Below are 54670 nucleotides of genomic sequence, written 5' to 3'. Positions count from 1 at the left end.
GGCCGGTGATGTGCTTGTAAAAGGCGCTGTAAACCTATCGCTCAGATTGGGCATCCCAGCCCTGATCGTGTCTTTGACCATCGTGGCCTTTGGCACATCGGCGCCCGAATTGCTGATCTCGGTTCAATCGGTGCTGGGTGGCGTGCCCGGCTTGGCATTGGGCAATGTGGTCGGGTCGAACACGGCCAATATCCTATTGGTGCTTGGTATCCCTGCGCTGCTGATGGGGATGGGCGCCGGTAGCGATACGCGGCGCGACTACGTGATCATGATGATTGCCAGCATCATATTCGTAGTCCTGTGTTTCCTGGGTCCGCTTCAACTTTGGCATGCCTTGGTGCTGCTGGCAGTGTTTGCAACGATCATGACGATGATGGTCCGCACGGCCTTGTCCCACCGACGCGCCGGAGATCTGGAGGAGGATCTGGAAGAGGCTGATCCTGATATGCCCTGGTGGAAGATCGGGCTGTATCTTGCGCTGGGTCTGGTCGGTCTGCCGCTGGGTGCAAATCTGTTGATCGACAGCGCCACATCGATCGCCGCGGCCTATGGGGTCAGCGACGAGGTGATCGGGCTGACCCTGGTGGCGGTCGGGACCTCACTTCCTGAATTGGCCACAACTGTCATGGCAGCCTTGCGCCGTCAGGCCGATGTGGCCTTGGGTAATGTCATCGGCTCAAACCTGTTCAACATCATCTTCATCATGGGGATCGCGGGCCTGTTCGGCACGATCCCGGTGGAGCGTGAATTCCTGGTCCTGGATCTGTGGGTGATGCTGGCGGCGTCGCTGGTATTGGCGCCGTTCGTGTTTTTGCGGCTTCCGATGGGCCGCGCCGTTGGTCTGGTCTTTTCTGCTCTGTATGCGGGCTATATCGTCGTCCTCCTGGCATGAGGAGGGGCAGACATGACAGCATTGGTCACAGGGGCAGCGAAACGCCTTGGACGCGCGATGGCATTGGAATTGGCCGAGGCCGGCCACGATGTGGCGATCCATTATAACGGCAGTGCAGAGGCGGCTGAGGCCACCGCGGAAGAGATCCGCGCCAAAGGTGTGCGGGCCGTCACGCTGCAAGCGGATTTGCTGGATGAAGCCGCTGTACAGGGCTTGATGGGCCGCGCGGTAGACGCCCTGGGCCCGGTCGAGGTTCTGATCAACAACGCGTCGATCTTCGACTATGACAATATCGATAGCGCGACCCGGCAAAGCTGGGACCGCCATATGGAATCCAACCTGCGCGCGCCCTTTGTGCTGACCCAGGCCCTTGCCGCGCAATTGCCTGACCCGGATACCGATGACGGCGGCGAGCCTGTCGCGCGGGGCCTGGTGATCAACATGGTGGATCAGCGGGTGCGTAAACTGACCCCTGAATTCATGACCTACACGATTGCAAAGATGGGCCTTTGGGCGCTGACCCAGACGGCGGCGCAAGCGTTGGCGCCGAAATGTCGGGTCAATGCGATCGGTCCAGGTCCGACGATGCAAGGCGCTCGGCAATCCGCGGAGCATTTCAAAGCGCAGCGTGAGGCGACGATCCTGCGCCGTGGTGCGGGCCCTGAAGAGATTTGCGCGGCCTTGCGGTACTTCGTGGGTGCCCGGACCGTCACAGGGCAGTTAATCTGCGTGGATGGTGGGCAGCATCTGGCATGGGAAACGCCGGACGTCTTGGGCGTAGAATGACCCTGTGGCACGCGATTCTCCACTGAGCCGCCGATTGATTCACTTTTGTAAATATCTGGTGAAGAAAAGATTTATGGGCTCAAAATGCCGAAAAAAATGATACGAAAACAATGACTTAAATAAATGCCTAAAAAATAGGCAAAGCGTAGAACCCTGCCGAAAACAAAGAGAAATTCGCCATGCCCAATTGTTTTCCAAAAGGTTATCCACAGAAACAGTGGAAAGCTCACCTCTTGATCTGGACCTTGCATCGTTGCAGCTGGATTAAGAATCATGAATCTCGGTTTTTTGATGGAAAATGAGACCGCAAAACCGCCCAAAACGGGTCATGAGGTTATCCAAGGATACCTCCGCACGCTCGACAACTCGCCGGGCGTGTATCGAATGCTCGATGCACAATCTAGGGTCTTATATGTTGGCAAAGCGCGGGCGCTGAAACGGCGCGTCTCGAATTATGCCAAGCCTTCGGGTCACTCGCCACGCATCGCCCGGATGATCCGCGATACGGCCTCGATGATGTTCCTGACCACACGCACCGAGACCGAGGCGTTGCTGCTGGAACAGAACTTGATCAAGCAGCTGAAACCCAAATTCAATGTGCTGCTGCGCGACGACAAAAGCTTTCCGAACATTTTGGTCAGCCGCACCCACGCCTTCCCCCAGATCAAAAAGCATCGCGGGGCCAAGAAAGAGAAGGGCGAGTACTTTGGGCCCTTCGCCAGCGCAGGCGCCGTGAACCGCACGCTGAACCAGTTGCAAAAAGTGTTCCTGCTGCGCAATTGCACCGATGCTACGTTTGAGACCCGCACGCGGCCCTGTCTGCTGTACCAGATCAAGCGCTGCTCCGGGCCGTGTGTAGGATACATCTCGGCCGAGGAGTACGAGGCATCGGTGCGTGATGCGATCCGGTTCTTGAAGGGCGACAGCACCGAGTTGCAGGCGCAATTGGCTGATGCGATGGCTGAGGCCTCTGCCGCGATGGAGTTTGAACGTGCGGCCGCGCTGCGTGACCGCATCCGGGCGCTGACGAACGTGCAAAGTGCCCAGGGCATTAATCCACGCGGCGTCCGCGAGGCCGACGTGATCGCCTTGCATATGGAAGGCGGGCAGGCCTGCGTGCAGGTCTTCTTCATCCGCGCGAACCAGAATTGGGGGAACCGAGATTTCTATCCACGCGTTGGTGCCGATATCGACGAGCCCGAGGTATTGGAGGCATTTTTGGGCCAGTTCTACGATCAGAAAGAACCGCCGCGGCAGATCATTCTGTCTCATCCGATTGAGAACATGGACCTGATGTCCGATGCGTTGTCGGGCAAACGCGGCACCAAGGTCGAACTGCTGGTGCCCCAACGCGGCGAAAAAGCGGAATTGGTCGATGGAGCGCGGCGCAATGCCCGCGAAAGCCTGGCGCGACGGATGGCCGAAGGCCAAGCGCAGACAAAGCTGCTGGATGGCTTGGCCGAAGCGTTCGACCTGGACGGCGCGCCGAAGCGGATTGAGGTCTACGACAACTCGCATATCCAAGGCGCCCATGCTGTCGGCGCGATGATCGTGGCGGGGCCTGACGGTTTCGTGAAATCGCAATATCGCAAGTTCAATATCAAGGGCGACAGTCTGACCCCCGGCGACGATTTCGGGATGATGAAAGAGGTGCTGACGCGCCGGTTTCAGCGCCTGTTGAAGGAAGATCCCGACCGCGAGACCGAGGCCTGGCCGGATCTGCTGTTGATCGATGGCGGTGCGGGTCAGATCAGCGCGGTCAAAGAGATCATGGACGATCTGGGCGTGGAGGACGTGCCTTTCATTGGCGTCGCCAAGGGGATCGACCGCGATCAAGGCAAAGAAGAATTCTACCGTCCCGGCGCCACGGCCTTCGCGCTCAAGCGCAATGATCCCGTGCTGTACTTTGTGCAGCGGATGCGCGACGAGGCGCACCGCTTTGCCATCGGTGCCCATCGCGCGAAACGGTCCAAGGCGGTTTCGGCCACACCGCTCGATGACGTGCCCGGCGTCGGGGCAGGGCGCAAACGCGCGCTGCTGGCGCATTTCGGTAGCGCCAAGGCCGTGGCACGGGCGAACCTATCGGATCTTACCGCTGTGGACGGGATCAGCGAAGGGCTGGCGCAAAAGATCTACGATTTCTTCCATGATCACGCGTAGCACGACGGAACGCCGAGATGTGCACGTGAGACCCCGTGCAAGCCCCTTCCGCCCGAGTTAGGAACAGGATACCCCTGCCCCATGCAATGGACCGTGCCGAACATCCTGACCCTCATCCGCCTTGTGGCTGCACCCATGGTGGCGCTGGTGTTTCTGCTGTTGCCGCGTCCGTTTTCAGACTGGATCGCGTTGATCCTGTTCCTCTCCGCGTCGCTCACCGATTATCTGGACGGCGTATTGGCGCGTCGCTGGGGGCAAGAGACGAAGTTTGGCGCGATGATGGACCCGATTGCCGACAAGGCGATGGTGGTGATTGCGCTGGCCGTGGTGCTGGGGCTCTACGGGACGGTCGCGTTCGGCGGCACGATCCTCTTCAACGCCATGGTCTTGGTGCCGGTGGTGGTGATTTTGTTCCGCGAGGTCTTCGTGTCCGGCTTGCGCGAGTTCCTGGGCGAGGTGGCCGGCACCCTGAAAGTGACCCGTCTGGCGAAGTGGAAAACCTTCGTGCAGATGGTTGCAATTGGCCTGATGTTCAGCTTCGGCCTGTTCGATCATTATTTCGGGCGCTGGACCGAAGGTATGGATGGGACTTTGATCCAGGGCATTCTCGATGGCGCGGTGCCCGATGAATTTGGTCTTTCCTGGCTCTATATGGGGTTGATCGGGTCGTCTTTCGGGGCCTTGGCTCTGCTGTGGATCGCGGCGGTTCTGACCTTGGTGACGGGGGCGGATTATTTCCTGAAGGCGCGACCGCATCTGCGGGATGGAGGCTAGCCCATGGAACTTCGTTATTTCGCCTGGCTGCGTGAACGCGTCGGCACGGGCCATGAAGTGGTCGAAACTGAGGCCGCAACGGTATCGGCGCTGGTCGAGGAATTGCGGGCGAGGTCCGAGGCCCATGCTTTTGCCCTGAGCGATCTGACATCCGTGCGTGTGGCGGTGGACCAACAGCTGGTCGATTTCGATGCGTCAATCTCGGAGGCGCGTGAGGTCGCGTTCTTTCCGCCCATGACGGGGGGCTAGATGTCCATCCGCGTCCAAGACGCTGCGTTTGACATGGGCGCCGAGCTGAACGCTTTTTCGCAGGCTCTGGCGGATAACGGCGTGAAGGCCGGCGCGATTGTCAGCTTTTGCGGGGTCACACGCGATGTGGCCGAGGGCGATCTCGATGCCATGGTGATCGAGCACTATCCGGGTATGACCGAAGCGGCGCTTGGCGATATCCGTGCACAAGCGATGGCCCGCTTTTCGCTGGCTGGTGCGATGATCGTGCATCGATACGGGCGCTTGGCGGCGGGGGAGATCATCATGATGGTGGCAACCGCTGCACCGCACCGTGCAGATGCGTTTGCCGGGGCGGAGTTTTTGATGGATTACCTGAAATCCCGCGCGCCGTTTTGGAAGAAAGAGATCACGACTCGCGGCGAAAGTTGGGTCGACGCCAAAGACACCGATGAGGCCGCGCTCAAGCGCTGGTGAAGCGTGTCAAATTGTGCGCCTTCGGCGCGTTCGGTGACCTCGTCCCCGCCCTTGCGGGCGGTGCCTCAGGTGGGCGCGGGCTGAGAGAGCGCGCTTCGTGACTCGGCGCGACGTCTAGTTGGCTTGGTTGATCTGCTCGACGTAGTTGCGCAGCTCTTCGGCTTCGGATCTGGCGTCGCGCAGACCGTCCATGGCGGCGCGCAGTTCTGCCTCAGACTGGCTGAGCTGTCCTGTGAGCTCGGCTTCGCGTTGTTGCAGATAGGCGATGGCCTGGTCGCGGGTTTCTTCGGCGTCATGGAGCGCACGGGCCAGATTTTCCATCTCACCCAGATCGGCCGACGAGACCTGGTTGAAGCGCGCCACCAGCCAATGGGCCAGCCATCCCAAGACGAAGGCGACAAAGAGAATGATGGCGATGGCGATGATAAATTCCAGGCGGTTCATGGGCCAATGCGTCCTATCAATTGTCGTCTTCGGGCGGCTCGGGCCGCGGCAATGGGCTGGCTTCAAAGGGCCAATCGGCAATCGTCCCGCGGGCAAGAATACCATCGGTGGTGCGAGGCTGGTCGTCTTCTGCCGCCGCGGCTTGGTCCAACTCGGCCGCAGCCAGCAACCGGAAGGCGATGCGGCGGTTCTGCTCGCGGCCCACTTCGGTCTCGTTTGAGGCGATGGGTTGGCTTTCGCCATAGCCTTGAGCGGTCAGGTTCGACACCAGAATGCCGCGCGCCAACAGACCGTTCAGCACCGCATCGGCGCGGGCCTGGCTGAGGTTCAGGTTCATCGACTCGCGCCCTTGGGAATCGGTATGTCCGCCGATCTCCATCCGGACATGCAGACAATCGGGCAGCACTTCGGCGATTTGATCCAGGATTTCGCCCGCCGCATCGTTGATCTCGGTCGAGCCCGGATCGAAGGCAATCTTGGTTTCCTCCTGGATCGCGCGGATCCGTTCGACGCATTGGTCAGGCGTTGGCAACGACGCGACCGGGTCGAGCGCCTCATCATAGGTCACATCAAGCTGGAAATCCGCGCCTTGGCCCAGTTCCTCGGATAACAGGCGGGTCAGTTGCGAGACCATTTCCGTGTCGCCGGTTCGCCCCGACAGGCGCAGAATGCCCGGCTCCACCGTCAATTCGCCTTCGTGCAGGTCGGCCAACGCGGTGAGGCCGGCCATCACCCGAACGGACCAGCCCTGGGGCAAGTCTGCGACCTCGCGGGTGGCGATGTTGGTGGTATCGGCCCCAAAAAGCGATGTGGCGTAGGTATGCACCGATTGTCCAATTGTGCCCGGGGGCAGCCGTCCGCGTAAGCGCGCCCCGGTTTCCGGGTTCAGCGTGGCGACAAAGCTGGCGGGGCCTGTGGCCTGTTCGGCAGAAGCCTCCGGCAGCACGGCCTGTAGTGAGAAAACGTCTGGAAGATTGGCCGTCAGATTGCCAACCGCGTCGTCAAAGCGGTCCTGCGGCGTGCCCACAGCGGCGATAAGGGTAACATCTGCATCCGAGAAGGTCAGGCTGCCTTCACCCATCTCTGTCAGCGCCGCAAGGGCGGTTTCCACCGCAATCGGCCAGGAGGCGGACGGCACGCCCAATCCGATCGTGCAGGGCACGACACCTGTTGCGCCTGCCGCCAGACCGGCCGCGACAATCCGGTCGCGCGACGCGGCGCTGTCGGCCGTGCAGGTTTCAAACCGACCCCCCTCGGCATCGCGCACAAAGCGCAGAGCGAAGGGCGTGATCACCGGGCGCGGTGCTGAGATGTCCAACACCACTTCAACACCGGGCGGTTGGTCGCGCTGAAGCTGAGCGATAAATTCTGCGCGTTCCTCGCGTGTCTGACCGACAGCTTCAACTTCGACCCTATCGGCCAGGACGGTGATCTTTGACCGTGGCAGCGTGGCAAGCGCCAATAGGCCATAGTCCAACGCGGCGTCCCATGTGCTCGGCGCGGCAAATTCTGCCGTTTCGATCATGTTCACCACGTCTTCTGATCCGGCGATATCGGCGACGCTTTCTGCGACGGCAAAGGCTTCGTCGCCGTTTGTTCCGGGAATGAGGCCGATCAGCTGAATTCCGTCGCCATTCCGCAAGATGTCCAGTGAAAACCGGGGCGGTTCGGTCGTGTCGATCGCGGCGACATCCAACTGATTGACCACACGGTCACCGTCGATGATCGCCGATGCACGGGTTTCGGCGCGGAAGCGTGCGGCTTCATCCGGGGCCTCGCCCTGCAAGAACACCTGCAAGCCGTTGGCCGAGACCTCGACCCATCTGATGGCATCCGCTTGCAATGCGGCTGTTACATCCTCGATTGAGCGCCGCTCGACCAGTTTTGCCGACACAATCGCGGTGCCGACCGAAAGGCAGGCTGCCAAAACAAAACAGGCTGGCCCCAGAAGGGCTGATATGCGGTTGGTGTCACTCATGGGCGTTTTTACGCATTCCCCTGCTCGGGTTTATTAACGTCCGATAGCGCGTCGCGCACCTGCTTTCAATCAGACGAGTATCGCAACGGCGAAAAACAGCGCCGGGATCAGCCCCGCATCGCGGTTGGATCGGAACAATCGCAGGCACAGATCGGCATCGTCGATATCCAGCCGGACAAGCTGCCAGGACAGGTGCCACCCCATCGCCCAGACGCCTGCCAGCGCGGCCACAAGTGCCAGGAAATTGCCGCCGGGCACCAGAGCCACCAGCACCGCTGCGCCCATCAGCGCCAGGGTGGCGATCATGAAGCCGCGCAGCCAGGACTTGGTATTCTCGCCGAACAGACGCGCCGTTGACTTGATACCGATCAGCGCGTCGTCTTCGCGGTCTTGGTGGGCGTAGATTGTATCGTAGAACAGCGTCCAGGCGATCCCGGCGATATAGAGCAAGACCGGTGCCAGACTGAGGCTGCCGGTATGGGCCGTCCAGGCAAGCAGCGCACCCCAATTGAAGGCAAGGCCCAGGAAAACCTGGGGCCACCAAGTGACCCGCTTGGCAAACGGATAGATGCAGACGGGCACGAGCGAGACGATGCCTAGGACGATTGTTGGCAGATTGAGGGTCAGCAGAATGCCGAATGCCATAAGCGCTTGCAGCACCAGCCAGATCATCGCGCCTTTGACGCTGACCTGTCCGGAGGGGATCGGGCGGGACGCTGTGCGCGCGACCGCGCCGTCAAAGTCGCGGTCGGTGATGTCGTTCCAGGTGCAGCCCGCGCCGCGCATCAGAAAAGCGCCAATGGCGCAGCCCACCGCGATCCAAAAATCATACAGCGTGGGGGTGCGTCCGCTGGAGGCGATGGCCAGCGCAAGCCCCCACCAACATGGGAGCAGCAGCAGCCAGGTGCCGATGGGCCGGTCCGCGCGGCTGAGCCTCAGATAGGGGCGGGTCGCTTCTGGCGCCAATCGGTCCACCCAATTTCCGCGCACGGCGTCTGCAACTTGCCCCCCTGGCGTTTCCGGTGCCTCGGTCATAAATCTGTCCCATGTCACAGCGGCCCAAGATACGCCTCTATGTAGACCACCCGCTGGCCGAGGGCGAGCGTGTCGCCCTGTCGCGGGATCAGGCTAATTATCTGTTCAACGTGATGCGGTTGGGTATCGGCGCTGAAGTGGCCCTGTTCAACGGGCGCGACGGCGAATGGCGGGCCGAGGTGGCTCAAGCTGGCAAACGCGCGGGTGAGCTTGCCTGTGTCGCGCGAAGCGCGCCGCAGGGGACGCCGCCCGACTTGTGGCTGTTATTTGCCCCGATCAAAAAGGCGCGGACCGATTTTATCGTCGAAAAGGCGGCTGAGATGGGGGTCGCGCGCATTTGTCCGGTTCAGACGGCTTTCACCAATTCCGAGCGGATCCGCCAGGATCGTTTGCAGGCCCATGCGGTTGAGGCAGCTGAGCAATGCGGAGGCACCTATGTGCCGCCCGTCGATCCGTTGCGGCCTCTGGCGCAGGTTTTGGCGGACTGGCCGGAGGGTCGCGGATTGATCTTCGCCGATGAAGTCCTCGCGGGCGCCGATCCCGCGCCTCTGCCACCGGGACCCGCGGCAATTCTGATTGGGCCCGAGGGCGGGTTTTCAGACGCGGAGCGCACGCAGTTGCGCGGGTTGGACTGTGTCACGTCGATTGCGCTGGGGCCGCGCATCTTGCGGGCGGATACGGCGGCGGTGGCGGCGCTCACCTTGTGGCAGGCGGCAGCGGGGGATTGGATGTGAACAGCTTTTTCCGGCCAGAGGCGATGTCAGCTTTGACACGGTGGCGCGAGGTCATCGTGGCGCTGATCATCGCCGCGCTGGGCGTGTGGATCGCGCTTCGACCGGGCGGCATCATTGTCGCAGGGTTCGGATACGTTCTGATTGGGTTGGGCCTCGCCTTTCTTATCCCGGCCCTGCGCCGGGCGCGCTTTGCAACCGACGGGCAGGGCGCAGGGATCGTGCAGGTGGATGAACAGCGCATCACCTATATGGGCCCGGTTACAGGCGGTGCGATGGCGTTGGATGACCTTGCGATCCTGTCGGTGCGCCGGGATGGGCTGGGCCAAACCTCTTGGGTTCTGGCCGATGCCACTCAACTTCTGGTGATCCCGGTGGACGCGGCGGGTGCCGATGCGCTGTTCGATACCTTTTCTGCGCTGCCTGGGCTCAACATCGACAGGCTAATCGCTGCTGTGCAAAGCCGCACAGGAGGGTCGCAGCAGCTTTGGTCTCGGAAGCGGCCCGTGGCCTTGACACCTTGAGCGCCGCAGGCCACGCCTTGAGGTCAGATGGCACCCCAAGGAACCTGCGCCCATGTCTATCCCCCAATCCGGTGGCGGCCCAATCGAACGGCCCGCGCAACTCGCGGAATATCTGGCAGATGGCTGCAAGCCCAAGCAAGATTGGCGGATCGGCACCGAGCATGAGAAATTCGGGTTTTGCCGCGATACGCAGAATCCGATCCCCTATGATGGCGACCGCTCGGTCAAGGCTGTGCTGGAAGGGCTGCGGGATCGTTTTGCTTGGCAGCCTGTGGAAGAAGCAGGCCATATCATTGGCCTGCAAAAGGACGGTGCCAATGTCAGCCTGGAACCGGGCGGTCAGTTGGAACTGAGTGGCGCGCCGCTGGAGACAATCCACCAGACTTGCGACGAGGTGAACGAACATCTGCGTCAGGTGCGTGAGGTGGCCGATATCATCGGCGTCGATTTCATCGGCCTAGGCGCCGCGCCGATCTGGACACACGAGGACATGCCTGTCATGCCCAAGGGGCGCTACCGGCTTATGACTGACTACATGGATCGCGTCGGATCGCTGGGCAAAACCATGATGTATCGGACCTGCACCGTACAGGTGAACCTCGATTTCGGGTCCGAGGCCGATATGGTGCAAAAGATGCGTGTGGCGGTGGCGTTGCAGCCCGTGGCGACAGCTTTGTTTGCCAATTCTCCCTTCATTGATGGCGCGCCTAACGGCCATAAAAGCTGGCGCAGCCGTGTGTGGCGCGATCTGGATGCGGACCGGACGGGGATGATCCCATTCATCTTCGATGACGGATTCGGATTCGAGCAATGGGTCGATTACGCTTTGGATGTGCCGATGTACTTCGTCTATCGCGACGGGGTTTACCACGACGCGCTGGGCCAGAGCTTCCGCGATTTTCTGAAGGGGGAATTGCCTGCGCTGCCCGGCGAAATCCCGACGCTGAGTGATTGGGCCGATCACCTGACCACGATTTTTCCCGAGGCGCGCGTGAAGAAGTTCATCGAGATGCGCGGCGCCGATGGTGGCCCGTGGCGGAGGCTCTGTGCGCTGCCTGCGTTCTGGGTCGGGTTGATGTATGATCAAGGCGCGCTCGATGCGGCCTGGGATCTGTGCAGAGGCTTTGACACTGAGACCCGGGAAGAGATGCGCGTGCAGGCCTCGGTCCGGGGGCTCGATGCGGTGGTTGGCGGCTACAAGATGATCGATCTGGCGCGCGAGGTTCTGGCGATTTCCGAGGCTGGCCTGACGGCCCGTGCCATGCCAGGGGCGGGTGGCCTTGTGCCCAACGAAACGCATTTCTTGAACGCACTCAAAGACAGCATTGAAACCGGCATGGTTCCTGCTGATGAATTGCTGGACAAGTTCAAAGGCGAATGGGCGGGCGATCTATCGCGGATCTACGCCGAATATTCGTACTGACCCACGCGCCTAGTAATCGGGGCGTGGATCCGCCTTCTGGATCGAGGGCAGGACGCGACGCTGATAGTAGTCGCGCGCAGCGGCTTTTCGGGCCGCCATCGCGCGGGCGCCGCCAACCTCTCCGCCGACGGCAACCATGGAATCCTCGGCTTTGGTTTCGAAGAAATTGCTTCTGGGTCTGTTTGCGACATCTCCGTCGCCGAAGACTTGCTCGGCAAACGCCGGATGCATCATTTCCAATCCCCCAAGCGGGTCATCGCCGAACCGGTTGGGGCCGGAGGTGCCAGCTCGACACAGCCAAACAAGGAACAGGATCTGTGCGCCCAACGATACGATGCTTGGCATCACTGCCATCAAGAATGCGGGCAAGCCAGAGACCGTGTTCCCGCTGAACACCGTGGCCATCGCGGGAAGCAATGCCACAAAATAGGCCAGCGTCGGCATGAAGATGTTCCAGCCGCGCTTATTGATATCATGGAGGCGCCGCACGGTGACCGTCAGGTACGGGATTGCGAAAATCAACAGGTAGAGCACGACGGCCAAGCCCGCGTAGAGGACAAACTGCTGGCTATCCAAAAACTCGGTGAGCGCGGCGATCATTGCCCGACCCGCCTGCTCGTCATCCATCTCGGATATGCGCCGTAAGCGAAACGCCAATGCCGGATTGGACGCGAGTACGAAGACGAAACCGACCATGATCGGAATGGAGATCAAGATCTGGAAGAGGAAAAACCACCAATATTCGGATCGCGGCGCGCGACCGCGGAAATTAAACATGCGTGCGTAGCAGCGCCCAACAGCCTTTGCGAAACCCATTTGCCCGTGCCCCGTGTAGTTCCTTGCGCGATGGTCAGCACAACGGATGGATCGGAAATGTGCCGATCCTAGGGCGAGACCGCGACAAACTCTGGGGCGGACAGGGGCAATCCAACGCAAAACGGCCCGCCGGATGGGCGGGCCGTGAGATCATTTGTTTGTGCGTGGTTCAGGAGAAGACGGCTTCTACATCCCCGGCGGGATCATACGGGTCGGGTCCCCATGCATTCGGGCCGACCGTTCCGCGCTGGCAGAACCAGACCAACAGCATGATTGAGACGCCGAGATAGGCAAGACCTATGATTCCCAACAAGATGCTCGGCTCTTGGCCAGAAGCGATGATCGGCCATGTGATCAAAGCGCCGACAATGGCGATTCCCAATGGTGCCAGCAGCCACCATCCGGTCCGCCCGGTATCGTGCAGGCGGCGGACTGTAACGGCGATACCTGGGATCAAAAGCCCCAGCGTGATCAGCAGACCGATGATCGGGATCCAGCCCAAAACCAGCGAAACCAAAAAGTTAAACAGGAAAAACCACCAATACTCAGAACGCCGTGCGCGTCCTTGAAAATCGAAGTAGCGTAGCTTCAAGCAGGTTTTGATTGCCGTCGTGAAATCCATTGTAAAATCCTTTCGGGGTCCGGTCTTACACACGTGCAGTCGGGCGGCGGAGGCCCGGGTGTCATCTTTCTTATAAGGCGCATGTTTTGCGCGTGAAGCCGGAGTTAGGCAACGAAATTAAGGCCGAAGTAAGGATTTCCGGAAGATGAGCGGAAAGCAGCCGGTCCAAACAATTCGTCTATACATATCATGCGCTTGGCTCGATCATTTTGGATGAGAGCCTAGTTATAGCCGCCCGGCGCGGTGGCTCAGGCCTTTTTGCCGATCCGCGGCTCTTCGCCTTTCAGGATCCGGGCGATGTTGGCATGATGCCGGATAAAGATCAAAATCGCCAAGGCCGCGCAAAGGAGGCTGGCCTGAGGATAACCCAGCAAAACGGCCGCCACGGGGCTTAGGGCGGCGGCGACCAAGGCGGCGAGGGATGAGATCCTGAAAAGCGCCGCGGTCACAGCCCAAGTCGCGCAGGCGGCAAGGCCGATGGGAAGCGCCAAAGCCAACAACGTGCCGAGGAATGTTGCGACGCCTTTGCCACCTTTGAAGCCCAGAAATAATGGAAAGCAATGACCCAAAAAGGCCGCGAAGGCGGCGATCTGTGCGGCATCCTCACCCAGGCTCAGCCGAGCGATCAACACGGCAATCGCGCCTTTTCCCGCATCCAGGATCAGCGTCAGAAACGCCGCCAGTTTGTTGCCCGTACGCAGGACATTTGTTGCGCCGATGTTTCCGGAGCCGACCTGGCGCAAATCCCCCAGACCAAAAAGCCGCGCCATGACCAACCCGAAAGGAATGGAGCCCAGCAGATAGGCCAGTGCGGCTGTCAGCAACAAAAGCAGCGGCGCGGTTTCAATCGCGGGGATCATGCCCCACCTCCGAAAATCCGCGTGCCGCCGACCCAGGTGCCAAACACCTTGCCCTCCATCCGGGTGAGGTCGAAGGGCGTGTTCTTGGATTTCGACTGCAAATTGGCGCGGTCCAGCACGAAGGGGGCGTTTGGATCGAACAGGATCAGATCCGCGGGCGCGCCCTCGGTCAGGCGGCCCCCATCCAATCCAAAGCGCTGGGCCGGGTTGAAGGACAAAGCCCGCCAAAGCGCGGGCAGATCCAGATATCCGCCATGGACCAGTCGCATCGCCGCGGGCAGCAGGGTTTCCAGCCCCACCGCGCCGCTGGCGGCGACTTCAAACGGCAGGCGCTTGCTTTCCTCGTCCTGGGGCGTGTGCATAGAGCAGATGATATCGATGGTGCCGTCCCGCACCGCCTCGATCATAGCGAGCCTATCTTCTTCGGACCGGAGTGGCGGTTTCAGCTTGAAGAACGTCCGGTAGTCGCCAACATCGAACTCGTTGAGTGTCAGATGATGGATAGACACGCCCGCCGAGACGTTGAGCCCCGCCGCCTTGGCGCGGGTCAGTGCAGGAAGGGCGGCGGCGGTTGAGATCTGATCGGCGTGATAGGCAACGCCGGTCATTTCGGCCAAAGTCAGATCCCGTTCCAGCCCCAACCGTTCCGCCATTGGCGAGGCTGCGGGCAGACCTTTGAGTGACGCGAATTTGCCGGAGGTCACTGCTGCCCCGCCGCTGAGCCCCGGATCTTGCGGATGGCTGACAATCAAGGCGCCCAGGGATCGCGCATAGGTCATGCAGCGGCTGAGCACTTTGGTATCCGCAACGACGGCATCGCCATCGCTGAAGGCCACGGCGCCCGCATCGCGCAGGAAGCCGATCTCGACCATTTCGCGGCCCATGCGCGCTTTGGTCAGGGCGGCCATTGGGGCCACGCGTACCTGCGCCTCGTCATGCGCGCGGCGGGTGACGAAATCCAACACTTCGGGCGTATCGATTGGTGTCATCGTATCGGGCCGGGTCACCATGGTGGTGACACCGCCCGCCGCCGCGGCACGACCAGCAGTGCGAAAGCTTTCTTTGTGGCGTTCACCCGGCTCGCCCACCTTGACGCCCACATCCACGATGCCAGGGGCCAGACAGGCGCCACCGCAATCCAATCCGCCCGCCCGCGGGCCGGTGCCAATCTCGGCAATCCGGTCGCCTTCGATCCGCAACCAGCCGAGTGTGTCTGTCTCGGCTTCGGGGTCAATCAGGCGTGCATTGTGAAGAAGGGCATTTGTCATGTGCCGTCCCTCGCTCGCCCGTCAGCAAAATTCAAGGCCCCGCGCGCATCCCGGATCATCCCGTAGACCCCACGCGCCTCTGAGATTGCCCGAAATCCGACCCGGCGCGGCGAATGGCTCGCGTTGCGGCGGTCATCAGCGAAGAGGACCGAGCCCGGCGCGCCATCTTCCAGGTCGAGAAACGGCATGTCGCGGATCGGGTAGCTGCGGAGCGTCTTTCGCCCAAATACATTCGCGGCGATAAAGGCGGTGCGGTCGGTCAGCGTGTACCAGGTTTTGGAGCGGGCATAGGCGTCATAGAAAACGTGGCCGATCATCATATGCAGGCCACCCAGCAGAAACGGCAGACCGAAAAGCGGGAATAGGGTGAATGGAAAGCCCGGCCCGGTGCCCATGATGGTTGAGGCCATGATCATCCAAAATAGGGCAAAGCCTGCGAAGACCGCGCCGAACGCCGCCAAGGGGGTCATCGCATCATGCCAGCGGATATGTGCCTCGGGCTGGCCTTGCCAGATGATGGTTTCATCCGGCTCCAGAATTCCGTCCCAAGCCGCATGATGCGTCATGGCCGGGCATCCTCGATCGCGGCGATCACAGTGCCCGGGTCGGGCTGATTTTTGATCAGATGCTTGTCGCCCGCAATTGTCACGACCTGCACCATCGATGATACCGCATTCAGTTGCGCAATGCTTTCCAGAGAGATCTCACGTGTTCCGGGCCCCAGAAGGCGCTGGTTGGTCAGATCCCACCGCATGTGTAGGTCATCGGACGCCAGATACAGCGCCCGCACCGCGATGGCGGCGAGCCCTCCGACCGCGCCGGTCCAGACATGTGGATTGCCCAGCACCCAAAGGATCCCCATCCCTGCGGCCATTGCAAAGGCTGCGACCCAAGCATTGGTCCGCCAATAGGTCGCCTTATCGGCGCGAAACTGTGCGATGACATGCTCGCCCGCGTCCAACGGCGAGGTTGGCGTCAGGCTCGCATTCGGATCCATCAATTCCACCCGAACAGGATGACCAGTGCCGCAAAGGCTGCGATGCCGAGCAGGGCATAGAGCGCGATCGGAGGCACGCTTTCGCGTGCAGGCTCGGTGTGAGGTGTCTTTGGGGCAGACGGCGTGAGCGTGGCCTTTGGCAAGTTGGCGTTGTTGTCGGGCTCTGCAAGCGCAATGGTGGCCACTAGAGTCAGCTTCGCGTTTGGGCGTGTGGTCCCTTGCATCGCTGTCTCGGGCACAAGCAAAACGGCGCCCTCCAACGCGTCAAGCCTCGCGCGCTCCTCTGCCGGAATGCCGGTTTCGGGTGTGAAGGCAAGCTGGATGTAATCAGAAAGCGCCATGCCGCCGAGGTCCGACAGCAGAAAGATTTCGATCGCGTCGGTATCCAGCGCATCAATCCCCAGCCATTCGGTCAATGGGGGGAGGGCAGGTGTCTCTCCCTTCTGGCGGGTCAGGTTGGTGTGGGAGACCGAAACAGGTTCGTTCACGGCGAAGACGTGGAGATGGGTCATGGCGCAGCCATAGAGATTTGTTGGGTCAGTAGGTTTTTTACATGCTCTGAATCGTCAATCATCCGAAATTCGAGCCCTCGCTCATCATAGCCGTTGATTGCGCAATGGCGGCGGTTTCCGGGGCGCATTAAGGATATTGACTTGTTAGGCGCAGCAAAGAAGCGCCAATCCATCGGGACCGGCACCACCTCAGTTTCGCTAGGATCAAGTCGAACCGTTTGATGGCGGTCTTCTTCAACTGTCATTCCCGGTCGAAAACGCTTCTGGCTAAGGATCAGGTTTTTTGCCTTGTCCACTCTCATGGCTCTATGATTTGTGATTGCGTAGCGAAGTCGATTGCGCCGAAGCGTATCGAACCATGGCCGCGCGAACGAATACGCTAGTGATGACAAAGCCACCATAAGTGCAGCTTTTAGGAACGACGCCGAGGTAACGCTTCTGGGAGCTAACATCATAAAGTAACTGCCCAACAAGATTGGGATTGGTATCGCGAGCATAACGTAATCCAGACGCATCAAAAGAATACGAAAGCGACCATCCGGACGCCCTTGCCAAAGGATCTCCTCCTTTTCCTGCAGGTATCGCGTCCAGTCGTAGTCGTCGCTCACGCCGCCGCTCTCCGCTCCCGCAGGTTTTCGGCGAGCAGTTCCATCGCGGCCATGCGGATGGCGACGCCCATTTCGACCTGTTCTTGGATAACGCTTCGGTTGATGTCGTCGGCCAGAACACCATCGATCTCGACGCCGCGATTCATGGGGCCCGGATGCATCACGATTGCGTCGTCTTTGGCGAATGACAGCTTGTCTGCATCGAGCCCGAAGCGGTGGTAATATTCACGCTCGGACGGGATGAAACCGCCATCCATCCGCTCTTTCTGAAGGCGCAGCATCATCACCACATCACACCCCGATAGCCCTTCGGCCATGTCGTCATAGACCTCGACCCCCCACTCGGCGACACCCGCGGGCATCAGGGTTGGTGGGCCAATTAGGCGGATGCGGTTTTCCATCTTGCCCAGCAGCAGGATGTTCGAGCGCGCGACGCGGGAGTGCGCAATGTCGCCGCAGATCGCGATGTTGAGGCGGTGGAGCCGTCCCTTGGCGCGGCGGATCGTGAGCGCGTCGAGCAGGGCCTGGGTCGGGTGTTCATGGCGCCCATCGCCTGCATTTAATACGGCGCAATTCACCTTGTCGGCCAGCAGCTTCACGGCGCCGGAATGGGGGTGGCGCACGACCAGGATATCGGGATGCATCGCGTTTAGGGTCAGGGCGGTATCGATCAGCGTTTCGCCCTTTTTCACGCTGGAGGTCTGCATCGCCATGTTCATCACATCGGCACCCAGGCGCTTGCCTGCGATCTCAAAGCTCGACTGGGTGCGGGTCGAGTTCTCGAAGAACATGTTGATTTGCGTCAGGCCCTTCAAAGGCGCGCCATGGACGCGGTCGCCTCTCTCGGCCTCGGCGTGAATATTGGCGCGGTCCAGCAATGCGGTGATCTCGGGCGGAGACAGCTCTTCGATCCCCAACAGGTGTGGTTTGTCAAAACGCATCGGCACCCCCTTGATATGCCCGCTTATAGGGGCCGAGCCGTGCCCGCGACAAGGTCTAGGGGCGGGTGATTTCGGCCTTGATCGCCAGCGCATCGCGGTTGCGATGGCGATATTGATATAGGTGCCGCGCGACGCGGATCATATAGGGCGTTAGCAGGCCGCTATCGATGACGATTCGGTCGGTCCAAGTACATACGCCCGGCGCACCCGTGACCGACAGGGTGTGATCCCATTGCCGGATCGCGCGGCCCTGTTCGCGGCTTTGAACCAGGCGTGCATCGGGGTCGACGCGTTCGACATGGATTCGGTAGTGCGGATTGTGCATCCATCCCCAAACGACGACATAGGTCTCGTAGGTTCTGCCCTCTTCCAAGGGGCCGAGCGGCAGCCCCTTATAGGTCGCAAGCCCCTGGGTGGCTTCGACCATGGCGCCCAGATCGATGGCCTCCGCGAACACGAGATCTGGATCGCGGGGATAAGTGGCCGAAACGGTAAGCACACGGGCAAATGACATGGCGAGCAGATGCCAGCGGCTGTCCGTTGACGCAAGCGTCAGGCACACGAAATCACACTTTTCATGCGGTTTCGATGCAGTTTCGCGCTATCCATTGGCTCTTTTCGCGGGCCCCGATCCGGCCTAGCTTAGCAGTATGGCAGATGACCTGACATATGAAGACACGCTGGCCGCCCTGGCGTGGCAGGTGGAGCTTGGGGCGGATGAGGCTGTGCTGGACCACCCTGTGGACCGGTTCGATCTGCCAGCGCCACCGCCCAAACCTGCGCCCACCGTCTCACCGCAGGTTACGAAAGCGGCACCTGTGCAGCACGCAGCGCCCGAGCTTGATGCCGTGGCGGTCGCCCGGCAGTTGGCCGAGGGGGCCAATTCGCTTGAAACGCTACACGCCGCGATGGAGGGGTTTGAGCATTGCGATCTGAAGCGTGGCGCGCGGAACTTCGTTTTCAGCGATGGCCATGCCAGCGCCCGGATCATGATCGTAGGCGAGGCGCCGGGCCGTGACGAAGATCTTCAGGGTAAGCCCTTTGTCGGACGGGCCGGGCAACTTTTGGACAAGATGTTCGTGGCAATTGGGCTGGATCGCAATGTTGAGGGGCCGGATGGCCTCTACATCACCAACATGCTGCCTTGGCGCCCCCCGCAGAACCGCGACCCAAAGCCCGCTGAGATTGCAATGATGCGCCCGTTCCTGGACCGACATATTGCGTTGGCGGATCCCGACATTCTGGTGCTGATGGGCAATCATGCCTGCGCGGGACTGCTGGGGCGACGGGGGATCACCCGGATGCGCGGCAATTGGGAAGAGGTGTTGGGCCGCCCCGCCATGCCGATGTTCCACCCCGCTTATCTGCTGCGGAATCCAGTCGCCAAACGCGAGGCGTGGAGCGATTTGCTATCGATTAAGGCGCGACTGCAGTGACATCCTCCAGACTTTGGCTGTCGCTCGCGCTGCTTGTCGCCCCTGTGGCGCATGCCGATCCACTGCGACTTCTGGATGTTGCCGAACTGGCCGAGACAGCCGGACCCTACGAGCCAAGGATCGGACAGGTGCAGGTCGGGTCACTACCAGATGGCACAGTGGTGCGCATAACACTGTCGGGCGACATGTCTTTGTGCGACCCCGGGCCAGGACCCGCTTTTGGAACCGCCGTGATAGATCTGCTTCAGGCAGAATTCCTAGCAAGGCAATGCCCAGAGTTTGAAACAGACGATCTGGCCATGCGGTTCGATGCCCTGCGAGATCTGGCGCTGCCCAGATATGCTGAGCTTGTTGACCGACCGTTGCGGCAGGTACGCCGCGCCTATCGTGCATCTTTGGAGGACATGCATATCCCAGTCAGCTGCGATGATTTCGCTGCATCCTCACTTAGGGCATGGACGTCAGACGACTTCGAGGCGAGACTGCGTGCGGCGACGGTGCGTGATCGCTTGCCTGCCTATGCCTGCACATGGATTGATTTTGAGCCGCCTTGACCCCACCCGTCGTTTCCTGCCTTGCCGTATTGCCGTGCTCGCGGTCAGCGATACGCGCAGTTTGGCTGAGGATAAATCCGGCGACGTGCTGGTTCAGCGCCTGACCGATGCGGGCCACGTTTTGGTGGCGCGGCATATCCTGCGGGATGACCGTGAAGCGATTGCAGATCAACTCCGCGTCTGGTGCGCCGACCCTGAGATTGACGTGATCCTGACCACTGGCGGCACGGGCTTGACCGGGCGCGACGTCACCGTCGAAGCCCATCGTGATGTCTACGAGAAAGAGATCGACGCGTTTGGAACTGTTTTCACCATGGTCTCCATGCAGAAAATCGGTACATCCGCCGTGCAATCGCGTGCCACGGGCGGTGTCGCCAACGGCACATATCTGTTTGCGCTGCCCGGATCTTCGGGGGCGTGCAAGGATGCCTGGGACGAAATTCTCGTCAAACAGCTCGACTATCGGCACCGCCCCTGCAACTTCGTCGAAATAATGCCACGCCTGGACGAACATCTTCGACGGAAATAACGCGCTCGTGCGTGAACTTGGACGGCGGGCCATGCCTCGCTACATATAGCGTTACGCCGCTTACCTTATCGGGATTGCCTATGCGTTTCTTTACCCGTGCTCTGGTTGGGCTGTTTTTGACAGCCGTGACATTGGGATTGCTGACCACCGCTGGATATTTCACCTATAGCGCGTTGCAGGAGCGCTGGGCCAATCAGAGCAGCCCGGCATCGGGCCGCGAGCGGGTATTCTCGGCTGAGGTCGCGCGGGTTGCATTGGGGCAGGAAACGCCGATTCTAACTGCGTTTGGCGAGATCCGCTCACGCCGCACGTTGGAATTGCGCGCGCCCGCCGAAGGAACAGTCCTGGATCTGGCAGAGGCCTTTGTGGATGGCGGCGCCGTGTCTGCCGGGGATCTGTTGCTGCGCATCGACCCGTTCGAGGCGCAATCGGCCCGCGATACCGCTGCGGCGGATCTGCGCGATGCGGAGAATGAGCTATCCGAGGCCGAGCGCGCGTTGGAATTGGCCGGGGAGGAATTGATCGCAGCGCAGGCTCAGGCCGAATTGCGCAGTCGTGCCCTGACCCGCGCGCAAGACCTGTCTGAACGCGGTGTCGGGTCTGCGGCGGCCATAGAAACCGCTGAACTGGCCGAAGCAACCGCCAACCAACAGGTCCTGGCACAGCGCCGCGTTCTGGCAGAGGCCGAGGCGCGCCTGGACAGTGCAGGCACCTCGTTGGACCGGCAGCGCATCGCCTTGGCTGATGCCGAACGCCGCTTATCCCAAACCGAATTGCGCGCGGAATTCGATGGCGTGCTGACCGATGTCGCGGCGGCGGCAGGCCGCCTTGTCAGCCGTAACGAGAATCTCGGCACATTGATCGACGACGAGGCGCTTGAGGTCGCATTTCGCATCTCGACCGCGCAATATGTGCGTCTGCTGGATGCTGATGGGGCCTTGCCCCGACGCCCGGTGCGGGTGGTGCTCGACGTTTTCGGCTTGGATCTGCAGACCGACGCCGTTCTGACGCGAGAAAGCGGCGCGGTCGAAGAAGGTCAATCGGGTCGGCTGCTGTTTGCGCGGATCGATGCGGCGCGCGGCCTCAGGGTCGGTGATTTCGTACGGGTGGAGGTCGATGAATTGCCGCTTGAGCGTGTGGCGCGCTTGCCCGCTGCGGCATTGGGCTCGGATGGGCAGGTTCTCGTCTTGGGCGAAAATGGCGTGTTGGAGGCGCTTTCGGTCGACCTGCTGCGCCGTCAGGGGGACGATGTTCTGGTGCGTGCGGACGGGCTGGAAGGGCGCGATGTGGTTCAGGCGCGCGCGCCTGTTCTTGGCGCCGGGATCCGGGTGCAACCGATCCGACCTGACGCCGGGGATGCGCCGGAAGAACCCGAGACGATCGCGCTCGACCCGGATCGCCGCGCCCGGTTGATTGCGTTTGTCGAAAGCGATGGGGTGATCCCACCCGATGTCCGCGACAGGATGCTGCAACAGCTCAACCAAAATGAAGTGCCCGCGGGCGTCGTTGAGCGTCTCGAAGCCCGGATGGGCAGCTAGGCCATGCGGGCGCTTTCCCCCTCCGCCGGTGGTTTGCTCAGCTACTTCACACGCCACCGGACAGTTGCGAATTTGCTGTTGGTCGTGATGCTGGTATCGGGTCTGGCGGCCTTTCCGCAGATGCGGGCGCAGTTTTTCCCCGATGTCGTGTCCGACGATATTGAGCTGCGCTTTGTGTGGGAAGGCGCCGGGGCCGAAGATGTGGATACCGGCATTGTTGCCGTGGTTGAACCATCGCTGCTGGCTGTGGCCGGCGTTGCCAGCTCGACAGCCATCAGCCAAGAGGGGCAGGCATTCCTGACCCTGGAATTCGAGCCAGGCTGGGATATGGACCGTGCTGCAGATGAGGTCCAAGCGGCGCTTGATGCGATCACGGATCTGCCCGACGATGCCGAGGAAGGCCAGGTGCGCCGCGGCAATTGGTTCGACCGGGTGACCGATGTGGTGATTACCGGGCCGGTGGCGCCGGATCAGTTGGGCCGGTTTGCCGACGAATTGGTCACCCGCCTTTTTGCCGTTGGGGTCACCAATACCACGATCAGTGGCGTGGCCGCACCGGAAACCGTTGTCGAGGTGCCATCCGCCAATTTGATCCGATACGATATTACCATGGCCGAGATTGCGGGTGTCATCGCCGATGCGGCTGACACCGCGCCCGCGGGTGATGTGGATGCCGCCAATGCCCGTGTCCGGACGGGGGCCGAGACCCGCTCGGCACGGGATATCGCTATGCTCACATTGCGGATCAACCCCGACGGATCGACACTGACAATCGGTGATGTGTCCCAGATCGACACATTCGGGATCGACCGCGAGCGGGCCTATTTCGTGAACGAGGATCCGGCGGTCGTGTTGCGTGTCGACCGGTCGGAAGATGGGGATGCGCTGGCCATTCAGGACATGGTCGAAGCCGTCACCCGTGATCTCGAAGCGACATTGCCTGAGGGGACCAGCATCAATCTGGTCAACACCCGCGCCGATGCGATTTCGGGGCGGCTGAACATCCTGCTCGACAATGCGCTGCTGGGGCTGGCGATGGTGGTTGGGCTGCTGTTCCTGTTCCTGAATGCCCGCACGGCGTTTTGGGTGGCGATGGGAATCCCCGTGGCGCTGACGGCGGCCATCGCGCTGATGTATGTGGCGGGCCTGACGATCAACATGATCTCGCTATTCGCGCTGATCATCACGCTGGGGATCGTGGTCGATGACGCGATTGTGGTGGGTGAGCATGCCGATTATCGCGCGCGGCATCTGGGCGAGCCGCCGGTCATTGCCGCTGAAAATGCGGCGCGGCGCATGGCGGCACCGGTCTTTTCGGCGACGCTGACCACGGTCCTGGCCTTCACCGGATTGGTGGCGATCGGTGGACGCTTTGGCGATCTGATCGCCGATATGCCCTTCACAGTGATCGTTGTGTTGATCGCGAGCCTCGCAGAATGCTTCCTGATCCTGCCCAACCATATGGCCCATGCCTTGGCCCATTCGGCCAAGACCCATTGGTATGATTTGCCCAGTCGAGTGGTGAATCGCGGGTTCGACTGGGCCAATCGCAACGCATTCCGTCCGCTCATGCGTTTTGTGGTCTGGGCCCGATATCCGGTGATCGCGGGTGTCATCGTGATCCTGTCGACTCAAACCGCCAGCTTCATCCGTGGCGATGTGGTGTTCCGCTTTTTCAACGCCCCCGAAACGGGCAGCGTGTCGGGTAATTTTGCGATGCTCGACGGTGCCACCCGTGAAGACACGCGTGAGCAATTGCGCGAGTTACAGCGCGCCGCGGCCGCCATCGGTGCACGGTTTTCTGACGAGCATGGCCGCGATCCGATTGATCATGTCTTGGCCGAGATTGGCGGCAATTCGGGCCGTGGCCTAGCCGGTGCCGAAAACAAGGATACCGATCTGCTCGGCTCCATCGACATCGAACTGATCAGCGCGGATTTGCGTCCCTATTCCAGCTTTGCTGTTGCGGCTGCGCTCCAGGAAGAGGTGCAGCAATTGCCGTTGACCGAAACGCTCAGCTTCCGCGGGTGGCGCGGCGGCCCGGGCGGTGATGCGATTGATGTGCAGATCTTTGGCGCGGAGACTGCGGTGTTGAAAGCCGCCTCCGAAGCGCTTCAGACGGCTCTGGCACGGTATCCGGAGGTAACGGGCGCCGAAGACAGCATGGCCTATGATCGCGAAGAGTTGAGCCTTGAGCTGACCCCCCAGGGGGAGGTGTTGGGCTTTGAGATCGCGGACCTGGGCACCATTTTGCGCAATCGCCTGAGTGGGATTGAGGCCGCTACCTTCCCCGATGGCCCTCGAACTGCCTCGATCCGGGTGGAATTGCCCGCGGGCGAACTGACGGCCGATTTCCTTGACCGCACGCTGCTGCGCGCCTCGGGTGGGCAATATGTGCCCTTGGCGGACATCGTTACCGTCACGGCGCGCCAGGGCTTTTCGACGATCCAGCGTGAAAACGGGATCCGCCTAATCTCCGTCACCGGGGACCTTAGTGAAGACGACCCGCAGCGCGCCGAGGAGGTGATGACCGAGTTGCGCGAGGTCGTGATCCCTCAGATCGAGTCCGAGTTCGGGGTCTCGACCCAGATGTCTGGGCTGGCGGAGCAGGAGCAGGAGTTTTTAAGCGATGCGCTTGTTGGCTTCCTACTATGTCTGATCGGGATTTATCTGGTCCTGGCTTGGATCTTTGCGTCCTGGGCGCGTCCGATGGTGGTAATGGCGATCATCCCATTTGGTCTGGTCGGCACCATCTACGGTCACCTCGCCTGGGATGTGCCGCTCTCGCTGTTCACGGTGGTCGGGCTGATCGGGATGACGGGGATCATCATCAACGACTCGATTGTGCTGGTGACAACCGTCGATGAATACGCCGAAAACCGGGGTCTGGTTCCCGCCATCATCGACGGCACCTGCGACCGTCTTCGGCCCGTTTTGCTGACAACGCTGACAACGGTCCTTGGCTTGATGCCGCTGCTCTTCGAAACGTCACAGGATGCGCAATTCCTGAAGCCCACGGTGATCACGTTGGTCTACGGACTGGGTTTTGGCATGGTGATCGTATTGTTGGTGGTGCCCGCTTTGCTGGCGATTGGCAGCGATATCGGTCAGCAGATGCGCGGGTTCCGCCGCAGTTTGCGCGCCCGCGGGCGTCGCCCGGCGATGGCGGCCGGATTTGCCGGACTGAGCCTGGCGGTTCTGATCCTGTTCGCCGCGACCTTGGGATCTGCGGCGATCAGCGGATCAATGTGGGGGCCATTCGCAACGTTGGGCGACGGCTTGGGCGTCGCCTTCGCCAGTTTCATCGGCGGCGTTACGGTCTTGTGTGCGATAGCGTTGGCCGCGGCGCTCGCCTTTGGCGGTGCCGGTCGGCGTATGCGAGCCGGCTAGCCGTTGCAGCGATCGAATTCGATGGCCATCTGGCTGCCGATCACCGTGATGCGCAGATCAGACCGGTTCAAAGCAAAGGCACCATGGTCGGCGGGCACCACATCGGCCACCGCGGTGATATAGCCGCCGTCTCGCTGACTATGGGCCTCTGACACCCAGATCATCGGGTCACGATGCTCAAGCACCAAGGTCTCGTCATTTCCGACATCGGGCACTTGGGCGCGAACGGTCACGCGTAGACCGTCCGAGATCGGTTCAACCGAGCAAGTTGCCACACCAGCCCCTGCCTCCGCCGCGCTGAACGGACGGTCCGACAAGGCAGCCACGATGCCACCATCGCGGTCGGTCTGTGCGGGCAGCGCTCCGCTAAGATCCACCGAGATCGGCATACACACATCCAGGCAAACACCTAGATCCACATGCCCAGACACGCTGGCCGTGCCATTCGTCGACAGCGCGAATTCTACTGGCAAGATCACATCATCCCGGTATCCGATGGACCGCATGCCGTTGGTATAAAACACTTCCGGCCGGGGCCAGTGGATCGCCATGCCGGTCACGCCCTCAGCCGCATCCAGCCGCAAAACCGTCGGCACGCCTCCTTCGCCGGGCGCACGCCAATATGTCTTCCACCCCGGCGCCAAGCTGATGCGGATCGCCGCCATATGGCGGTCGCCGTCCAACCGATACCCGGGCAACAGGCTGACCTGGACAACATCATCTGCAGACCGTCCCTGAAACTGCGCTTGTGCGGGCAGGGCGGTTGTCACCGATAAGGCGAGCAAGGCGAAGATTTTAGCAGCAAATGTCATTTGGTCAGAGCTATGCAGATGCGTTTGAAATTAAAAGTCACGTTTCCGAGACGGTGCGGCAGTTGATTGCAATCCGCAACACGCCCATTGTGATGATATGGCGATGCCCGACCTTTCCGTTGATTTGACCGGTACCCTGTTGATGGCGATGCCTGGCATGGGCGATCCGCGATTTGCCGGGTCGGTGGTGTATCTTTGCGTCCATTCGCCGAGCCAAGCCATGGGGTTGATCATCAACAAACCGATGGATGAGATCACATTTGCCGAGATGATGGAGCAGCTTGAAATCGCCCACAAAGATCCTGTGCCAGATGTTCCTGTTTGTTATGGTGGCCCGGTCGAACTGCGGCGCGGCTTCGTCTTGCATTCCGCCGACTATCGCCCTCGAGGTGAGGAGGGTCTGCGCGTCGATCATCGGTTTGCGATGACTGGAACGTTGGACATTCTGGAAGACATCGCCGCAGGACAAGGGCCCAAAAACGCGCTTCTGGCGCTCGGTTACGCCGGTTGGGGGGCGGGCCAGTTGGAAGAGGAAATCCAGCGCAACGATTGGTTGACTGCGCCTGCGACGCCCGAGCTGGTCTTTGGCCTGGCCATGGAGCGGAAATGGGACGCGGCGTTGGAAAGCCTGGGTATCCATCCGCTGATGTTGTCCAGCGATGCAGGTCACGCCTGATCGGCACCCCTAACGGATGGCCGCGCGGCGCAACCGGTCGTTGATCGCGGCGCCTAAACCGGTTTCGGGGATTGACGCGATGCGGATACCGGACGCATTGCGCTCAGTGGCCAAGGCGTCTGCTTGGTGCAGAATCGCGAATAGGTTGGCGGCGGCTTGGGTCAAATCGCCGGTGTCCGATAGGGTCATATCCGCGCTTCCCGGCCCAAATCCCACCGATATCTCGCCCGGCTGCGGAATGCCGCCAAGATGCAGAGGCGCTTTGGTGGCGTAGTGCCGCTCCATCTGGCCCGGTGCCTCGACCCGGCCTGGTGTCAAGTCGCTCGTCAGCGGCCCGGCAACGGCCTCAATCTGTTCACGCGCGATGCCCCCTTCGCGCAGCAGGCGCAGACCATCGGGACCTGGCGCAAGAATCGTCGATTCAAGTCCAACGTCGCAAGGCCCCGCATCCAGGACGGCATCGATCTTGCCACTGAGCCCGTTCACCACATGCTGCGCCATTGTCGGGCTGATCTGCCCCGACGGGTTCGCGGATGGGGCGGCGATGGGACCGCCGAAGGTCTTCAGCACCTGTTGCGCCAACGGATGGGCTGGCACACGCACAGCAATCGTTGCCAAACCGCCACTGACCAGATCCGCAACCACACCCCGCGACGGCAAAACCAAGGTCATCGGACCGGGCCAAAAAGCCTCGGCCAAGACGCGCGCTTCGGCGCCAAGTTCAGCCACCTGCGTGACGCTGCCCAGATCGGGCAGATGCACGATCAATGGGTTGAAGGTCGGACGCCCCTTCGCCGCAAAGATACGGGCCACGGCCTGCGGGTTCCGGGCATCCGCCGCCAAACCATAGACGGTTTCGGTCGGAAGACCCACCAAACCACCCGCGCGCAACAGCTCTGCCACCCGCGCGATGTCTTTGACATTATTGTGTAAGATTTCGGGGTGAGAAGGGGACATCCGTGACGTAACGTTGAAGTTGCGTAAACCAAGTGTCGGACCCTAGGTCTGATCCAACAGCAGCCATGCCCTAGCGCATCGCCACCGCGCACGCAATTGAAGGGAGGAGCCCACCATGCCCTATCGCGCCCCCGTTGCCGATATCACCTTTTGCCTCGACCACGTTGTAGGGTTCGACCGCGTGCAATCGTCCGACCAGTTTGCCGAAGCGACGTCGGATACGGTGCAAGCCATCCTGACCGAGGCGGGCCGTATCTGCGAAGAGGTTCTGGCGCCGTTGAATCGCGTCGGGGATCAAATGCCTGCGCGTTTGGAAAATGGCGTTGTGCGCACGTCTCCCGGGTTCGCGGAGGGCTATCGTGCCTTGGCGGAGGCCGGGTTCATGGCGATTTCGGGCGATCCGGATTATGGCGGGCTGGGCCTTCCGCATACGGTTGCTACTGCGGTCAATGAGATGATCGGCGGCGCGTGCCTATCGTTGGAATTGAACCCGTTGATGACTCAAGGCCAGATCGAAGCTTTGGAGCATCACGCCTCGGATGACATCAAAGAGCTTTATTTGCCCAAGCTGACCTCTGGCGAATGGTGCGGCACGATGAACCTGACAGAGCCGCAAGCGGGGTCTGATGTTGGGGCCCTGACTTCGAAGGCGGTGCCCAATGGCGATGGCACCTATGCTGTCACGGGACAGAAGATCTACATCTCTTGGGGCGACAACGATTTTACCGATAACGTCGTGCATCTGGTGCTGGCGCGCTTGCCCGATGCGCCTGCGGGCACCAAGGGGATCAGCCTGTTTCTGGTGCCGCGCAATCTGCCCGATGAGGCTGGGAACCCCGGGGTGGCCAATAGCCTGAAAGTCGTCAGCCTGGAACACAAGATGGGCCTGCACGGCTCGCCCACCTGCGTGATGCAATATGACGGCGCCACCGGTTGGCTGGTGGGCGAAGAACAGGGCGGCATGGCCGCGATGTTCACCATGATGAACAATGCGCGGCTCGGCGTTGCGGTGCAGGGCGTGTCGATTGCCGATGCCGCCTATCAGCACGCGCTGGGCTATGCGCTGGATCGCAAGCAGGGCCGAACCGATGGCGAGACAGGCACCATCGTGGACCATGCCGATGTGCGCCGGATGCTGATGGAGATGAAGGCCGAAACCTTCGCCGCGCGGGCCTTGTCCTTGGATCTGGCGGTGGCGCTGGATCTTGCAAAGCTAGGCGATGCCGAGGCTGAGGCGCGCGCCGCCTTCCTCACCCCGATTGCCAAAGCCTACGGGACCGAGATGGGGATCAAGGTGGCCAATATGGGTATCCAGGTCCATGGCGGTATGGGCTACATCGAAGAAACCGGGGCCGCCCAATATGCCCGCGACGTGCGTGTGGCGGCGATTTATGAGGGTACAAACGGCATACAGGCGATGGATCTTGTGGGGCGCAAACTGATGGATGGCGGCGCGGCCGCCTTCGCACTGCTCGATGAGATCGCCGAGACCGAAAACGCAGTGCTTGCGCCTATGGTGAAGGCCCTGCGCAAGACCACCGAGGATGTTTTGAAGCTGGAAATGAGCGACCGGTTTGGCGGCGCGGTGCCCTACCTGATGGCATTTGCTCGTGTCTTGGGAGCCTATTACCACCTGAAGGCGGCCACCAGCGGTGACCGGACCCGTGATGCGCTGGCGCAGTTCTATGTGACCCGTTTGCTGCCCGAAGCGCATGCAATGATGGTCCAGGCGCGTTGCGGCGGGACCGGACTTTATGACTTGTCGCCCGATGAGCTTGCGGCGTAAGCCGCTGGTATGACCGCACCGATCCGAACCCCGTTTGAACAGGCCCCTGGCGCGACAGAGGCCGTGGAAGTTGCCGATGGCGTTCTATGGTTGCGCATCTCGCTGCCCATGGTGCTGGACCATGTGAACGCCTACGCCCTGCGCGACGACGATGGATGGACGCTCGTCGATACCGGCCTCAACACCCGCAAGACGCGCGAGATCTGGCAGAATGTACTCGATGGCCCTCTTGCGGGCGTGCCCGTGCGGCGGCTGATCTGCACCCATCACCATCCCGACCATATCGGCTTGGCTGGCTGGTTTCAGGGACAAGGGGCCGAGCTGCATATGACCCGCACCGCTTGGCTATTTGGGCGGATGCTGACGCTGGATGAACAGGCCGAGGTCACAGACACCCAGGTACAATTCTGGGTCGATGCCGGGATGGATCCCGAGATCTTGGCCAAACGCAGGTCCGAAAGGCCATTCAACTTCGCCGATATCGTCCACCCAATGCCACTGGGTTTCACGCGGCTGACCGAGGGCCAGGTGATCCGCATCGGCGGGCGCGATTGGGATATTCGCTTTGGCCAAGGCCATGCGCCCGACCACGCGACTTTCTGGAGCCGGGATGACGGGCTGGTCATCGGTGGCGACCAATTGCTCGCCACGATCTCCCCCAATATTGGGGTCTACGCGACCGAGCCCGGCGCCGATCCGTTGGGCGAATGGATGAAGGCGTGCGAGGATCTGCAGCCTTTTGCGCATGAGGACCAGTTGGTCCTGCCCGGCCACAAACTGCCCTTCACGGGGCTGCCGGCCCGGATGCGGCAGCTGATCGATAACCATCACGGCGCGCTGACCCGTCTTCGCAATCATATCGCCGCCACGCCGCGAAGTGCCGCGGACTGCTTCCCTCCGCTGTTTAAACGCACAATCGATGACGGGACTTACGGCCTGGCTCTGGTCGAAGCGGTGGCGCATCTGAACCATCTGCATCGGCTGGGGGATGTCACTCGCCGCCGCCGTGCCGATGGAGCATGGGAATACCTGCCCGCTTAAACCGATGCATCTGCGCCGCAGCGGGCCAAAGGTCGCATTCCTCCGGGGCTGACATGGCGCGCGTTCTGCGCTATCCGGCGATAAAGGAATATGAGGACACGATCATGGCCGACGACGATTATAAACACGGTGAAATGGACATTACCGATCAGGAAAAAACCTTTGATGGCTTCATGAAGTGGTCGACCAATGTGGCGATTGTGTCGATCCTGATCGTGATCGGCCTGGCCATTTTTGCCACATGATCAGGATCGCACGCCTTACGGCGATTGCGGTGACAGTATTCAGCCTCGCGGCCTGTGCCGGTGACAGTGTTTGGGCCCCGGATGAGGCCGTGGCGCAGGCCACACATGTCCCGTCTGGACCCGCGAGCGTCACGCTGATCACCTCGATCAATACCGCCAACAATTCCGGCGCCCATTCTGCGTTGCTGATCGACGGAGCCACGCGGCTGCTGTTCGATCCTGCGGGCAGTTGGCACAATCCCGGCATTCCTGAACGCAACGACGTCCTGCACGGTATGTCGGATCCGTATTTGGACGCCTATGTCGCGTTTCAATCGAACGGTGCCTATGAGGTGAGCATGCAGACGATCGAGGTATCGCCGCAAGTCGCTGCACAGCTCAGCCAGGTGGTGCAGAATTACGGCGCTGTGGGCCCTGCTTATTGCTCGCGGTCGATCACAGACATCCTGTCGGGCACGCCCGGGTTCGAATCGATTTCGCCAACCTTTTTCCCGCTCAACACGATGCGCCAATTCGCGGAACTGCCGGGTGTGGTCGAGACCTATGTGGTCGGCAGCACCGGTGAGGAAACGGACGGATCGGACGCCGTGCTCGCAGCACAATTGGCCACGCAGTAATCTACAGGCCGCGGCAAACCGCACAAACGAAACCCCCGCAGGCCAGGCCTCGGGGGTTTTGCAATTCTTTCGATGTCGCGGGGTCGATCCCGGCAGGGTGCCTTACAGCATCCCTTCGCGCTGCGCCTTTTTGCGCGCCAGCTTGCGGGCACGGCGAATGGCCTCGGCCTTCTCACGCGCGCGCTTTTCCGAGGGCTTTTCGTAATGCTGCTTAAGCTTCATCTCACGAAAAACGCCTTCACGCTGAAGTTTTTTCTTCAGAGCACGGAGCGCCTGATCGACATTGTTGTCGCGAACACTGACCTGCATGTGGTGTCACCACCTTTCTAGGTTAGAATTGATCGGAAGTGCAGGAAATGGCCATATAGCAAGGGGATTAAGACTTGTCTAGCAGGGTCGGCCAGAGAAAGGACATGGCCGCAGCGGTCCAAGTCAGGTCTTTTCTACCGGGTGCGCTGCGTTGAGGTTTGGCGCCGTCTTTTGATGCTTGTCGCCAATCTCGCATGGTTGACCTATGTTTTAAGAAAGCGACGGACCTCACCCCAAATCGGGAGACGACGATGACCGACCAGAAAGACGCAATCCTTGATGCGGCCCTGATGCATGTGCCGTTCGATGGCTGGTCGGAGACCAGTTTCCAGGCCGCCTGTGCCGACGCGGGAGTGCCTCTGCCCGAAGCGCGGGGATTGTTCCCGCGCGGTGCCGTGGATCTGGCGATCGCCTTCCATCGACGCGGCGATAAAGCGTTAAGGACGCGTTTGGCCGACGTGGATTTGGGTGGCATGCGGTTCCGTGATCGTGTCGCCTTCGCGGTGCGCGCTCGGCTGGAATTGGTCGAAGACGATAAAGAGGCCGTGCGGCGCGGCGCGACGTTGTTCGCTTTGCCCATCTATGCAGCCGACGGTGCAAAGCTCGTCTGGGAAACCGCGGATGTGATCTGGACTGCCTTGGGCGACCGGTCAGACGATCTGAATTGGTACACCAAACGCGCGACGCTGTCGGGCGTGTATTCGGCCACGGTGCTGTATTGGTTGGGCGATCAATCGGGTGATTACTCGGCCAGCTGGGCGTTCCTGGACCGCCGGATTGGTGACGTCATGCGGATCGAAGAGGCGAAGGCTGCAGCACGCAACAATGCCTTTCTCAAGCCCTTCACTCAAGGCTTCGACCGTATGGCTGCCGCGGTAAAGGCACCGAAACGCAGCACGCAACAAGATCTGCCCGGCCGGTGGTCCCCGCCAGCCTGACCCCTACCGTCTTGTATCGTCAAATCCGAAGACATCCTCGCCCCCTTGTCATTGGGGCAGGTTCCGCGTGACAAGGGATTTCAAAGATTAAGGGAGGCCGCGATGCCCTCGATGATGCGGGCGATTGAGATCTCAGCACCGGGGGCGCCGGACGTGTTACGCCTCTGCGAACGCCCGGTTCCCAACCCAAGTGCGGAGCAAATCCTGATCCGGATTGACCATGCGGGCATCAATCGGCCCGACGCTTTGCAGCGGGCTGGAAGCTACGCACCACCGGCGGGTGCGTCGGATTTGCCGGGGCTGGAAGCGGCAGGCGAAGTGGCGGCCATCGGGTCCGGCGTCACCCGTTGGAAGGTTGGCGACAAGTTGTGTGCATTGCTGCCCGGTGGTGGCTATGCGGAATATGCGCTGACGCATCAGGACCACGCGCTGCCGATCCCCGATGGTCTAACGATGGCACAAGCCGCGGCGTTGCCTGAGACGTACTTCACGGTTTGGTCCAACGTGTTCATGCAGTCAGGCTTGCAGGCGGGGCAAAGGTTTTTGGTCCATGGCGGATCCAGCGGCATCGGCACCACGGCGATCCAGCTTGCTAATGTGCTGGGCGCGCGCGTGTTCGCCACGGCCGGTTCGGTCGAGAAATGCGCGGCGTGCCTCGAATTGGGTGCGGAGCGGGCGATCAACTACCGTGACGAAGACTTTGTCGAGGTTTTGCGGGCCGAAGGCGGCGCGGATCTGATCCTGGATATGGTTGGCGGCTCGTATTTGCCGCGCAACGTGCGGGCGCTGGCAGATGACGGGCGTTTGCAGCAGATCGCCTTTCTGCAAGGTCCGAAGGTGGAACTGAACTTCGCGCAACTTATGGTGCGGCGCCTCACGATCTCAGGGACCACATTGCGCCCGCAATCGGAGGCCGCGAAAACCGCAATCGCCGCCGAACTGCGCCAGAAGGTTTGGCCGCTCTTGGCCTCGGGTCGCGTCGCTCCGGTCATGGATCAATCCTTCGCGTTGAAAGAGGCCGCGGCAGCCCATACCCGTATGGAGTCAAGCCAGCATATCGGGAAGATTGTCTTGAAAGTTGCGGAATGAACCGGGGCCGATAGCGCAAGCGATGGGCTCGGCTAGCGCCCGAAGACTTGCCAGCCGGCCAAGTATCGCGTGGCCCCGGTGATCAGGCAGATCATCGCAAAGACCGAAGCGATCCAGGGGAATGCCCCAGGAAACAGGCAAAAGGCCACGAAGACGGCGATGGTTTCCGCCCCTTCGGCCAGACCGCCCAAATAGTAGATCCCCTTTGTCGGATAGTCTTCGGCCTGCAGCCCACGTCGCTCCGCGATGACGGAAAAGGCCAGAAAGGACGTTCCTGTCAGGATAAAGCTGGCGACCAAGATGGCGCCTGGCAATGCATTGGCTGCCGGATCGACGATCACGAAGCCCAAGGGGAATGTGGCGTAGAAGACGAAGTCCAATGCGATGTCCAGGAAGGCGCCCCGATCCGTCGGTTGCGTCATCCGCGCAACGGCGCCATCCAGCCCATCGGCCAGCCGATTTAAGGCCAGCCCGACCAATGCCAAACCGAACCATCCAACGGCGGCGGACGCGGCTGCAACAAGCCCGATGCCACAGCCCACAAGCGTGATCTGGTCGGCGGTGATGCCGCGGGCCACCAGAAATCGCGCGGGGGGATCCATCAGGCGGCGTTGCAGGGGAAGAAGATATGCGTCGATCATGGCGCCGGTATGTGGCGCCGCCGCGCTGCGGCGTCAATGCACGCCCCTGTGAGATCGCGATGTAAGATCAGCGTGTGATCCGCCAATGGGCCAATGCCGCGATGAAGGCCACGCCAGCAACGCCGAGCAGAAGTGTCAAAGTAGCCTCCGGCCCGACGCTATCTGTCACGATCGCGCCGAGGATCGGTGCCACGGCTGAGGCGCCGATCACGGGCACCGCGATCTTGCCCATCACAGCCGGATAGCCGTCGGCCCCGAAGCTCGCCAAGGGCACCGTGCCGCGCGCAATGGACCAAAGGCCCGTGCCGCATCCATAAATCACCAGGCAAATCGCCGCCCAGAGGCTCGCGGCCAAGCCCGCCAAGCCTGTGGCCACACAGCCAGAGGCCACGATCAGCGTCACCACCGGCGCGTGGCGTTCACGTCCCAACATCTCAAGCAATCGCGCGCCGACTTGGGCAGGGCCGATTACCGCGCCGAGCCCTACGGCAACGGCCAAAGCATATCCCTGAGCCAGCAAAAGCGGGATTAGATGTACCGAGATCGTCGCGAAGACGAACGCCATGCACACACCCGCCACGGCAAGGGTGATCAAGCGCGGATCACTCCACGCGATCGGCGCGACGCCTTTGGTTTTGATCTCCTCAGCTTTGCGGTCTGCGGGTAAGCCGAACCGAACCAGCGGTAGTGTGATGGCAAGATGCAGTGCGGCATAGATCAGGCAGGTTAGGCGCCAGCCGAACGTTTCGGCCAACAGCGCTGAGAGTGGCCAACAGATGGTTGAGGCAAACCCGGCCCAAAGCGTTAGCGCCGTGATCGCCCCGCGCGCCGACACGCCGTAGAGTCGCCCTAGCGTGGAAAATGCGGCCTCATAGAGACTTGCGGCCATTGCACAGCCGATGAGTGCCCAAATTGCGAGGTAGATCGAGACATTGGGAGCCATGCCCAGGGCAGCGAGCCCCAGAGCCAGGGTGACGACGCCACGACTGAGAACATAGCGCCCGCCGCGCGCGGCGATGATGCGGCCGACACGTGGCGCGGTAAAGGCGGACGCCAACAGCGCCACCGACACACCACCCATCACCGCGGGACGCGGCCATCCGGTCTCGGCCATGATCGGGGCGCCCAAAACGGCCAATAAATAGAACGAACTTCCCCAGGTCAGGATCTGCACGATCCCCAGAGCTGCGGTGACGCGGTATCGTTCACGCACCTTGTGTCACCCGATCCACACAATCGGGCAGGGCACCCAAATCCACGATTTCATGATATCGGGGGTGATGCTTGGGCGTGCTGGCCTGTTCCATCGCCCAGCTTTCGCCATGGGGCACGTAGACACCCCAGGCCCCGGCTTGCAGCGCAGGGATGACGTCGGATTTCATCGAATTGCCGACCATCATCGCGCGATCTGGACCTGCTTCGTGAAACGCATCGCGATACGTCTCAGGCGTTTTGTCGGAGACGATCTGAACGCCGGTGAACAGTTCACCCAAGCCACTGGCGGCAAGCTTTTGCTCCTGGTGCCGTAGATCACCCTTGGTGATTAGAATGAGGGGGTATGTCGCGGACAGCTTGCCCAACACGCTCTCGACATGGGGTAAAAGCTCTACCGGGTGGCGCAGCATCTCTTGGCCCATCTCAAGAATCCGCGCGAGGATCCGACCGTCCACTGGGCCATCGCTGAGCGCGACCGCTGTTTCGATCATAGATAAAGTGAAGCCTTTGACCCCGAACCCGTAGTGCCCGATGTTGCGTTTTTTGATGTCCAGCAACTGTGCACGTAGCGCATCGTCTTCGCCATGATCTGACAGCAAGTCGACAAAGCGATCTTCCGCCAACTTAAAAAATGCTTGGTTGTGCCACAAGGTGTCGTCGGCGTCGAAACCGATCGTGCATAATGCTTTGCCCATCGGCCCCTCTTTTCGGAATCGGTTCGCATCATATATAGTACTGCCTAAATGCATCGGATATTACCGGGACATGTGGTCCATGATGAATGATTGGCAGATGATGGCGGATGACCCCGATACCCCCGATGGGGGTGAAGGCGATACCTCTATCCTGACAAAGACCAAGCCGAAAACGCAGCGGCCGCCGATGTATAAGGTCCTGTTGCTGAACGACGATTACACGCCGATGGAATTCGTCGTTCACGTACTGGAGCGCTTTTTCGGCATCACACATTCCCAGGCGGTTGAGATCATGTTGACCGTCCACAAGAAGGGTGTGGCCGTTGTGGGCGTGTTCTCTTACGAGATCGCGGAAACCAAGGTGGCGCAGGTGATGGACTTTGCCCGCCGCAATCAGCACCCGCTACAATGCACGATGGAGAAAGAGGAATAATCCTCGTTTTCCGATGAATTCCAACAGATGGACCCTTGCGATTGAGGGCGGAGAGATAGAGCCGCCTGATGCCTCCGTGCTCGTGATGCGCGCCCGCGGTGATGCGGATTTTGCGGCGCTTGGCGATGTGACCTGTGTGCAGGGCTTCGCGCCCGATTATGATCGGCTGACAGCCCGCGGCCTGACCGTTCTAACCGCGCCTGAGGGCAACTTCGGCGCCGCGCTGATCCAAATCGTCAAATCCCGTGCTGCGACCCTATCGGCGATTGCCGAAGCGATGGGTCATGTACAGATCGGTGGGCTGGTGATGGTGGATGGGCAGAAAGACGAAGGGATCGAGGCCATCGTGAAACAGCTTCGCCTTGTTTTCGAGGTCGAGGGCATGATGTCCAAATCCCATGGCAAGTTGGCTTGGTTCCGTCGGCCGGAAACGATCCCGGCGCAGGTTCTGACTTGGGTAATGGCCCCTGAACCAAACGTGGACGGCTACTTGACCGTCCAGGGTGGCTTTTCCGTGGATGGACCGGATCGCGGATCGGAATTGCTTGTCGCGCTGGCGCCGCAGCTCAAAGGGCGTGTGGCCGATTTCGGGGCCGGTTGGGGCTATATCGCGGGCGAAATCCTGGCCGAGCAACCCGATATCGACAGCCTTGATTTGATCGAGGCTGATTACGATATGCTGGAGGCAGCCAAGCTGAATATCGACGACCCACGCGCGACGTATCACTGGGCCGATGTCACGCGATTTACTCCGGATGCCGCCTACGACGCGATCCTTTGCAACCCGCCCTTCCATATCGGGCGGCGTGCCGATCCGGGCCTGGGACGCGCATTCATCTTGGCGGCGGCACGCAACCTGACGTCATCGGGACGTTTTGTGATGGTGGCCAATCGCCATCTGCCGTATGAAGACACTCTCAAGGCCGTGTTCGGAACCGGCCGCGTTTTGGGAGAACTTGAAGGATTCAAGATCTTTGAGGCCGCAAAACCGAAGCGGCGCTGACGACCCGTTCCGAGACCCCTTTCACAACATCCAGGATCATCTCCATGGGCCTTTCCATCCAAGGAAAAACCGCCATCGTGACGGGCGCCGCCAACGGTGTTGGTTTGGCGATTGCGAGGCATTTCATCGACCGCGGCGCCAATGTGATGTTTGCCGACCGCGACAAGGCGCGCTTGAAGGACGAATGCGGCGAAATCGAAGGCGATGACGATCAGATCCGTTATTTCTCAGGTGATCTGCGGGAACGCCTGACCATCGACAACCTGATCTCGGCGACGCTCGATGCCTACGACCGGGTCGATATCCTGGTGAATGCCAGCCGCCAAATCCTGACCACAGATCCGCTCGACCCCAGCGACGCGTCGATTGAGACAATGTTGCAGCAGAACACCTTCCCCGCCCTGCGGCTTAGCCAGGCGGTGGCCAAACGCATGATCACCCAGGCTGAAGAAGATGGGCAAGAGGAGGGGCCGATTGGCTCTATCGTCAACATTTCGTCGATTGCCGCGCGACGAACCCACCCCGATCTGATGGGGTATTCGATTGCCACTGCGGCGCTCGATCAGGTGACCCGCTCGCTGGCCGTCGCCTTCGCGCCACATCGCATCCGGGTGAATGCCGTTGCCTTCGGCTCGGTGATGTCCGCAAGCCTGAAAGAGAGCCTGAACGAGACCGACGGCCTGCGGAACGAGATCCGCGATTGCACGCCCATGGGCCGGATTGCCTCCGCCCGTGAGGTGACGGCGGCGGTGCAATTCCTCGCCTCTGACGGCGCGGGTTTTGTCACTGGCGAGGTTCTGACGGTCGATGGTGGCCGCACCTTGGTGGATTCGGTCACGACTGCAGCCCACTGATCCGCGCTATCCTGCGATGAATTCGCAGGTCACGTCGCTGATTTCGATATTCTGAACCCAGCCATGGGCCACCCGGTGCCCGTCTTGCGTGACGGTGATGTATTCCCAACCCGATGGCATCGCCGCATGGGCAAACGAGAAATTCTGTCCCGGCTCCAGTCGCCCGATGACCACAGCCTCGTTTGAGACGCCCGCGTGAAGATCCCGCGCCGGGCCGAGATATCCGCCGCAACCATGCTCTGTGTAGCCGTCAATCGGCACCGTCGATAGCTCTGTAAGCCGCTCGGCAAGGGGGTGTAGGCGTTCATCAATTGCAGTGGCGCTTGTATCGACCGCACATCCGCTCTCCTCCTCCATGCCAAGCAATATCTGCACAATCTCAGCATCCGTCGTCGATAAGCTTGGCGGGCCCGGTATACATCCGAAATCGTCAAAAACGGCCTGGCCAAGGGGCGTTTGAAAACAGAATCCCGCGCGCTCCAACACCGTATTCCGGCTGAGCCAAAGCTCCTGACACCAAAGATCGTTTTGTGCCACCACAGGCGTGGCCAGCATCAGCCCCAAAACACAAACACGCAAACTTGGTGTCATCCCAGCCCTCATATTGCATGCACCAGCTTAGCCGCCACTTGCGAAAGGATCATATAAAAAGCCCCTGTGCCGGGTAACACAGGGGCTGATATTGGCATATGGCACGTTTTTAACGGGCGCTGTTTTCGTCCTCATCCTCGTCGTCCTCAGACCCGCCTTCAGGCAGGTTGAAGAAGCTGTCGGCGTCGCGGCTTGTGTCGATCTCGTCTTCTTTTTCGTCATCCGCGTCGCTGCCCGATAGGCTGAAGGTCTCCAGCCCCGCGATGGCGGTCGGGATCGCCGGTTCCGGATCCATCGACAGTGAGGTTTCGGTGGAGACCAGCTTGCGCCGCTCGTCATCAGACATCACACCGCCTTCAGCGGCTTTCTTGGCGTTCGCCTTTTGAACCGCCGCGTCCAATTCGGATTGCTTACATAGGCCAAGCGCCACCGGGTCGATGGGTTGGATGTTCGAGATGTTCCAATGGGTCCGCTCGCGGATCGCCTGGATCGTCGGCTTGGTCGTGCCCACGAGTTTTGAAATCTGACCATCGCTCAGTTCCGGGTGAAACTTCACCAGCCACAGGATCGAGGCCGGGCGATCCTGGCGCTTCGAGAGCGGTGTATAGCGCGGCCCGCGGCGTTTTTCTTCGCCCACAGCGGCGGCATTGAATTTCAGCTTCAACTTGTGATGCGGGTTCTTCTCGGCGGTGTCGATCTCGTCTTGGGTCAGTTGGTTGTTGACGATTGGATCGAAGCCCTTCACGCCCGCGGCGACATCACCATCGGCGATGCCCTGAACCTCAAGCTCATGCAGACCGCAGAAATCGCCGATTTGCTTGAAGCTCAGCGTGGTGTTGTCGACCAGCCAGACGGCGGTGGCTTTTGCCATGATCGGTTTGTTCATCTCAGATCCCTCCAAGGGTGCAACGGATACGGGGAACAGGGCCGGTGGCGCCGGGTGCGGGCTGGGCCGCGCAGTTCCTCGATTTCGTGGAAATCGCATCGTATATAGGCCAGCGATAGCGAGGAGGGAAGGGCAAATGAAACGGTTGATCTTGGCGCTGATCTGCGCCGCAGGCGTGGCGCAGGCCGAAGGGGAGCGTGCAGGTGATTTCGACTACTACGTGATGGCGCTCAGCTGGACGTCCACATGGTGTGCGTTGGAAGGCGACGACCGGGATAGTCCACAATGCGATGCGGGCGGGGGCTATGGGTTCACGCTGCACGGCCTCTGGCCGCAATTCGAACAAGGCTGGCCCAGCTATTGCCCCAGCGTTCTGCGCGCACCGTCCCGCGGGATGACCGGCGAGATGGCCGATATCATGGGGTCTGGCGGGCTCGCTTGGCATCAATGGCGCAAGCACGGCGTTTGCACGGGTCTTGAGGCGGCAGATTACTACGCGCTTTCAAGACATGCCTACGCAGCCGTCGAGCGCCCTCCTTTGCTCAGGCAATTGGATCAGGACGTGCGCGTGGCGGCGAGTGTCATCGAAGAAGCCTTTCTCGAAGTGAACCCCCAGTTGGATGCCGATATGGTCACCGTGACCTGCCGTGCAAACCGTATTCAAGAGGTCCGAATTTGCCTGACGCGCGATCTGGAATCCCGTGAATGCGGGGCCGATGTCATCCGCGATTGTACCTCTCCGGATGCATTGTTTTCGCCGATGCGGTAGCCATGCGAGGGGGCATCTGTGGCATGTCACTCGAAACCCTATGGCAGTTAGAACGGTCCACGGGGGGCTGTCTGCCCCCCGGCCTGCGGCTCCCGCCGAGAGTTTTCGACCAAGTTGAAAGGGGCACTTAACCTATCGTTAAGGCTGATCGGTAACAAAAGGAGTGCGTCGATAGGTGGAGACCGACTCGGCGTCCAAGGTGAAACCCCCACGGATGGAGAAGCTGGCCAAGTTTGAGTCTCGATCATCCCGTGGGGGCGTTGGTCCTTTCATCTTGGCAAAAAACTCCCGCCGGAGGCGTCGGACGACGCGCAGAAAGTGATGCGCTGCCGCATTGTGCTTCGGTGGTGTTTAGTGCCCATCAAATAAAACGCATGCAGCGCAGCTACACAATTTGGCAACATTTACAGCGTTTTCCGTGCGCGCAGGGCTGCCGAGATCGTGCCATCGTCCAGATAGTCCAACTCACCGCCTATTGGAACGCCTTGGGCGAGAGAGGTCATCGACACCCCTGATCCCGCCAGTTCATCTGCGATGTAATGCGCCGTGGTTTGCCCGTCGACGGTTGCATTCAGCGCCAGGATCACCTCCGTGATCCCTTCGGCCTCCAACCGGTCGCGCAAGACGGGTATGCGCAGATCTTCCGGGCCGACATCATCCAGCGCCGACAAGGTGCCGCCCAGCACGTGGTAGCGGCCTTTAAACGCGCCGCCGCGCTCCATCGCCCAAAGATCGGCAACATCTTCGACGATACACAGCTCTCCGGTCGCGCGCCCGGCATCGGCACAGATTGGGCACAGGTCTCCAGTGCCGATATTGCCGCAATTCACGCATTCCCGTGCTGTTTCAGCCACACGCGCCATTGCATCGGCGAGGGGCCGCATCAGCGCCCCGCGCTTCTTGATCAGCGTCAGAACAGCCCGCCGGGCCGAGCGCGGCCCCAGACCCGGAAGCCGGGCCATGATCCCGATCAGTTCTTCTATATCCTTGGGGGCGTCAGCCACGAAATCCCCAGCGCTTAGAATGGCATCTGCACACCAGGGGGTAGGCCCATCTCTTCGGCCATCTTGCTCATCTCTTCCTGGCTTCTGGTCTGTGCACGGGATTGCGCGTCTTTGATCGCGGCCAGGATCAGATCTTCAACCACGGCTTTGTCGTCCTCGTTAAAGATCGAGGGGTCGATATCTAGCGCCGTCAATTCGCCCTTCGCGGTCGCCGTCGCCTTTACCAGGCCCGCGCCGCTTTCGCCGGTCACGGTGACCGAGGCCAGGTCTTCCTGCATCTGGGCCATCTTGCCCTGCAATTCCTGTGCCTGCTTCATCATCTTGGCCATATCGCCAATTCCGCCCAAGCCCTTCAGCATATCATCCACTCCTGTTGCCAGCTTGCTTGGAGATACGCGGTGGCGCGCGTGCAAACAAGCGTCAGAAAAGCTATCGTAAACTCCGTTGAAACAAAATGCGCTTGCGGGTCAGGCTACATTCACCCGAGGCACCGCGCTGGTACCAAGGCATCCCCCTTCAGAATGAGAGAGATGGAGCTTGCGATGACACGCGTTTTGCCCCTTGCCGCCTGCGCGGCGGTGTTTGCCTTTCCCGCCACCGCCACCGAAAACTTCACACCCCAAGAGCTGGTGACGACCATGCAACAGGGTGGTGTGGTGATTTTTATCCGCCATGCCACGACCGAGACCGATTATGCCGACCAGGTCGATGCCGATCCAACGGATTGCTCGACGCAACGGACGCTCAGCGAGGCGGGCTGGCACGAGGCCGTGCAGATCGGCGAGAGCTTTCGCTATTTCGATATTGCGGCGGATGAGGTGATCTCCAGCCAGTATTGCCGCGCTTGGCAGACGGCGTGGCTGGCATTTGGCGAATATCATCAGGATGCGGGGCTGAACTTCGCGCCTGCCGAAGACTACACCGAAGAACAGATCGCTCAGATGCGCGACGGTATGATGGCCGCGATGACAGCGCCGTTGGAAGAGGGGCAAAACCGCATCTTGGTAGGCCATGACGATCCGTTCGAGGCCGCGACTGGCGTCTATCCAGAGCCGATGGGCGTGACCTATGTGCTGCGCCCGGATGGCTCAGGTGGCATGGAGATTTTGGGCTACATCACGCCAGAGCGGTGGCCGGGGCTCTGACCTAGTCCAGAAGCTTGGAATAGTGGTGCCGCAAGGGGCGCATGCCCATCGCTTCGAACATGCGATGGGCTGAGTGGTTGGCGGCCCAAGTGTCCAAGGTCACGCTCGCGCAGTCTAGATCGCGCGCCAGGGTTTCGGCCTCTGTCATCAGGGCCGAACCCACCCCTTTGCGTTGCCGCTCGGGCCTGACGGCGAGATGTTCGATATGCAAGAAGGCCTTCTTTTGACCGGTGGGCGTTTCCTTGCCCGCGTGGAATTTGGCAAACAGATAACCGGCGCCGTTCGCTTCCAACAGAATGTAGCAGCCATCGGTTTGCAACATTTCGATAAAGAACGCGCGCATCCGATCAGAGTCCGGATCCGCGCTGAAACGGTCCGGGTAGTGCGCGGCGTGCCAGCCTTGAACGACAGCGTTCAGCTCCAGCAATGTGTCGATATCCTCGACCCCCGCAATGCGGATCATTCGTCGTCGAACGGATCCCAATCATCCGCTTCCTCGGGGATTTCCTCCAGAGCCGTGACGGCGGCGTCTTGCGCCAATTCGGCATGGGACCGGATATCGGTGATCTTGGCTTGCGGAAACCGCGACAGGACGGCCTGCATCAGCGGATGCTTGGCAACGTCGTCCTCCATGGCGCGCCGCTCGGCCTGTTCTTCTTCTTCGATGGTGCGTCCACCGCCGGAACTGGCCACCGAAATCGCCCATCGTGCACCGGTAGCGGTTTGCAGCAGGCGCCCCAGCCGCTGCACCAGATCCTTGGGTGCCGTTTCGGTCACTTCGACCTCCAGGCGCCCGGGCGCATAGGTGACGGGACGCAGTGCCGTTTTCACTTCGATCAACAGTTTGATGTCGCGGGCGGTGGCGATCAGATCCACCATCGATTGGAACGTCGGATAGACCGACAGATCCGGCCCCGTCGCGGCCGCCAACGCCGCTTGCGGGCCGCCCCCCCCGCCGCCGCCTGTCATCACCGGTGCCCGCGCGACTGGACCTGGCCCGACCGGTGCGCTGCCGCCCCCGCCCGAGGGCGCGCCGCCTGTTGGGCGTGGCATCTGTTCCAGTTTCTTCACCAAATCTCCGGGCGTGGGCAATTCGGCAACATGGGTCAGGCGGATCACGGCCATTTCGGCGGCCATCATCGCGTTGGGGGCCAAGCGCACCTCATCCAGTGCCTTCAGCAACATCTGCCACATCCGGGTCAGCGCCCGCATCGGAAGCTTTTCGGCCAGGGCCAAGCCACGTGTGCGTTCGTCGGGCGAAATGGTGGGGTCATCCGCCGCTTCGGGTGTGATTGAGACAACGCTCAGCCAATGGGTGATTTCGGCCAAATCGCGCAGAACCGCCAAAGGATCGGCCCCGTCAGCATATTGGGCGCCCAAAAGGTCCAGCGCGCCCGCCGCATCACCCCGCATAATCGCTTCGAACAGATCCAGGACACGACCGCGATCGGCAAGGCCCAGCATGGCCCGCACCTGATCGGCGGTGGTTTCGCCCGCACCATGGGCAATCGCCTGGTCCAGAAGGCTCATTGCATCGCGAACCGAGCCTTCGGCCGCGCGCGTGATCAGGGCCAGGGCATCGTCGGCGATCTCGGCGCTTTCGAGCGCCGCGATCTTTTTGAGATGCGCGATCATCACTTCGGGTTCGATCCGGCGCAGATCGAAGCGCTGGCAGCGGCTGAGCACCGTGACGGGGACTTTGCGGATCTCCGTGGTGGCGAAGAGGAACTTGACGTGGGCGGGCGGTTCTTCGAGCGTTTTCAGCAGGGCGTTGAATGCGCTGGTCGACAGCATGTGAACTTCGTCGATGATGAAGATCTTGTAGCGCGCCTGGGCGGCGCGGTAGCTGACCGTTTCGATGATGGCGTCGCGGATGTTTTGCACGCCCGTGTTCGAGGCCGCATCCATCTCCATCACATCCACATGGCGCCCTTCGGCGATGCCGATACAGTTTTCGCAAATGCCGCAAGGATCAGTGGTGGGGCCGCCCTGGCCGTCGGCGCCGATGCAGTTGAGCCCTTTTGCAATGATCCGCGCAGTGGTGGTTTTGCCGGTGCCGCGGATACCAGTCAGCATGAAGGCTTGGGCGATGCGGTCGGCCTCAAACGCGTTCTTAAGGGTGCGCACCATGGCCTCCTGCCCGATCAGATCGGCGAAGGTGGCGGGGCGGTGCTTTCGGGCAAGAACCTGGTAGGCGGGCTGTTGATCTGACGGCATGAGACTCACGGATGACTGGCTGCGGGACAGGGTAGGGCGCGGGCACGCGGGCGTCCAGCGGGGATGCGGCGTGTCTCAGCCTTTGGCCTGCGCCACGACCGCGGCGGCCCTCACTGCGTTCGGGTTTCAGGGGCGCCGCCCCTCGGCCTTCGGCCATCCCCCCGGTACTTGCGGCTACGGGCTCCATAATGTGGCGCCGGTCAGCATCGTCGCGGTGGTCGGGATTGTGCCCAGTGAGGTAATGCTGCGCGCGGATTGCGCTTCGGTATTGCGCCGGGTCGGGTGTTTACGGGTCTTGCGCGCGTGGTTGCGGGCGGACCGAAAGATGAGGATGGCGGCGGCTAGAGAGCGGCTTGCGACCGCTTTGGCGGCCCAGATCGGCTCGAACGCGCCAAACACGGCGTTCAAACCGATGGCGACACCCAAAGCATCTATCCAGGACGCAAATATGCGCTCAGTTGCCAGGATGGTCCGATCCTCGGCCCAATCCGTTCGACGCTTGGTGACGCGGTTGCGGTTGTCGTCGCTTGAAGTGTCATTCATAGCGTAAAACTTAGGACCGACGGGGCCGTGCATCGAAAATATTGGGGGAGAAGACCGGTGACGAACCGCTGGATATGGGCCGCTATGGCGGCATTTGTGGCGGCGATGTCGGTGGCGGCGGCTTTGTTTTGGGGGGCGGCGGCTCTGACGGGAGGCGCCCGTTCAGTGATTGCCGGGCTCGACATCACATTCATGGTGCTGTTCTCCATGGCCCACCTGCCAGCGATGGCGGCGTCCATCCTATTGTGGCGCGCCGGAGCCGTCCGGACGCGACCCTATCTGCGTTGGTGTCTATTCTTGGCGATGATGTATTTCTCAACCGCCTGCGCTGTGGCGTTCTTCGGCAATTTTCTGGCTGCATCTATCTTGAATTTGATGGGATGATGGTGCCTGAGATGTACACAGGTACTTTCACTTGAAAGCAACCGACCCCAGCGCTACCATCTCATTGCTGTTGGGGCAGCACCCAGATCCGCGGAAAGCCGATAACGGCACCCTCATGAGCACATTACAGACACGCTTCGGTGTCTCTCTGGCCTGTCTAAGCGGATCGTCGGGCTGTGATGAGGGAACCGATGATACGATCAATCGACCAATTGCGCCGTGACGCCACGGTGCTCAAAAAAGCGTATCGCGACGGAGATCGCGATGCCACCACCCGCGTGAGCAATTACCGTCCCCGGGCCGAGGGGACGGTTTTGCGCCATGCTGATTTTCTACATGTGATCGCACGCGAGATGGGATTTGCGTCTTGGCCGCATCTGAAAGCTGCCGCGGATCTGCATGGTATGGATCGTGCCACGCGGCGGCAGAGATTGGGTCAGGCCATCCACAACGGTCATTTCTGGATGGTGGATCAATTGCTGGCGGAGATGCCGGATCTGGCCGCCGGACATCTGGGATTGCTGTGTGGCCTCTATGATGTGGACGGGGTCCGCGCACGCCTGGACACACATCCACAAGAGGCGGTGCAGCCGATGGTCATCGTGCCGCCGCTTATGCATCTCGCTCGATCAAAGATGATCCACCATTGGCCTGACCGCGAGGCCGCGATGTTGGACATTGCGGAAATGCTTGTGGCGCAGGGCGCTGATGTCAACGGGGCAACGCCGTTGCATGAAGGCAGCACGCACATGCTGTCAACGTTGTACTTTGCCATCGGTCATGCCGGGAATATTCCGTTGGCACGCTGGCTGTTGGAACATGGCGCCGATCCAAATGATGGTGAATCGCTTTATCACTCGACCGAGCTTGGCCACAGGGACGGGCTGCGCCTGCTTTTGGAACATGGGGCGGATCCGCTCGGCACCAACGCCTTGATGCGCGCGATGGATTTCCATGATGTCGAAGCGGTGAAGCTTCTGCTGGGAGCTGGCGCGCGCGTTGATGATTTCAACACTGCCGAGGTTGGGGGAGAACAGCCATGGGTGGTGCCGGCGCTGCACCAGGCGGCGCGGCGGATGAGCCCGCCTGACATGGTGGACCTGCTGCTGACTCACGGGGCCGATGCGACGCGTATCTATCGCGGCGTCACGCCATATGCCTACGCGCGCATCTTCGGAAACATCGCATTGGCGGACCGATTGGAAACGCAAGGACACGCCACGCCACTATCTCCCGTGGAAACGCTTTTGGCACGCATCGCGGAGGGAGAAGTGCCGGATGGTCAGCCTCTTGAACACGAGACCTTGCGCGAGGCATGTCGCGACCTGCTGCGAATGATCCTACATCTGCCCGGCAAATTGCCCCATTTGCAGCGCCTGGTCGCGGCGGGTGCGGACAGTGATTGCGCGGATGCCGAGGGACTGACGCCGGTGCAGATCGCCGGGTGGGAGGGCTTGCCCGAGGCGATGGCATTTCTGCTGCGCCAAAAGCCCGATCTCGGTCATATCAACGGCTATGGGGGAAACCTGTTTTCCACAATCCTGCACGGGGCGCAGAACAATCCCGCGCGGAACGACCGAGACTACATCGCGTGTCTGGAGCTTGCGCTGCAAGAAGGTGTGGGGTTGCCGCGGGCCGCATCGGATCTGGTCGGCGATCCGGAGATTGCCGCGTTTCTGCGCGATTGGGCTGCGACGCATCCCGAGCAATTGGTCGAGGGTGGGCCTGTGTGACCCGATGTCAGCGCCCCCGCTCAAATTGTGCAGCTTCGCTGCATTCGCATATGCACGCCCGTTTGAGGGCGTGCGGTGGGCGCCTGGGGCCCGCGTTGGCGCGTTTTACGGGGGCGGGAGCGGAGCGGCGGACGCGATCACGGCACGGCCGCTTGCGGTGCGGCGCGTGGGGTGGATGTGTCGGATCCGTAAGAACGGCATCCGATCAACGTCAACTCGTCATAGAGGGGGAATGACACAGTTCGGATCGAGGCTGTGTTGGTGAGAGGCTGGACGACGACCCAAGCGGGGCTCGTTGTGGCTGCTTCCTTCCGGACCTGACCAGGTTGGCGAGGCGCTCGCCCGCGCCAACCTCTCAAATAGCGAGATAGGCAAGACGAGGCTGAAACGCAAGATGCTGCTTTCGCAATCGCAGGGTGTGCGCTGTGGCAGCGGCCCGTTTGGCGCGCGCCGACTAGCGGCCATGCCATCGCCGCAATTGTCAGTTAGCGCCAAGGGGCCTATCCCCGACCCATGTCCACAACCCCAAACCCCTTGCGCGGCATCGCGCTTAAAGTCGCCTCCGTCTGCGTGTTCGTCACGATGGCCGCGCTGATCAAGGCAACGTCAGATGGCATACCGCCCGGTCAGGCGGTGTTTTTTCGCTCTTTCTTTGCGCTACCGGTTATCTTGGCGTGGTTGGTGATCCAGCATGATCTGGTCACCGGCTGGCGCACGCAAAACCCGATGGGGCATCTGTGGCGCGGTTTGGTGGGCAGCACTGCGATGGGCCTCGGTTTTGCGGGGCTGGGTCTGCTTCCATTACCCGAAGTGACGGCGATCGGGTATGCGGCGCCGATACTGGTGGTGGTGTTTGCGGCGATGTTTTTGGGCGAGCAGGTGCGCTTGTTCCGGCTATCGATGGTGGCGTTGGGGCTGGGTGGCGTGTTGATCGTCTTGTCGCCGAGGCTGGCCGTTGATCCGACAAGCGCCGATACGGGCCAAGCGCTGGGGGCGGTACTTGTTCTGATGGGCGCGGTCTGTGCGGCGCTGGCCCAAGTGTTTGTGCGCAAACTGGTCCAGACGGAGCGCACGGCAGCCATTGTCTTCTGGTTTTCAATCACCGCCAGCTGTCTAAGCCTGCTGACCCTGCCTTGGGGCTGGGCCTGGCCGACACCCGCACAAACCGGGATGCTGATCGCAGCGGGGCTGGCGGGGGGAGTGGGGCAAATCTTGCTGACCTCATCCTACCGCTATGCCGATGCGTCGCTGATCGCACCGTTTGAATATAGCTCGATGCTTCTGGCCCTGATCGTCGGCTATACCGTGTTTCACGAGGTTCCGACCCCGCCCATGCTGATCGGTGCGGCGCTGATCGTGACTGCGGGCATCGCGATCATCTGGCGCGAGCGGCAATTGGGTCTGAAGCGCGGCGCCAGACGGGCCTCAACACCCCATGGCTAGCTTTGCACGCCCGCGCTCGTTTGATTGATGGCAGCCAGTAGCCGTTGCACGTTTACCGGTTTCAGGAACCGGTCGACGTGATCGAACCGCGGCGGAAGCGGCGCAGCGCTTCCATATCCCGTTACGAAGACAAAGGGTTTTTCGCGTATCAAAAGGGCGTCGGCGACCGGCGTGCTGGTTTCGCCATCGCCAAGATTGACATCCAGCAGCGCGAAGTGAAACTCCTCCTCATCCAACGCTGCCAACGCACTTTGAGCGTTCGCAAAAGGCCCGACGGTTTCAATATCATTCTCCCCCAGCATTGCCTTCAAGGCAAAGGCCAAAAGCAATTGATCTTCCAGGACAAGAACGCGTGTGGGATGGGTCATGCGCGACGTCTTTCCAGGGAGGGGACGGTGAGATTGTACTCGAATCCGTCTGCGCCGTAAGCCAATGCCGACTTGCCGCTCAATTCCAGCGGTAGAATTTCTTTCAGCAGCAGGGTGCCGAACCCCGATTGCCGACCCGTAATCTCCGTCGGTTCAGGACCGGCGGATTCGGTCCATGTCAGGATATCGCCGCCGTTCGCGCTTTGCAGGGTGACATCGATGCGGCCATCTTGATTGGATAACGCGCCGTGCTTCGCCGCATTCACCACCAGTTCATGCAAAGCCATGCCCATCGTCATGACAGCCTTTGCCGGGAATTCCACATCGTCCCCGGAAAACAGGATGCGCTGTCGATACTCTTCGGGCGACAGTAAGGTCATCGCCGCACTGCGCAGCAGGTCGGTCAAGGCGACCGGGGACCAATCGGTCCGCCGGAGCAAATCATGAGACGCGGACAAGGCGCGCAGACGCTCGTCGACGGCACTGAAATAGGTGTCGATCCCGTCGGCGCCTTCTCGTGAAAGGCTGACCACCGCGACGGCTGTAGCAAGCGTGTTCTTGACGCGATGCTGAAGCTCATTGACCAGAAGCCTGTTGCGCTCGGCGGCTTCGCGCTGTTCGGTAACATCTTTGACCGTGCCAACCAAACGCATCGGAATGCCATTTTCAAAGGCGCATTCAGCTTCGGCCCGGATCCATCGCATCGGTCCGCCGCTTTTGGGCGACACCCGATAGGTCATGTCCATGCGACCGTCGCCGTCGGGATCCAACGCCTTGGCCGTTCCCGCATCATGCAATGCGCGATCATCGGGATGAACCTGAGCAAGAACCATTTCATAGGTGATGCGATCATTGCCCGAAATGCCCCAAAGCTCGCGCACGCGCTCATCCCAGAAGGCCGTGTTTGTCTGCGGCTCAAACTCGAACACGCCTATCCTGGCTGCACGCAGGGCGGCTTGGATCCGCCGTTCCGTTGGATCGGCGATGTCGGCGACGGGCCGCTGCTTTAGGTCGTTTTCCGTCATGGACCCAATCTGCTCAGGTGCTCTAGGCCCGTTTGCCCGGTGTGATCTTACATCAAGCAAACGGCGCGTGGTGGTGGTTGGCCTCGCAATGTATTGCCACCGTTCTATACGAGCCTAACGGATGTCGATAGTCTTAGCGCCTAATCACGTCAGTTTTGACGAAGCGCTTGGTGATCTGCCTCGGCCTTGGCGCCTTGGCGCGCAAGCATGGTTTGCATGCGCGTCAGAACGCGCCCGCGGGCCAATTTCAGCGTTTGCAGGGATAGGCGCGCTGACAGAGAGCTTGCCGATAGGTTGAGCATCGCCTGAATGCGCGTGAAATCTTCTCGAAGGGCGATAAGCCTGAGTTCATAGACCGCTTCAAGCCCGCCGATCTGGGTGTGGATGTCGCAGCTATCTTCGGGGATCAGGGTCGCGATGCGGGACGATACCGGTCGAAGTCGCCCACGGATCTGCACCTGTCCGCGCCATTCGGCGCCGGAATGGATCTGTGTCCATTGCCCCACGCGCGAGAGTGTCGCGCCGCGCGCGCGGATATCGGCCTCGACCCCACTGAAATCGATGATCCGGGCCCAGACCAGGCTAACCGGGGCGTCCACGTCTTCCGAGGTTTTGAAGCGCATGATCTGATCCTGTATGTGGGTCGGGCGTTGTCCACATGCCGGAGCCCATTGCGCTGCGTCAAGCCTTGGGGGGGCGTCACTCCAAACGGTTGCTGAGCCATCTCTGCAGCAGAAAATGCGCGATTGCTCCCTCGCGCGGGGCACGGATATCAGGATGTGCCCCGGCAAATACGTCGAGCATTTCAGACCGGCTGACCCAGCGCGCATCCTCTATTTCTTCGGGGTCTGGGGTGATTTCGGTGCTGGTGGCAACGCCGCTGCAGCCAAACATAAGCGAGGCGGGAAAGGGCCAGGGCTGGCTTGACAGGTAGTCGACCTGTCCGACCCGCACACCGGTTTCCTCATAGACTTCCCGACGCACAGCGGCTTCTATGGTTTCTCCGGGCTCGGCAAATCCAGCCAAGAGAGAATACATTCCCTCGGGCCAGCCCGGCGACCGACCAACCAGAACGGCCTCGCCATAGGTGATGAGCATGATCACAACCGGATCGGTGCGCGGGAAATGATGCCGCCCGCAAGCCGGACAATCGCGCTGCCAGCCAGCCATGGTCGGCTCGGATTTGATGCCGCAATTGGCGCAGAAGCGGTGGGTCGCGTGCCAGGTCAGGACCGCTCGCGCCGTCGCGGCCAGTTCGGCGTCGCGTCGTGTCAGCTGGGTCATGATCCCGCGCAATTCCCTGAAGGCCGCCCCAGAATTCGCCTCAGATGGATGCGCCTGAACACTGGGATCTAGAAAGGCCGTCACGGCCGCTTCGTCCAGATCCTCGGGATGCCAACCCGAGATGTCTTGCGCAAAGATCGGTGTCTCGCCATCGGCATCGAGCCCCAGCAGAACCGGTGGCGCGCCGGGTTCACGCAGTACCGCATCCCCCTCGCGCCGCAGCGCCAAACGCACGCTGCCGGTGTCTGACGTGCCGGTCACCATCGGTTTGCCCCGCCACATCGGTATGATCGGCGCGCCAGACGACCTAGCAAAGGCCAAACCTTCGGCATTGTTTCTCAGATGTCCCGCCCGGTCGAGACCGGAGGTTCCGAAAGTTACATCCTCAGATTGTTTCATTATACTATGCTCGGTCGAGGCCCTGACTTTGGTTATGGCACTGCGGCAACAGTACCTTCGCGGGCGCGACTTATTTTTTCGTGGCCGCGAGTTTGGGGTTTCTCAAATCAGCTTGGAGGCCAGACTTCAAATGGGAAACACGAATTTGGGGCCAACATGACCCTTCCGGGGGAAATTGCAACCGAACGCGCCGAGCAGGTGGGGTCGGGTGTCAGTCTGCGCGTCCTTGCGACCACGGACTTACATGCGCATCTGCTGCCGTTTGACTACTTCACGGACCGCCATGCGCCGGGAACAGGGCTCGCGCGGCTTGGCACGCTGATCGCGGCCGCCCGGGCCGCCAGCCGCAATTGTCTGCTGTTCGACAATGGCGATACGCTGCAAGGCGCGCCCTTGGCCGATGCGGCCGTGGCCGAGATCGTGCCCGCCGGTCGCACCCATCCGATGATTGCCGCGATGAATGCGATGGGATTTGACGCCGCCACCATCGGCAACCACGAATTCGACTTCGGATTGCCGTATCTTGAGGCATCGCTGTCAGGCGCGCAGTTTCCGATTGTGCTGGCCAATGCCAATCGGATCGACGGGACCTCGTTTCTGCCACCGCGCCATATCCTTGCGCGCGTCATGACCGATGCTGAGGGCGCCCCGCATCCGATCCGCATCGGTGTCACCGGTGCGGTGCCCCCACAAGTGGCTGATTGGAACCGGCTCTATGTGCAGGACCAAATCCTGTTCGAAGACATGCTTCCCGCGATCCATCGCCAGGTTTGTGCCTTGAAAGACGAGGGCGCGGATATCGTGATCGTGCTGGCCCATAGCGGGCAGGGCGCAAAAACCCTTGTCGATCACCCGGAGAACGCAGCCCTCCTTGTGGCCGAGATCCCCGATGTCGATGCTGTCATCGCGGGCCATACGCACCGTGTGCTGCCCGACGCGCCGCCTGCGCGTGTTCATGGGGTGCCGATTGTTCAACCTGGCGCGCTCGGATCTCATCTGGGATGCATCGACTTGGAGCTGCAGCCACCATTGCAGAGCGATAGAGAGCCGCAATGGCGGGTTTGTGGCGCCCGCGCGGGGACGTTCCCGGTCAGCCAGAGCCCGAAGAATGGGTCGAAGCGCAGCCATCGATTGCTGCCCGACTTTCCGGAGGTCCGCAGTCTGATTGCGCGCGAACACCGTGTGACACGCGCCTATGTCGCCCGTCCGCTGGGCCACAGCGCCACGCCGCTTGAGACCTATTTCAGCACTCTGGCCCCCTGCCGCGCAACACAGCTTATCTCGGATGCGCAATGCGCAGCCTCCGCGCCGTTGATTGCCGCCGATCCCGCGCTTCGCGATCTGCCGGTTCTGTCGGCTGTGGCCCCGTTTAAGGCAGGCGGTCGCGCCGGGTCGACGAATTATACCGATATCCCCGCCGGTGCGCTCAAGTTGCGTCACGCGGCTGATCTCTACATCTATCCCAACGTGCTGAGCGTGTTGCGCATCACCGGACGCGGGCTGCGCGACTGGCTGGAACGCGCCGCATCATTGTTCAACCGGATTGATCCCGGCAAGGGCGCCCCACAGCTTTTGGTCGATCATGCCTTTGCGCCCTATAATTTTGATCGCCTGATCGGATTGACCTATGCGGTCGATGTCAGTCAGCCGCCGCGTACGAATGCCGACGGAGATGAGATATACGATACGCCCGGCCGGATCCGCGACCTTAGCTTTGCCGATGGCCGCCCCGTGCAGGATGACGATACCGCGCTGGTCGTTACCAATTCCTACCGCGCGGCAGGCGGTGGCCACATGCAGGCCGCAGCCGAGGCCGATACCGTTTTGACCAGCACAACGCCGATCCGCGAAAGCCTGGCCCGGTTTGTGACCGAGGCGCCCGGCCCGCTGGACGTCACGCCGCAGGCCACATGGTGGCTGCATCCGCTGGGAGGGGTGCCGGTGATCTTTGAGACCGGAGCAGGCGCCGCACGCCATAATGACCGGTTGGCCGATTTGGGGTTGAGGCCCGCCAACAGACCCGCAAGCCAACCGGGCTTCGCGTC

At 61.1% G+C, this 54670-nt stretch carries 60 protein-coding genes and 1 other RNA gene (2 of these 61 running past the window's edge); 30 read left to right on the top strand and 31 right to left on the bottom strand.

The features are described 5' to 3' along the window. The 6 genes from V8J82_RS06020 to V8J82_RS05995 form a co-directional block, all read left to right on the top strand. Positions 1–892 carry the 3' portion of a calcium/sodium antiporter gene (locus V8J82_RS06020; RefSeq protein ID WP_339973166.1) on the top strand. It extends 50 nt beyond the left edge of the window, so only the last 892 of its 942 coding nucleotides appear in the window; its start codon lies beyond the left edge, outside the window; its stop codon occupies positions 890–892. Between the two features lie 12 nt (positions 893–904). Then, complete coding sequence (locus V8J82_RS06015; RefSeq protein WP_339973163.1) at positions 905–1678, top strand: SDR family oxidoreductase; 774 nt, start codon at positions 905–907, stop codon at positions 1676–1678. Positions 1679–1966: 288 nt separating this feature from the next. Continuing rightward, positions 1967–3838, top strand: coding sequence for an excinuclease ABC subunit UvrC (uvrC, locus tag V8J82_RS06010; RefSeq protein WP_339974535.1), 1872 nt, complete (start codon positions 1967–1969; stop codon positions 3836–3838). A gap of 81 nt (positions 3839–3919) precedes the next feature. Beyond that, positions 3920–4612 (top strand): CDP-diacylglycerol--glycerol-3-phosphate 3-phosphatidyltransferase, encoded by a 693-nt coding sequence (gene pgsA, locus V8J82_RS06005; protein ID WP_339973161.1) that lies wholly within the window; start codon positions 3920–3922, stop codon positions 4610–4612. Between the two features lie 3 nt (positions 4613–4615). Continuing rightward, entirely contained in the window at positions 4616–4861 is a 246-nt protein-coding gene (gene moaD, locus V8J82_RS06000) for a molybdopterin converting factor subunit 1 (protein WP_339973158.1), read from the top strand. After that, on the top strand, positions 4862–5317 hold the full coding sequence (locus tag V8J82_RS05995; protein ID WP_339973156.1) for a molybdenum cofactor biosynthesis protein MoaE: 456 nt from the start codon (positions 4862–4864) through the stop codon (positions 5315–5317). A gap of 114 nt (positions 5318–5431) precedes the next feature. Here the strand turns inward: V8J82_RS05995 and V8J82_RS05990 are convergent, their stop codons facing one another. From V8J82_RS05990 to ubiA, 3 genes are all read right to left on the bottom strand, one after another. Beyond that, on the bottom strand, positions 5432–5761 hold the full coding sequence (locus tag V8J82_RS05990) for a hypothetical protein (RefSeq protein WP_339973152.1): 330 nt from the start codon (positions 5759–5761) through the stop codon (positions 5432–5434). Between the two features lie 16 nt (positions 5762–5777). After that, positions 5778–7739, bottom strand: coding sequence for an OmpA family protein (locus V8J82_RS05985; protein WP_339973150.1), 1962 nt, complete (start codon positions 7737–7739; stop codon positions 5778–5780). 69 nt (positions 7740–7808) lie between these two features. Further along, positions 7809–8774, bottom strand: coding sequence for a 4-hydroxybenzoate octaprenyltransferase (gene ubiA / locus V8J82_RS05980; RefSeq protein ID WP_339973148.1), 966 nt, complete (start codon positions 8772–8774; stop codon positions 7809–7811). 11 nt (positions 8775–8785) lie between these two features. Between ubiA and V8J82_RS05975 the strand changes: the two genes are divergently transcribed. The 3 genes from V8J82_RS05975 to V8J82_RS05965 are packed head-to-tail and all read left to right on the top strand — an operon-like array spanning position 8786 to position 11452. Then, entirely contained in the window at positions 8786–9508 is a 723-nt protein-coding gene (locus V8J82_RS05975) for a 16S rRNA (uracil(1498)-N(3))-methyltransferase (protein ID WP_339973146.1), read from the top strand. Then, positions 9505–10029, top strand: a complete 525-nt coding sequence (locus V8J82_RS05970) for a hypothetical protein (protein WP_339973145.1) — start codon at positions 9505–9507, stop codon at positions 10027–10029. Before V8J82_RS05975 ends, V8J82_RS05970 begins: the two co-directional genes overlap by 4 nt. Positions 10030–10081: 52 nt before the next feature. Continuing rightward, positions 10082–11452 carry a glutamate--cysteine ligase gene (locus tag V8J82_RS05965; RefSeq protein WP_339973143.1) on the top strand — a complete coding sequence of 457 codons (1371 nt, stop codon included), beginning with the start codon at positions 10082–10084 and terminating at the stop codon, positions 11450–11452. A gap of 9 nt (positions 11453–11461) precedes the next feature. On the opposite strand, the gene V8J82_RS05960 is transcribed toward V8J82_RS05965, so the two are convergent. From V8J82_RS05960 to V8J82_RS05915, 10 genes are all read right to left on the bottom strand, one after another. After that, positions 11462–12229: a DUF805 domain-containing protein gene (locus V8J82_RS05960; protein WP_339973141.1), complete on the bottom strand. Its 768-nt coding sequence runs from the start codon at positions 12227–12229 to the stop codon at positions 11462–11464. 208 nt (positions 12230–12437) lie between these two features. Further along, positions 12438–12890, bottom strand: a complete 453-nt coding sequence (locus tag V8J82_RS05955) for a DUF805 domain-containing protein (RefSeq protein WP_339973139.1) — start codon at positions 12888–12890, stop codon at positions 12438–12440. A 248-nt stretch (positions 12891–13138) separates the two neighbouring features. Beyond that, complete coding sequence (plsY, locus tag V8J82_RS05950; RefSeq protein WP_339974533.1) at positions 13139–13747, bottom strand: glycerol-3-phosphate 1-O-acyltransferase PlsY; 609 nt, start codon at positions 13745–13747, stop codon at positions 13139–13141. Then, the gene (pyrC, locus tag V8J82_RS05945; protein ID WP_339973137.1) at positions 13747–15018 is read right to left on the bottom strand and encodes a dihydroorotase; all 1272 of its coding nucleotides are present in this window, start codon (positions 15016–15018) and stop codon (positions 13747–13749) included. Before pyrC ends, plsY begins: the two co-directional genes overlap by 1 nt. Next, positions 15015–15584, bottom strand: a complete 570-nt coding sequence (locus V8J82_RS05940; protein WP_339973135.1) for an aspartate carbamoyltransferase catalytic subunit — start codon at positions 15582–15584, stop codon at positions 15015–15017. Before V8J82_RS05940 ends, pyrC begins: the two co-directional genes overlap by 4 nt. Next, positions 15581–16015 (bottom strand): hypothetical protein, encoded by a 435-nt coding sequence (locus tag V8J82_RS05935; protein WP_339973133.1) that lies wholly within the window; start codon positions 16013–16015, stop codon positions 15581–15583. The genes V8J82_RS05940 and V8J82_RS05935 overlap by 4 nt, the downstream gene beginning before the upstream one ends. Further along, positions 16015–16527: a hypothetical protein gene (locus V8J82_RS05930; RefSeq protein WP_339973131.1), complete on the bottom strand. Its 513-nt coding sequence runs from the start codon at positions 16525–16527 to the stop codon at positions 16015–16017. Before V8J82_RS05930 ends, V8J82_RS05935 begins: the two co-directional genes overlap by 1 nt. After that, complete coding sequence (locus V8J82_RS05925) at positions 16524–17135, bottom strand: hypothetical protein (RefSeq protein ID WP_339973129.1); 612 nt, start codon at positions 17133–17135, stop codon at positions 16524–16526. Before V8J82_RS05925 ends, V8J82_RS05930 begins: the two co-directional genes overlap by 4 nt. After that, a complete protein-coding gene (locus V8J82_RS05920) occupies positions 17132–18076 on the bottom strand; it encodes an aspartate carbamoyltransferase catalytic subunit (protein WP_339973127.1) in 945 nt (314 codons plus the stop codon). Before V8J82_RS05920 ends, V8J82_RS05925 begins: the two co-directional genes overlap by 4 nt. Before the next feature lie 55 nt (positions 18077–18131). Beyond that, positions 18132–18590 (bottom strand): hypothetical protein, encoded by a 459-nt coding sequence (locus V8J82_RS05915; RefSeq protein ID WP_339973125.1) that lies wholly within the window; start codon positions 18588–18590, stop codon positions 18132–18134. A gap of 136 nt (positions 18591–18726) precedes the next feature. On the opposite strand from V8J82_RS05915, the gene V8J82_RS05910 reads away from it, so the two are divergent. The 5 genes from V8J82_RS05910 (at position 18727) to V8J82_RS05890 (ending at position 25523) form a co-directional block, all read left to right on the top strand. After that, positions 18727–19512, top strand: a complete 786-nt coding sequence (locus V8J82_RS05910) for a uracil-DNA glycosylase (RefSeq protein WP_339973123.1) — start codon at positions 18727–18729, stop codon at positions 19510–19512. Beyond that, positions 19509–20066, top strand: coding sequence for a hypothetical protein (locus V8J82_RS05905; protein ID WP_339973121.1), 558 nt, complete (start codon positions 19509–19511; stop codon positions 20064–20066). The genes V8J82_RS05910 and V8J82_RS05905 overlap by 4 nt, the downstream gene beginning before the upstream one ends. Next, positions 20053–20595 carry a molybdenum cofactor biosynthesis protein B gene (gene moaB, locus V8J82_RS05900; RefSeq protein ID WP_339973119.1) on the top strand — a complete coding sequence of 181 codons (543 nt, stop codon included), beginning with the start codon at positions 20053–20055 and terminating at the stop codon, positions 20593–20595. Before V8J82_RS05905 ends, moaB begins: the two co-directional genes overlap by 14 nt. Before the next feature lie 80 nt (positions 20596–20675). Beyond that, positions 20676–22133, top strand: a complete 1458-nt coding sequence (locus tag V8J82_RS05895) for an efflux RND transporter periplasmic adaptor subunit (RefSeq protein ID WP_339973117.1) — start codon at positions 20676–20678, stop codon at positions 22131–22133. Between the two features lie 3 nt (positions 22134–22136). Further along, complete coding sequence (locus tag V8J82_RS05890) at positions 22137–25523, top strand: efflux RND transporter permease subunit (protein ID WP_339973115.1); 3387 nt, start codon at positions 22137–22139, stop codon at positions 25521–25523. Here the strand turns inward: V8J82_RS05890 and V8J82_RS05885 are convergent. Then, positions 25520–26335: a protein-disulfide reductase DsbD domain-containing protein gene (locus V8J82_RS05885; RefSeq protein WP_339973113.1), complete on the bottom strand. Its 816-nt coding sequence runs from the start codon at positions 26333–26335 to the stop codon at positions 25520–25522. The genes V8J82_RS05890 and V8J82_RS05885 overlap by 4 nt on opposite strands. Before the next feature lie 97 nt (positions 26336–26432). On the opposite strand from V8J82_RS05885, the gene V8J82_RS05880 reads away from it, so the two are divergent. Continuing rightward, the gene (locus V8J82_RS05880; protein WP_339973111.1) at positions 26433–27011 is read left to right on the top strand and encodes a YqgE/AlgH family protein; all 579 of its coding nucleotides are present in this window, start codon (positions 26433–26435) and stop codon (positions 27009–27011) included. A gap of 9 nt (positions 27012–27020) precedes the next feature. On the opposite strand, the gene V8J82_RS05875 is transcribed toward V8J82_RS05880, so the two are convergent. Beyond that, positions 27021–27968 carry an L-threonylcarbamoyladenylate synthase gene (locus V8J82_RS05875; RefSeq protein ID WP_339973109.1) on the bottom strand — a complete coding sequence of 316 codons (948 nt, stop codon included), beginning with the start codon at positions 27966–27968 and terminating at the stop codon, positions 27021–27023. Between the two features lie 115 nt (positions 27969–28083). On the opposite strand from V8J82_RS05875, the gene V8J82_RS05870 reads away from it, so the two are divergent. From V8J82_RS05870 to V8J82_RS05855, 4 genes are read left to right on the top strand one after another with little or no spacing between them, the layout of a single operon-like run. Then, a complete protein-coding gene (locus V8J82_RS05870) occupies positions 28084–29754 on the top strand; it encodes an acyl-CoA dehydrogenase (RefSeq protein ID WP_339973107.1) in 1671 nt (556 codons plus the stop codon). A gap of 9 nt (positions 29755–29763) precedes the next feature. Next, positions 29764–30795 (top strand): MBL fold metallo-hydrolase, encoded by a 1032-nt coding sequence (locus V8J82_RS05865; RefSeq protein WP_339973105.1) that lies wholly within the window; start codon positions 29764–29766, stop codon positions 30793–30795. Between the two features lie 53 nt (positions 30796–30848). Continuing rightward, positions 30849–31040, top strand: a complete 192-nt coding sequence (locus tag V8J82_RS05860; RefSeq protein WP_439650036.1) for an aa3-type cytochrome c oxidase subunit IV — start codon at positions 30849–30851, stop codon at positions 31038–31040. Next, positions 31037–31657, top strand: coding sequence for a hypothetical protein (locus tag V8J82_RS05855; RefSeq protein WP_339973103.1), 621 nt, complete (start codon positions 31037–31039; stop codon positions 31655–31657). The genes V8J82_RS05860 and V8J82_RS05855 overlap by 4 nt, the downstream gene beginning before the upstream one ends. A gap of 102 nt (positions 31658–31759) precedes the next feature. On the opposite strand, the gene rpsU is transcribed toward V8J82_RS05855, so the two are convergent. Beyond that, positions 31760–31966, bottom strand: coding sequence for a 30S ribosomal protein S21 (gene rpsU / locus V8J82_RS05850; protein ID WP_224816188.1), 207 nt, complete (start codon positions 31964–31966; stop codon positions 31760–31762). A gap of 251 nt (positions 31967–32217) precedes the next feature. On the opposite strand from rpsU, the gene V8J82_RS05845 reads away from it, so the two are divergent. After that, entirely contained in the window at positions 32218–32904 is a 687-nt protein-coding gene (locus tag V8J82_RS05845) for a COQ9 family protein (RefSeq protein ID WP_339973098.1), read from the top strand. A 102-nt stretch (positions 32905–33006) separates the two neighbouring features. Then, positions 33007–33993 carry an NAD(P)H-quinone oxidoreductase gene (locus tag V8J82_RS05840; RefSeq protein ID WP_339973096.1) on the top strand — a complete coding sequence of 329 codons (987 nt, stop codon included), beginning with the start codon at positions 33007–33009 and terminating at the stop codon, positions 33991–33993. A gap of 32 nt (positions 33994–34025) precedes the next feature. Here the strand turns inward: V8J82_RS05840 and V8J82_RS05835 are convergent, their stop codons facing one another. The 3 genes from V8J82_RS05835 to V8J82_RS05825 form a co-directional block, all read right to left on the bottom strand. Beyond that, positions 34026–34634, bottom strand: coding sequence for a CDP-alcohol phosphatidyltransferase family protein (locus V8J82_RS05835; protein WP_339973094.1), 609 nt, complete (start codon positions 34632–34634; stop codon positions 34026–34028). A gap of 67 nt (positions 34635–34701) precedes the next feature. Next, positions 34702–35847, bottom strand: a complete 1146-nt coding sequence (locus V8J82_RS05830) for an MFS transporter (protein ID WP_339973092.1) — start codon at positions 35845–35847, stop codon at positions 34702–34704. After that, entirely contained in the window at positions 35840–36544 is a 705-nt protein-coding gene (locus V8J82_RS05825) for an HAD family hydrolase (protein ID WP_339973090.1), read from the bottom strand. Before V8J82_RS05825 ends, V8J82_RS05830 begins: the two co-directional genes overlap by 8 nt. A 79-nt stretch (positions 36545–36623) precedes the next feature. Between V8J82_RS05825 and clpS the strand changes: the two genes are divergently transcribed. Genes clpS through V8J82_RS05810 form a run of 3 tightly spaced genes read left to right on the top strand, consistent with a single transcriptional unit; the run spans position 36624 to position 38834 of the window. Beyond that, on the top strand, positions 36624–36977 hold the full coding sequence (gene clpS / locus V8J82_RS05820) for an ATP-dependent Clp protease adapter ClpS (RefSeq protein WP_339974529.1): 354 nt from the start codon (positions 36624–36626) through the stop codon (positions 36975–36977). A gap of 13 nt (positions 36978–36990) precedes the next feature. Beyond that, the gene (locus V8J82_RS05815) at positions 36991–37980 is read left to right on the top strand and encodes a class I SAM-dependent methyltransferase (RefSeq protein WP_339973088.1); all 990 of its coding nucleotides are present in this window, start codon (positions 36991–36993) and stop codon (positions 37978–37980) included. A gap of 44 nt (positions 37981–38024) precedes the next feature. Continuing rightward, positions 38025–38834 carry an SDR family NAD(P)-dependent oxidoreductase gene (locus tag V8J82_RS05810; protein ID WP_339973086.1) on the top strand — a complete coding sequence of 270 codons (810 nt, stop codon included), beginning with the start codon at positions 38025–38027 and terminating at the stop codon, positions 38832–38834. Between the two features lie 6 nt (positions 38835–38840). On the opposite strand, the gene V8J82_RS05805 is transcribed toward V8J82_RS05810, so the two are convergent. Next, a complete protein-coding gene (locus V8J82_RS05805) occupies positions 38841–39425 on the bottom strand; it encodes a DUF4453 domain-containing protein (protein ID WP_339973084.1) in 585 nt (194 codons plus the stop codon). Positions 39426–39534: 109 nt separating this feature from the next. After that, positions 39535–40311 carry a DUF1013 domain-containing protein gene (locus V8J82_RS05800; protein ID WP_339973082.1) on the bottom strand — a complete coding sequence of 259 codons (777 nt, stop codon included), beginning with the start codon at positions 40309–40311 and terminating at the stop codon, positions 39535–39537. Positions 40312–40447: 136 nt separating this feature from the next. On the opposite strand from V8J82_RS05800, the gene V8J82_RS05795 reads away from it, so the two are divergent. Further along, positions 40448–41080, top strand: a complete 633-nt coding sequence (locus tag V8J82_RS05795) for a ribonuclease T2 family protein (RefSeq protein WP_339973080.1) — start codon at positions 40448–40450, stop codon at positions 41078–41080. Positions 41081–41484: 404 nt separating this feature from the next. On the opposite strand, the gene recR is transcribed toward V8J82_RS05795, so the two are convergent. Both recR and V8J82_RS05785 read right to left on the bottom strand, forming a co-directional pair. Next, the gene (gene recR / locus V8J82_RS05790) at positions 41485–42084 is read right to left on the bottom strand and encodes a recombination mediator RecR (protein ID WP_339973078.1); all 600 of its coding nucleotides are present in this window, start codon (positions 42082–42084) and stop codon (positions 41485–41487) included. Between the two features lie 14 nt (positions 42085–42098). After that, positions 42099–42443, bottom strand: coding sequence for a YbaB/EbfC family nucleoid-associated protein (locus V8J82_RS05785; RefSeq protein WP_339973075.1), 345 nt, complete (start codon positions 42441–42443; stop codon positions 42099–42101). A 183-nt stretch (positions 42444–42626) separates the two neighbouring features. Between V8J82_RS05785 and V8J82_RS05780 the strand changes: the two genes are divergently transcribed. Further along, positions 42627–43229 carry a histidine phosphatase family protein gene (locus V8J82_RS05780; protein WP_339973073.1) on the top strand — a complete coding sequence of 201 codons (603 nt, stop codon included), beginning with the start codon at positions 42627–42629 and terminating at the stop codon, positions 43227–43229. A gap of 1 nt (position 43230) precedes the next feature. On the opposite strand, the gene V8J82_RS05775 is transcribed toward V8J82_RS05780, so the two are convergent. The 3 genes from V8J82_RS05775 to V8J82_RS05765 all read right to left on the bottom strand — a co-directional run bounded on the left by V8J82_RS05775 (position 43231) and on the right by V8J82_RS05765 (position 45989). Further along, a complete protein-coding gene (locus V8J82_RS05775; RefSeq protein ID WP_339973071.1) occupies positions 43231–43692 on the bottom strand; it encodes a GNAT family N-acetyltransferase in 462 nt (153 codons plus the stop codon). After that, positions 43689–45455, bottom strand: coding sequence for a DNA polymerase III subunit gamma/tau (locus V8J82_RS05770; protein WP_339973068.1), 1767 nt, complete (start codon positions 45453–45455; stop codon positions 43689–43691). The genes V8J82_RS05775 and V8J82_RS05770 overlap by 4 nt, the downstream gene beginning before the upstream one ends. A 165-nt stretch (positions 45456–45620) precedes the next feature. Further along, a complete protein-coding gene (locus V8J82_RS05765) occupies positions 45621–45989 on the bottom strand; it encodes a YidH family protein (RefSeq protein WP_339973066.1) in 369 nt (122 codons plus the stop codon). A 57-nt stretch (positions 45990–46046) separates the two neighbouring features. Between V8J82_RS05765 and V8J82_RS05760 the strand changes: the two genes are divergently transcribed. Continuing rightward, positions 46047–46373 carry a hypothetical protein gene (locus V8J82_RS05760; protein ID WP_339973064.1) on the top strand — a complete coding sequence of 109 codons (327 nt, stop codon included), beginning with the start codon at positions 46047–46049 and terminating at the stop codon, positions 46371–46373. 191 nt (positions 46374–46564) lie between these two features. Then, on the top strand, positions 46565–48106 hold the full coding sequence (locus tag V8J82_RS05755) for an ankyrin repeat domain-containing protein (RefSeq protein WP_339973063.1): 1542 nt from the start codon (positions 46565–46567) through the stop codon (positions 48104–48106). A 259-nt stretch (positions 48107–48365) separates the two neighbouring features. Here the strand turns inward: V8J82_RS05755 and ffs are convergent. Then, positions 48366–48464, bottom strand: an RNA gene (gene ffs, locus V8J82_RS05750) — signal recognition particle sRNA small type. Between the two features lie 155 nt (positions 48465–48619). Between ffs and V8J82_RS05745 the strand changes: the two genes are divergently transcribed. Beyond that, positions 48620–49549: a DMT family transporter gene (locus V8J82_RS05745; protein ID WP_339973062.1), complete on the top strand. Its 930-nt coding sequence runs from the start codon at positions 48620–48622 to the stop codon at positions 49547–49549. Here the strand turns inward: V8J82_RS05745 and V8J82_RS05740 are convergent. The 4 genes from V8J82_RS05740 to nudC form a co-directional block, all read right to left on the bottom strand. Then, complete coding sequence (locus V8J82_RS05740) at positions 49546–49917, bottom strand: response regulator (protein WP_339973061.1); 372 nt, start codon at positions 49915–49917, stop codon at positions 49546–49548. The genes V8J82_RS05745 and V8J82_RS05740 overlap by 4 nt on opposite strands. After that, complete coding sequence (locus V8J82_RS05735; RefSeq protein WP_339973060.1) at positions 49914–50942, bottom strand: sensor histidine kinase; 1029 nt, start codon at positions 50940–50942, stop codon at positions 49914–49916. The genes V8J82_RS05740 and V8J82_RS05735 overlap by 4 nt, the downstream gene beginning before the upstream one ends. 149 nt (positions 50943–51091) lie before the next feature. Further along, entirely contained in the window at positions 51092–51565 is a 474-nt protein-coding gene (locus V8J82_RS05730) for a hypothetical protein (protein WP_339973058.1), read from the bottom strand. Between the two features lie 76 nt (positions 51566–51641). Then, the gene (gene nudC / locus V8J82_RS05725) at positions 51642–52625 is read right to left on the bottom strand and encodes an NAD(+) diphosphatase (RefSeq protein WP_339973056.1); all 984 of its coding nucleotides are present in this window, start codon (positions 52623–52625) and stop codon (positions 51642–51644) included. A 156-nt stretch (positions 52626–52781) separates the two neighbouring features. Here nudC and V8J82_RS05720 point away from each other — a divergent pair, with 156 nt between their 5' ends. Beyond that, positions 52782–54670: the 5' portion of a bifunctional 2',3'-cyclic-nucleotide 2'-phosphodiesterase/3'-nucleotidase gene (locus tag V8J82_RS05720; protein ID WP_339973054.1), read on the top strand. The gene runs 19 nt beyond the window's last position; 1889 of the gene's 1908 nt are visible here — the first part of the coding sequence; its start codon is at positions 52782–52784; the stop codon falls past the right edge of the window.

This window comes from Gymnodinialimonas mytili (assembly GCF_037544085.1).
Lineage (GTDB): Bacteria > Pseudomonadota > Alphaproteobacteria > Rhodobacterales > Rhodobacteraceae > Gymnodinialimonas > Gymnodinialimonas mytili.
Note: the sequence above shows the minus strand (reverse complement) of the source record. Positions and strands in the feature narration are given on the sequence as shown.

What these genes read in the sequence shown, in the direction of transcription:
- V8J82_RS05740 (WP_339973061.1), bottom strand. Translation starts at nt 49,917, where the DNA reads ATGACCCATCCCACACGCGTTCTTGTCCTGGAAGATCAATTGCTTTTG.
- V8J82_RS05785 (WP_339973075.1), bottom strand. Translation starts at nt 42,443, where the DNA reads ATGCTGAAGGGCTTGGGCGGAATTGGCGATATGGCCAAGATGATGAAG.
- V8J82_RS05930 (WP_339973131.1), bottom strand. Translation starts at nt 16,527, where the DNA reads ATGACCCATCTCCACGTCTTCGCCGTGAACGAACCTGTTTCGGTCTCC.
- V8J82_RS06015 (WP_339973163.1), top strand. Translation starts at nt 905, where the DNA reads ATGACAGCATTGGTCACAGGGGCAGCGAAACGCCTTGGACGCGCGATG.
- V8J82_RS05895 (WP_339973117.1), top strand. Translation starts at nt 20,676, where the DNA reads ATGCGTTTCTTTACCCGTGCTCTGGTTGGGCTGTTTTTGACAGCCGTG.
- V8J82_RS05890 (WP_339973115.1), top strand. Translation starts at nt 22,137, where the DNA reads ATGCGGGCGCTTTCCCCCTCCGCCGGTGGTTTGCTCAGCTACTTCACA.
- V8J82_RS05870 (WP_339973107.1), top strand. Translation starts at nt 28,084, where the DNA reads ATGCCCTATCGCGCCCCCGTTGCCGATATCACCTTTTGCCTCGACCAC.
- moaD (WP_339973158.1), top strand. Translation starts at nt 4,616, where the DNA reads ATGGAACTTCGTTATTTCGCCTGGCTGCGTGAACGCGTCGGCACGGGC.
- V8J82_RS05730 (WP_339973058.1), bottom strand. Translation starts at nt 51,565, where the DNA reads ATGCGCTTCAAAACCTCGGAAGACGTGGACGCCCCGGTTAGCCTGGTC.
- V8J82_RS05810 (WP_339973086.1), top strand. Translation starts at nt 38,025, where the DNA reads ATGGGCCTTTCCATCCAAGGAAAAACCGCCATCGTGACGGGCGCCGCC.
- clpS (WP_339974529.1), top strand. Translation starts at nt 36,624, where the DNA reads ATGATGAATGATTGGCAGATGATGGCGGATGACCCCGATACCCCCGAT.
- V8J82_RS05875 (WP_339973109.1), bottom strand. Translation starts at nt 27,968, where the DNA reads ATGTCCCCTTCTCACCCCGAAATCTTACACAATAATGTCAAAGACATC.
- V8J82_RS05935 (WP_339973133.1), bottom strand. Translation starts at nt 16,015, where the DNA reads ATGGATCCGAATGCGAGCCTGACGCCAACCTCGCCGTTGGACGCGGGC.
- V8J82_RS05795 (WP_339973080.1), top strand. Translation starts at nt 40,448, where the DNA reads ATGAAACGGTTGATCTTGGCGCTGATCTGCGCCGCAGGCGTGGCGCAG.
- V8J82_RS05920 (WP_339973127.1), bottom strand. Translation starts at nt 18,076, where the DNA reads ATGCGTTTTGACAAACCACACCTGTTGGGGATCGAAGAGCTGTCTCCG.
- rpsU (WP_224816188.1), bottom strand. Translation starts at nt 31,966, where the DNA reads ATGCAGGTCAGTGTTCGCGACAACAATGTCGATCAGGCGCTCCGTGCT.
- V8J82_RS05910 (WP_339973123.1), top strand. Translation starts at nt 18,727, where the DNA reads ATGGCAGATGACCTGACATATGAAGACACGCTGGCCGCCCTGGCGTGG.
- V8J82_RS05880 (WP_339973111.1), top strand. Translation starts at nt 26,433, where the DNA reads ATGGCGATGCCCGACCTTTCCGTTGATTTGACCGGTACCCTGTTGATG.
- V8J82_RS05860 (WP_439650036.1), top strand. Translation starts at nt 30,849, where the DNA reads ATGGCGCGCGTTCTGCGCTATCCGGCGATAAAGGAATATGAGGACACG.
- V8J82_RS05805 (WP_339973084.1), bottom strand. Translation starts at nt 39,425, where the DNA reads ATGACACCAAGTTTGCGTGTTTGTGTTTTGGGGCTGATGCTGGCCACG.
- V8J82_RS05940 (WP_339973135.1), bottom strand. Translation starts at nt 15,584, where the DNA reads ATGACGCATCATGCGGCTTGGGACGGAATTCTGGAGCCGGATGAAACC.
- V8J82_RS05825 (WP_339973090.1), bottom strand. Translation starts at nt 36,544, where the DNA reads ATGGGCAAAGCATTATGCACGATCGGTTTCGACGCCGACGACACCTTG.
- V8J82_RS05835 (WP_339973094.1), bottom strand. Translation starts at nt 34,634, where the DNA reads ATGATCGACGCATATCTTCTTCCCCTGCAACGCCGCCTGATGGATCCC.
- V8J82_RS05885 (WP_339973113.1), bottom strand. Translation starts at nt 26,335, where the DNA reads ATGACATTTGCTGCTAAAATCTTCGCCTTGCTCGCCTTATCGGTGACA.
- V8J82_RS05735 (WP_339973060.1), bottom strand. Translation starts at nt 50,942, where the DNA reads ATGACGGAAAACGACCTAAAGCAGCGGCCCGTCGCCGACATCGCCGAT.
- V8J82_RS05765 (WP_339973066.1), bottom strand. Translation starts at nt 45,989, where the DNA reads ATGAATGACACTTCAAGCGACGACAACCGCAACCGCGTCACCAAGCGT.
- V8J82_RS05855 (WP_339973103.1), top strand. Translation starts at nt 31,037, where the DNA reads ATGATCAGGATCGCACGCCTTACGGCGATTGCGGTGACAGTATTCAGC.
- V8J82_RS05745 (WP_339973062.1), top strand. Translation starts at nt 48,620, where the DNA reads ATGTCCACAACCCCAAACCCCTTGCGCGGCATCGCGCTTAAAGTCGCC.
- V8J82_RS05985 (WP_339973150.1), bottom strand. Translation starts at nt 7,739, where the DNA reads ATGAGTGACACCAACCGCATATCAGCCCTTCTGGGGCCAGCCTGTTTT.
- V8J82_RS05840 (WP_339973096.1), top strand. Translation starts at nt 33,007, where the DNA reads ATGCCCTCGATGATGCGGGCGATTGAGATCTCAGCACCGGGGGCGCCG.
- V8J82_RS05800 (WP_339973082.1), bottom strand. Translation starts at nt 40,311, where the DNA reads ATGAACAAACCGATCATGGCAAAAGCCACCGCCGTCTGGCTGGTCGAC.
- V8J82_RS05845 (WP_339973098.1), top strand. Translation starts at nt 32,218, where the DNA reads ATGACCGACCAGAAAGACGCAATCCTTGATGCGGCCCTGATGCATGTG.
- V8J82_RS05990 (WP_339973152.1), bottom strand. Translation starts at nt 5,761, where the DNA reads ATGAACCGCCTGGAATTTATCATCGCCATCGCCATCATTCTCTTTGTC.
- V8J82_RS05775 (WP_339973071.1), bottom strand. Translation starts at nt 43,692, where the DNA reads ATGATCCGCATTGCGGGGGTCGAGGATATCGACACATTGCTGGAGCTG.
- pgsA (WP_339973161.1), top strand. Translation starts at nt 3,920, where the DNA reads ATGCAATGGACCGTGCCGAACATCCTGACCCTCATCCGCCTTGTGGCT.
- nudC (WP_339973056.1), bottom strand. Translation starts at nt 52,625, where the DNA reads ATGAAACAATCTGAGGATGTAACTTTCGGAACCTCCGGTCTCGACCGG.
- V8J82_RS05960 (WP_339973141.1), bottom strand. Translation starts at nt 12,229, where the DNA reads ATGTTTAATTTCCGCGGTCGCGCGCCGCGATCCGAATATTGGTGGTTT.
- V8J82_RS05815 (WP_339973088.1), top strand. Translation starts at nt 36,991, where the DNA reads ATGAATTCCAACAGATGGACCCTTGCGATTGAGGGCGGAGAGATAGAG.
- V8J82_RS05755 (WP_339973063.1), top strand. Translation starts at nt 46,565, where the DNA reads ATGATACGATCAATCGACCAATTGCGCCGTGACGCCACGGTGCTCAAA.
- V8J82_RS05975 (WP_339973146.1), top strand. Translation starts at nt 8,786, where the DNA reads ATGTCACAGCGGCCCAAGATACGCCTCTATGTAGACCACCCGCTGGCC.
- V8J82_RS05955 (WP_339973139.1), bottom strand. Translation starts at nt 12,890, where the DNA reads ATGGATTTCACGACGGCAATCAAAACCTGCTTGAAGCTACGCTACTTC.
- ubiA (WP_339973148.1), bottom strand. Translation starts at nt 8,774, where the DNA reads ATGACCGAGGCACCGGAAACGCCAGGGGGGCAAGTTGCAGACGCCGTG.
- pyrC (WP_339973137.1), bottom strand. Translation starts at nt 15,018, where the DNA reads ATGACAAATGCCCTTCTTCACAATGCACGCCTGATTGACCCCGAAGCC.
- V8J82_RS05780 (WP_339973073.1), top strand. Translation starts at nt 42,627, where the DNA reads ATGACACGCGTTTTGCCCCTTGCCGCCTGCGCGGCGGTGTTTGCCTTT.
- V8J82_RS05995 (WP_339973156.1), top strand. Translation starts at nt 4,862, where the DNA reads ATGTCCATCCGCGTCCAAGACGCTGCGTTTGACATGGGCGCCGAGCTG.
- V8J82_RS05865 (WP_339973105.1), top strand. Translation starts at nt 29,764, where the DNA reads ATGACCGCACCGATCCGAACCCCGTTTGAACAGGCCCCTGGCGCGACA.
- V8J82_RS05965 (WP_339973143.1), top strand. Translation starts at nt 10,082, where the DNA reads ATGTCTATCCCCCAATCCGGTGGCGGCCCAATCGAACGGCCCGCGCAA.
- V8J82_RS05915 (WP_339973125.1), bottom strand. Translation starts at nt 18,590, where the DNA reads ATGTCATTTGCCCGTGTGCTTACCGTTTCGGCCACTTATCCCCGCGAT.